Origin of the sequence: Rothia sp. ZJ932 (assembly GCF_016924835.1) — a bacterium.
Lineage (GTDB): Bacteria > Actinomycetota > Actinomycetes > Actinomycetales > Micrococcaceae > Rothia.
Window position 1 is genome coordinate 2,133,264 of record NZ_CP070480.1, and the last position, 57,671, is coordinate 2,190,934.

The following is a 57,671-nucleotide window of genomic DNA, read 5'->3' on the forward strand; positions in this document are numbered from 1 at the left end:
TCGAGCTCCTTACCCGTCTTATCATCGCGCCAGAGAGCAGGAATCACGACAATATGCTCAGCACCCATAGCAGCAGTTAGCTCTGCTACCTTGCGAGCAGGCTCCCAAGCAAGGTCCCACTGGTCAAGACCTCGATGAAAAGCTGTAAAAACAGTGCCAGCAGAAACCCGCAGGTCTCGTTCTTTTAGCTCTTTTGCGAGGGTTTCTGGATCGGCAGGCAAGTACCCATATGGCCCCAGTTCAATCCACTTGTAACCAGCTTCGGCCACTTCGTCAAGGAATCTTTGCCATGGTGTCTGCTGGCTATCTTCAGGGAACCATACACCCCACGAGTCGGGAGCTGTACCGATGATTAGCTTGTTCTCGGACATCGCTTACATACTTTCATCAGCAGTGCTGAGCACTGATTTTTCTTTACGCTTCACATTTCTATGTACTGACATACTATCAATTAAAGTGTTCGTGGTCACCTGCGACAACGTTTTGTAAATTTTATTTTGTCCAAATATCTTTCATAGTTATGCACCATATGTCTTGGGGCTTCTTACCGCAGAAATAAAAAGTGTCGCTACATCCAAAGAGGTAGCGACACTTAGTCGTTATATTATCCAACCAGCTTATGCATTCAGCTTCTAATCGTTGTTGCGAGACTCAAAGTTGAAAGATGCACCAGAGGCTTGTTTAGGCTCAGGCCAACGCTGAGTAATAGCCTTCTTACGAGTGTAGAACTGCACACCTTCTTCGCCATATACATGGTGTTCACCGAAGAGGGAGTCATTCCAACCACCAAAGGAGTGGTTGGCCAAAGGAACAGGCAGAGGAACGTTGACGCCAACCATACCCACCTTGATATCACGGGTGAAACGACGGGCAGCAGCACCCGAAGAGGTAAAGATGCAGGTGCCGTTACCAAAGGGATTTGAGTTAATGAGCTCAATACCCTCCGCCAGAGATTCAACCCGTACAACAACTAGAACAGGACCAAAGACCTCTTCCCCATAAGCTGCCATTTCAGTCTTAACCTTGTCCAAAATGGTAGGTCCAACGAAATAGCCATTCTCGTGACCCTCAACCACCAGGTCACGACCGTCAACAACAACAGCTGCACCAGCTTCTTCAGCTTCAGTGATGATGCGCTTGACGCGGTCACGGGAAACAGGGGTGATAAGCGGTCCCATGTCAGCATCCTTGTCCATGCCGTTAGAGACCTTGATATCCTTTGCTTGCTCCGCTACCTTCTCGATGGTAACTTCAGCCGCGTCCCCAACAGCAACGGCAACAGAAATAGCCATGCAGCGCTGACCAGCTGCACCGAAAGCTGCTGCAGAGAGGTGGTCAGCTACAACATCCATGTCAGCATCGGGCATAATCAGAGCGTGGTTCTTGGCGCCACCCAGAGCTTGAACTCGCTTACCGTGCACAACACCCGTCTCGTAAACATATTTTGCAATCGGGGTAGAACCGACAAAGGAAATACCCTCGACGTCAGGGTGGGTTAGCAACCCATCAACCATCTCTTTATCACCGTGCAAAACGTTAAAGACGCCATCAGGAAGACCTGCCTCTTTCCAGAGCTTAGCAATAAAATTGGCAGCCCCAGGATCACGCTCGGAGGGCTTTAGGATAAAAGCATTACCGGTAGCGATAGCTAGTGGTGCCATCCAGAGCTGAATCATAACGGGGAAGTTGAAGGGAGTGATACCTGCAACCACACCTAGAGGCTGACGCATGGAGTATGCATCGATTCCAGTTGCTGCCTGAGGCGTGTAAGCACCGGAAATCAGGTTAGTGATTCCACAAGCGTACTCAACAATTTCCTGACCGCGAGCAATTTCTCCCTTAGCATCCGAAAATACTTTGCCGTGCTCACGTACTACAATTTCAGCCAATTCATCCGTCTTAGCTACCAACAGCTCACGGAAACGGAAAAGAACCGCAGTGCGCTTGGCAAGGGATAACTCTGCCCAGCTCTTCGAAGCTTCCTTCGCTACCTCAACAACTTTTTTCAGCTCTTCTGGACCTCCCAGGTGCAAAGAACCGATTACTTCTCCGGTTGCCGGGTTGTAAATATCTTGACGCTTATCGCCTGATGAGGCTACTTCTTCGCCTTTGATGAAGTGAACAGTTTCGTAGGTCATTTCTCTCCTTCGATGGATTCAAAAATTGATTTATTGATGGATAAATAAGTTCTTGTCATCGCTCATCATGTGCCAGCTCAGCGGCTCCGATAGCTTATGACTAGAGTCTTTAGCCAAGCAGGGGTCGCTGTGCAGCTTTCCAACCAGCGTAAGTCTTGTACGCCTCCGCAGTAGAATCCAATTCTGATTCGGCGGTAACAGGAACGTCCCACCATGATTCAGAGGATGGCGCATCAAGCATCGGATCAGACTCAACGTGAATGACGATAGGACCAGAGCCCTCAGGGGCTGCCTTCGCTTCTTTGACCGCATTCATCAGATCTTCACGAACACTCTCGCCGGGGGCGACACGGATTACGCGTGCACCTAAGGATTCAGCATTAGTTGCCAGATCAATCGGCAGCTTATCACCGTGGTCGAAACTATGGGTTGCTTCGTCCAGCTTGCGGTACTTGGTACCAAATCGCTGGGACCCCAGGGATTCTGAGAGAGCGCCGATGGAGGCATAGCCGTGGTTCTGAATCAGAACAGTAATGAGTTTAATGCCTTCAGCAACCGCGGTAACCAGCTCAGTGTGCATCATCAGGTAGGATCCATCACCCACCATGACGACGACGTCGCGACCGTCCTTAACATCTAGGGAGGCACGCTTGACGCCCAGGCCACCGGAAATCTCATAACCCATGCAGGAGTAGGCGTATTCTACGTGGTAGCCGTAGGCATCTTTGACGCGCCACATCTTGTGGAGGTCACCGGGGAGGGAACCCGCTGCACAGACGACAACGTCACGCTCGTCCATTGCTTCATTGACAGCACCAATAATCTCGTTTTGGCTCATAAGCGGACGGTGGCACTCTGCAAAAGCATCATCGACGGTCTTATCCCAGCGTTCTTTTTCTGCCTTGATTTCTCTAGCTTCTTCAGCTGAAACGGTGAAGCCGGAAACCGCCTCGTTGAGTTTGATAAGGGCTTTGCGGGCATCTGCCACAACAGGAACGACCGAGGAATTCTTGTAGGCATCAAAAGAGGCAACGTTAATGTTGACGAACTTGACCTGCGGGTTTTGGAAGGCAGTGCGGGAGGCAGTGGTGAAGTCTTCATAGCGGGTTCCGATGCCAATGATGAGATCAGCCTCGCGGACCAGCGCGTTAGAAGCAGTAGAGCCAGTAGAGCCTACGGCACCAAGACAGAGTTCGTGATCCCAATCCATCACGCCAACAGCTGCCTGGGTGTAAGCTACGGGGATTCCGGTTGCTTCCGCGAACCTTTTCAGCTCATCCTGAGCGAAAGCATAATGGACACCGCCCCCTGCGATGATGACAGGCTTCTTAGCCGCGCGAATAAACTGCGCTGCTGCGACAATATCAGAATCTTCTGCCTCAGGACGGCGGATACGCCACTCACGGGGAGCAAGGAATTCTTCAGGAATGTCAATTACCTCGGCCTGAACGTCCTGTGGCAAAGCAATAGTGACAGCGCCAGTTTCGACCGGATCGGTTAGTACACGCATACCGTTGAGCATTGCGGAGAAGAGCTGCTCCGGGCGCCATACACGGTCAAAGTAGCGTGAAACTGGACGGAAGATATCATTGACGGTGACATCACCAGCATCGAATCGCTCTAGCTGCTGAAGCACCGGATCAGGAGTACGAGTCGCAAACTGATCGGAGGGGAAGAGAAGGGCAGGAAGGCGGTTAGTGGTAGCCAAAGCTGCACCGGTCACCATATTAGAAGCACCAGGACCAATTGAAGTGGTCACTGCGAAGGTCTGACGACGACGGGTGTGGCGAGCATAGCCAACTGCCTGATGAACCTGAGCCTGCTCGTTGCGACCCTGATAGTATGGCATTAAGTCAGTCTCAAGTTCCTGGTACTGACGTAGTGCCTGACCCATACCGGCAACGTTACCGTGACCAAAGATACCAAACATGCCGGGGATGGTGCGCTCACGGAAGGTTTCGTTGCCGATTTGGTCAACGGTGTACTGGTTACCCAGGAATTTAACAATTGCCTGGCTAACGGAAAGTTTCTGAGAAGCCATAGTATGTTTCTTCCTAATAATTCTGAACAAAAAACTAATTATTGAGCAGGGAGGCCGCAGTTGCTACGGCATCTGCGACGTCGCCGTCTGCGGGATAAAGCAAGGTGCGACCAACGGTGAGACCTTGCACACCGGGTAATGCTAGTGCTGCTTGCCAGCTTGCAAAGACCTCATCTGGGGATCCAGTTGGATCACCACCAAGAAGTACAGTGGGCAGAGTAGTTGAAGCCATAACGCGCTCCATCTCTGCGATAACAGGTAACTTCATCCATGTATAAGCACTTGATTCACCGAGCGCGGCAGCGATACCTACGGACTTGATAACTGCATCTGAGGAAAGGTCATTGCGAATAGACCCGCTAACAGTTTCGGAAATAAACGGTTCAACCATGGCATAAAGACCGCGCTGAGCCAGCGAGTCAATCGCGCGAGCTGTCGATTCAAGAGTTGCAACAGTGCTGGGATCCCCGTAATGAATGCGGGTAAGCATTTTGCCACCATCTGCGCCAAGCGCAACCAAAGATTCAGCAGTGTGACCCGTGAAGCGGTCATCCATTTCATTAACTAGCCCTGACAGGCCACCGCGGTTCATGGAACCAAAAACGAGCTTGCCGTCAAGAGCCCCCAGCAGGAGCAAATCATCTAGGATATCTGGCTGAGCAAGAATACCGTCAACGGCAGGATTTTCAAGAGCAATCTGAAGTCGATCTAGTAGATCGCGACGGTCCGCCATTGCCATCGAGTTGCTACCAACTTTGTTCGCACCACGTGCGGGGTGGTCAGCTGCAACAATGAAGTTCTGCTTACCGTATTTGATTCCAGAGTGACTCTTACGTTTTTTTGCAGCTTTGGCAACCGCGATCGGATCTTCGAGACGAATCTTGGTGAGGTGTTCATAGCGGCGAGGGTCGCGCTCTTCACTTAGTTTTATTGACATGAAAATAATCCTTACGTCCTTTAGAAAGCGCGGCCGCGCTCAGCCAAAAAACTTTTTACTTCTGACTCAATAGGCATAGCTTCAGAACAGGCGATTTGGGAGGCAACGATAGCACCGGCCGCGTTAGCGAAATCTAGCACTTTCTCAAGCGGCCAGCCTGCAAGAATACCGTGAGTGAATGCGCCACCAAAGGAGTCACCAGCCCCCAAACCGTTAGCTGTTTCTACAGGAGTAGGTGCGGAAATAACGGCACCATCAGCAGTTTTAGCCATGACGCCCTTGGATCCCATCTTGACCACAGCAATCTTGACACCGGCATCTAAAAGTCGGCCAGCCTGTTCATCAGGGGTACCATCACCAACAGCAACAGCGCATTCTTCACGGTTACCGATAGCAATGGTTGCATGCTTCAGAAGCTCCTGCGCCGCCTCAGTAGCATCTTCTGGGTTTTCCCAAAACATGGGGCGGAAGTCGAGGTCGAGGATAGTGTGCTGGTCATCAGCTAGCTCTTCACGGGGACGTACCTCGTGGGCAGCAATCTGGGCTGAAGCAGCCGGCTCCTGGCACATGCCAGTGAGTGTTGTCCAGAAAATTTTGGTATTTTTTACGGCATCAAAATCGATGTCTTCCTTGGAAATCTGTAAATCTGGGGCAGTTGGGAAACGACCGTAGAAGTAGAGGGGGAAGTCCTCTGGAGGTTTAATGGCGCAAAATGTCACGCAGGTTTGCAATTTGGGGTCAACAGAGACATTCTTGTCATCTGAACCGTAGCGGTTAAGTTCTCGACGTAAGTAAACGCCAAAGGGATCATCACCTACGCGAGTGATAACAGAGGTTTTATGACCATATTTAGCAGCTGCAACGGCTACGTTTGCGGGCGAACCTCCCAGGTACTTTCCAAACGTATTGACGTCTTCAAGACCAACCCCAATGTCGTTGGGGTAAACATCCACACTGATGCGACCCATGGTCAGCAATTCGTAGATCATTAGAGAAGTATCCTCACCTTTGCTGCGGCAAAAGCTTTTTGCCTGTTATTTACATGTCCCTGTAACTAGAGTGCTACAAAACACAAGCCATGTCAATGTTTGTACTGACAAAATAACAAAGCATGCCACAGGTTCTACAGACCCCTTCGCAGACAAATCCCCTGAACGCAGTTGACATCCATAAAACTAGAGCGCGATAGTAATTATAGACATATTAATTTTTGGAAGTTTTCTACACAACAGGAGCATCATGAAACTCGGTGTTTACAGTGCAATTCTCCACGACCGTACTCTCGAAGAAGCCCTCAAAGTCGTTTCGTCGCTAGGACTCAAAGGGTATGAACTCAACACTGGCGGGTTTTTACCTCCTGTCCATGTCCCCATCGACGAGATCCTAAATCAACCAGAACTAGCGGAGGACTATCTGTCCATATTCAGAGCGGCCGGAGTTGAAATTGCTGGACTGAACTGCAATGGAAATCCCCTCCACCCCAACCGCGAAATCGGTGAAAAGCACGCCGAAGATCTACGTAAGTCGATTCGACTTGCCCCGCTACTGGGACAAACTAGAGTTGTAACCATGAGTGGTCTCCCCGGATCAGAACCTGACACCAGGCATCCTGCCTGGCACGTAAATACATGGAGCTCAGGAACCCTAGATTCCTTGGAATACCAGTGGGAAGTTGCCGTAGATTTCTGGCAAGAAATCGAGAAACTAGCTGCCGAAAACGGCGTCAAAGTAGCTATTGAACTTCATCCACAGAATCTAGTATTCAACCCACCAACAGCTAAGCGACTAGTAGAACGTGTAAACGCTCAGCATATTGGTGTTGAGCTTGACGCCTCTCATCTCTTTTGGCAGCAGATGGATCCCATCAAGGCCGTTCAATGGCTGGGTGATCTTACATTCCACGCCGCTGCTAAAGATATTCGCATCAACCGAGAAAACGCTGAAATCGTTGGTGTACTCGATGAGCGATTCCGCAGGTTGTCTCCCGAAGAAGACAGGGTCAACATTGGCGGCAATGAATGGGTTAATGAATGGCCTCAGGATTCCGCTTGGGACTTCGTGGCTGTAGGCGTAGGACACAATGCGAACTACTGGGCAGAGTTTATGAAAGCGTTGCACGAAGTAGATTCCAAGATGTGGCTAAACATTGAACACGAGGATACCTCAATGGGGAGGGTCGAAGGGTTAAAGTACGCGACCAAGACTCTCACTCAAGCAGCAAAAATAGCGAATATCGATATCTCCTAAATAACTTCCCTCGCACGAACCTTAATAAAATTGTGTGGACCCTAAAAATAAGTTTTAGGGTCCACAGTTTGTAGTGCTGGATGTTTATAGTTGCGTGAGCAAGTTGGTCAAAGGGTACGAGTTTGAGGGGTCTAATCCTAGTGCCTTGCGTTCGGCGGCGATACCGAAGAAGGAACCTGAGTTATTACCCTGTGCATCCGCCGTGTTGTCTCCGGCATCCGGGTCGAGGGCAGTAGGTAGATTCCCGGTGGGAAAACCGGTGAACATGTGGTTGGTGTAGCGGGAAAGTTCCATGGGAACGTTGATGGACATCTATTGAGAGGCCAGCGAGCCCATGACGAATAGACCGACAATTGATGCCATCTGGGTCAAGCGGCGCAGAGTGTTAACACCGACCTATGACACAACTTCAACACCTTTTTCGTAGCCAATCTCGAAGCCGTACCAGCGGGTGGCAAAGCACAAGATACCCAAGCCAAAGAAGAAGAGTAGCGGTCCCAGAATGCTACCGCTGAGTGCCAAGGACGCGACGAGGGCAGCGAGAACCGGGCGGACAGTTCCCCAGAAAATGGGGTCGCCAACGCCAGCCATGGGGCTCATCAAACCAACTTTGACGTTAGCGATAGCCGCGTCATCGATGTCTTCGCCGGCAGCATTTTGACGCCCCATTGCAGAGGTAACACCGGCAATGGGAGAGGCAATCCAGAGCCAGTTGTCTGTGCAACCAATACCTGCGCTGGTGCCTGTTCTGGCGCTTCGGCGGGGGCGTCCTGGGTTTTAGGTGGGTTCATGATTGCCTAGAATGAGCGGACGCCCTTTGTTCCAGCTGTGGTTGCTTTTGGCTAAGGACGCGAGGGTTGCGTTCTTGCGTGAGGCTACGCTGATGGTTTCAATCAGTATGGGCACGTTAACACCCGAAACAACATCAACGTTAAAATCTTCTGCTGCTATGTGTGCCGCCGCGTTATAGGGGCTACGCCAAAGAGATCTACCAGAAGGAGGGTTTCGGTCGAAGCCTGCGTTTCGCCCATAATTGCCTTGTACTTCTCGGTCAGATCTTCTGGCTCCTTTCCCGTCATAAAGGTAAGGGTGAATGTTCTCGGTATTACCGAGAATTATATACGGGCTGTAGCGAGAAGCGCTGGTGCGGATTCCCCCGTGAGCGACCACGATTATCGTGACCATAATGGTCCTCTCAATATCTATGTGCTGTGCAACCGATTCAGATTCACCGGTCACAGACCCCTCATTGTATTGAGTGGTTTTATTTTGGAACGAGTGCCTTTATTGAAATAGATTCCGCATCTTAGCACCACGAAATCCACACAGAAACAGAAATAGTATGCCTAGATTAAATTAACTTTACGCATCAACGGTTTCTGTTGAGTCATCATTCCACAGCTCGCGGGCAAGTCTTGCGATATGAATGGCTAGGTAGGTCAGCTCATCATCGGTGAGCTCCTGACTCAGGTGCATTTCGAGCAGCAACAAAACTTTACGGGCACACGCAAAAGCCTTTGGATAACTGGTACGCATCGCCTCTGTTACGAGCGGCATGGAAGTTTCAGCGGACGCGCGCGCTTGCGCTTTCTGGTCGGTCCGCACGAAGAGATAACGCAGGTGGGTGACAAAGCGAGCCACACTCATAGCTGTCTGATCAACCTCGTGACCGTAGCTGGTGCCGATGATATCGAAAATTTGAGCAAACACCTCCGTCATGCGGAAAGTCCTGCTCATATCTTCGTAATCAAACTGCGAGTTCACTAGGTGCAGCGCTAGAGGTATTGCCTCGTTTTCAGGTAGTTTCACACCGGTGCGTTCGAGCACTAGCTGCAGGGCGCGATACCCGAACTCTACCTCTGTAGGGTAAAGCTGCGTAACTTCGAGGGTAAGGGGATAGTCAACGGTGACGCCCTCCTGCGCACGTACAAGGGCATAGTTGAGGTGGTCAGCCAAAGGAATGATAAAAGAGTGGGCTATTTTGATACCGTGTTTTTGGGTGACCTGCTGCTCTAGCTCTGTAGCGAGCGAAAGGATTTCTGAGGGGATCTGCTCTAAAGACCAGGTCAGACGCTCGTTAGTAGTGGACGCATCCGGAACGAAGGTCTGTTCGACCTTGGTGGGGTCTATCATATCGCCTTTGCGTTTACCGAAGGCGAGCCCCTTACCGATAACCACTATTTCCTGGCCTTTAAAGGTAGTAGCTAGAGCGACATTATTATTGTAGATACGACTAATGCGCAATAGCTTTCCCCTCGCAGTTTGTTTTACAAGTATAATGGATATTTTCGTTCTGAATTATCCAGTTTACCGGGAAACTTACAACCCAACATTAAACGAAAAAGGAGCCCGAGCCACAGCCCAAACTCCTCCATCAAACAAAAAACCCGCGGTGACCTACTCTCCCACACCCTAACAAGTGCAGTACCATCAGCGCAAAAAGCCTTAACTACTGGGTTCGGAATGGAACCAGGTATTTTACTCTCGCCAAAACCACGGAAAACCAAACAACACACACCCCACCAACAAACAAGAGGCGGGGCACACGCCGGGGTTATTACCCAAAAACCATACAGTGGACACGTCAACAACAAAAACAATACTCACATACTCATGCCACCACAAAAAGTGATAAACAGTAAGCCTTCGACCTATTAGTACCAGTCAACTCCACACCTCTTCAGTCGGCGCTTCCATACCTGGCCTATCAACCCCATCATCTATAGGGAGTCTCACACACAAAAAGTGCAAGGAAATCTCATCTCAAAACAGGCTTCCCACTTAGATGCTTTCAGCGGTTATCCCTCCCGAACGTAGCCAATCAGCCATGCACCTGGCGGTACAACTGACATACCAGAGGTTCGTCCGTCCCGGTCCTCTCGTACTAAGGACAGCCTTTCTCAAATTTCCAACGCACGCAGCGGATAGGGACCGAACTGTCTCACGACGTTCTGAACCCAGCTCGCGTACCGCTTTAATGGGCGAACAGCCCAACCCTTGGGACCAACTCCAGCCCCAGGATGCGACGAGCCGACATCGAGGTGCCAAACCATGCCGTCGATATGGACTCTTGGGCAAGATCAGCCTGTTATCCCCGAGGTACCTTTTATCCGTTGAGCGACGGCCATTCCACAATGAACCGCCGGATCACTAGTCCCGACTTTCGTCCCTGCTCGACCTGCCAGTCTCACAGTCAAGCTCCCTTGTGCACTTACACTCAACACCTGATTGCCAACCAGGCTGAGGGAACCTTTGGGCGCCTCCGTTACTCTTTAGGAGGCAACCGCCCCAGTTAAACTACCCATCAGGCACTGTCCCTGAACCAGATCATGGCCCGAAGTTAGATATCCAGAATGACCAGAGTGGTATTTCAACAACGACTCCACACAAACTAGCGTCCATGCTTCACAGTCTCCCACCTATCCTACACAAGCCACACCAAACACCAATACCAAACTATAGTAAAGGTCACGGGGTCTTTCCGTCCTGCTGCGCGTAACGAGCATCTTTACTCGTACTGCAATTTCGCCGAGTTCATGGTTGAGACAGTAGGGAAGTCGTTACTCCATTCGTGCAGGTCGGAACTTACCCGACAAGGAATTTCGCTACCTTAGGATGGTTATAGTTACCACCGCCGTTTACTGGGGCTTAAATTCTCAGCTTCGACCACAAAGATCTAACCAATCCTCTTAACCTTCCAGCACCGGGCAGGAGTCAGTCCGTATACATCGTCTTACGACTTCGCACGGACCTGTGTTTTTGATAAACAGTCGCTTCCCCCTGGTCTCTGCGACCCATACACGCTCCCCACCGCAAGGGCAGTTCACGCTCAAGGTCCCCCTTCTCCCGAAGTTACGGGGGCATTTTGCCGAGTTCCTTAACCATGATTCTCTCGATCGCCTTAGTATTCTCTACCTGATCACCTGTGTCGGTTTAGGGTACGGGCAACTAGAACCTCACGCCGATGCTTTTCTCGACAGCATAGGATCACCAAATCCCCCACAAACGGGGTCCCATCACACCTCAGGCAAACACGGCCGCATTTAACAAACCGATACCCTACATGCTTAGACCACGACAACCATCGCGTGGCTTGGCTACCTTCCTGCGTCACACCTGTTAATACGCTTACCGCCACTGCTCGGATCCTACAACCCGCAGTAAGCTCCACACCAATCATAAAACCAGTGCAGTTACAAACCACATCGCATAGTTAGCATCACAGTCTTAGTATGGACGGTCCTTCGTCGGTACGGGAATATCAACCCGTTATCCATCGACTACGCCTGTCGGCCTCGCCTTAGGCCCCGACTAACCCAGGGCAGATTAGCTTGACCCTGGAACCCTTGATCATCCGGCGCACGGGTTTCCCACCCGTGATTCGCTACTCATGCCTGCATTCTCACTCGCATACCCTCCACCACTAGTTCACACCGCAGCTTCACTGGATACACGACGCTCCCCTACCCAACACACTCCACAAATGAAGCACATTGCCATAACTTCGGTGGTGTACTTGAGCCCCGCTACATTATCGGCGCGGAATCACTTGACCAGTGAGCTATTACGCACTCTTTCAAGGATGGCTGCTTCTAAGCCAACCTCCTGGTTGTCTAAGCAACTCCACATCCTTTCCCACTTAGCACACGCTTAGGGACCTTAGTTGATGGTCTGGGCTGTTTCCCTCTCGACAATGAAGCTTATCCCCCACTGTCTCACTGCTACACTCTCACTTACCGGCATTCGGAGTTTGGCTGACGTCAGTAACCCTGTGGGGCCCATCGGCCATCCAGTAGCTCTACCTCCGGCAAGAAACATGTAACGCTGCACCTAAATGCATTTCGGGGAGAACCAGCTATCACAGAGTTTGATTGGCCTTTCACCCCTATCCACAGCTCATCCCCTCCATTTTCAACTGAAGTGGGTTCGGTCCTCCACCACGTCTTACCGTAGCTTCAACCTGGCCATGGATAGATCACTCCGCTTCGGGTCTAGATCCTGCCACTCAAACGCCCTATTCAGACTCGCTTTCGCTACGGCTACCCCACACGGGTTAACCTCGCGACAGAACACTAACTCGCAGGCTCATTCTTCAAAAGGCACGCTGTCACCCCAAAAGGCTCCAACGGCTTGTAAGCACACGGTTTCAGGTACTATTTCACTCCCCTCCCGGGGTACTTTTCACCATTCCCTCACGGTACTTATCCGCTATCGGTCATCAGGAAGTATTTAGACTTACCAGGTGGTCCTGGCAGATTCACACGAGATTCCACGAGCCCCGTGCTACTCGGGTGGTCACACAAGCGGCGTGTCACATTTCAGGTACAGGACTCTCACCCTCTCCGGCCGTCCATTCCAAGACGTTCCCCTACACAACACAACATCACTACACTAGCCAGTTAGAACTAGAACGGTAACTCCCACAACCCCCATGATGCAACGCCTAACCGCTATCACACACCACAGGTTTAGTCTCATCCGCTTTCGCTCGCCACTACTCACAGAATCATTAGTTATTTTCTCTTCCAGCAGGTACTGAGATGTTTCACTTCCCCGCGTTCCCCCCAACCAGCCTATACATTCAACTGGCGGTAACTCACATCACTGCAAGCCGGGTTTCCCCATTCGGAAATCCTGGAATCAACGCCCTGTTATCGGCTCCCCCAGGCTTATCGCAGATTCACACGTCCTTCATCGGCTCCTGATGCCAAGGCATCCACCGTGTGCCCTTAATAACTTACAAAACACACAAATAATCAAAGAATAAAATCTAAGTTGTTACAAAATCATGAAAACAATAACAGAACAAACAAACACCCAAAAGCGCCCATTCGCTCACAGTTTCCAGAAGATGCTCGCGTCCACTATACAGTTCTCAAACAACAACCCACACACACAACAAACACACCAAAACAGCATATCCACCATGCGCCAGGCACAACAACAGAGACAACAAACCAAAGCTTGCTACCTCAAAACCCAACAGTATACCTTGAAAACACCACAACCAAGCAATGCCAAAAACAATGACGATATTCCACCCATGAGCAAACCCAGTGTCCAACACTCGCGGACAAACCAGGCTCAACCAATAAATGTTGAAGCTCCTTAGAAAGGAGGTGATCCAGCCGCACCTTCCGGTACGGCTACCTTGTTACGACTTAGTCCCAATCGCCAGTCCCACCTTCGACGACTCCCCCCACAAAAAGCGGTTAGGCCATCGGCTTCGGGTGTTACCAACTTTCGTGACTTGACGGGCGGTGTGTACAAGGCCCGGGAACGTATTCACCGCAGCGTTGCTGATCTGCGATTACTAGCGACTCCGACTTCATGGGGTCGAGTTGCAGACCCCAATCCGAACTGAGACCGGCTTTTTGGGATTAGCTCAACCTCACAGTATCGCAACCCATTGTACCGGCCATTGTAGCATGCGTGAAGCCCAAGACATAAGGGGCATGATGATTTGACGTCATCCCCACCTTCCTCCGAGTTGACCCCGGCAGTCTCCTATGAGTCCCCACCATCACGTGCTGGCAACATAGAACGAGGGTTGCGCTCGTTGCGGGACTTAACCCAACATCTCACGACACGAGCTGACGACAACCATGCACCACCTGTACACCAGCCCAAAAAGGGAAACCCTATCTCTAGAGCGATCCAGCGTATGTCAAGCCTTGGTAAGGTTCTTCGCGTTGCATCGAATTAATCCGCATGCTCCGCCGCTTGTGCGGGCCCCCGTCAATTTCTTTGAGTTTTAGCCTTGCGACCGTACTCCCCAGGCGGGGCACTTAATGCGTTAGCTACGGCGCGGAAAACGTGGAATGTCCCCCACACCTAGTGCCCAACGTTTACGGCATGGACTACCAGGGTATCTAATCCTGTTCGCTCCCCATGCTTTCGCTTCTCAGCGTCAGTTACAGCCCAGAGACCTGCCTTCGCCATCGGTGTTCCTCCTGATATCTGCGCATTCCACCGCTACACCAGGAATTCCAGTCTCCCCTACTGCACTCTAGTTAGCCCGTACCCACTGCACACCCGGAGTTAAGCCCCGGGCTTTCACAGCAGACGCGACAAACCGCCTACAAGCTCTTTACGCCCAATAATTCCGGACAACGCTCGCGCCCTACGTATTACCGCGGCTGCTGGCACGTAGTTAGCCGGCGCTTCTTCTGCAGGTACCGTCACTTTCGCTTCTCCCCTGCTGAAAGAGGTTTACAACCCGAAGGCCGTCATCCCTCACGCGGCGTCGCTGCATCAGGCTTGCGCCCATTGTGCAATATTCCCCACTGCTGCCTCCCGTAGGAGTCTGGGCCGTGTCTCAGTCCCAGTGTGGCCGGTCACCCTCTCAGGCCGGCTACCCGTCGTCGCCTTGGTGAGCCATTACCCCACCAACAAGCTGATAGGCCGTGAGCCCATCTAAAACCAGTACAAACCCTTTCCACCAAAAACCATGCGGTTCCCAGTCATATCCGGTATTAGACCCAGTTTCCCAGGCTTATCCCAGAGTCAAAGGCAGGTTACTCACGTATTACTCACCCGTTCGCCACTAATCAACCCGGTGCAAGCACCAAGCATCATCGTTCGACTTGCATGTGTTAAGCACGCCGCCAGCGTTCGTCCTGAGCCAGAATCAAACTCTCCGTTAAAAAACAAAAAAGAATGATAACTGTTATAGCTCAAAAATAAACAAAACCATCCCATACTCCACAAAACGGAAGCACCCGCCGTGCTTAATGACGGAACAAACACCACAAACATAGTGCTCGAGAGATGATCATAACTGTCATATTGAAAACCAAAAGTTATCAAAATAATAAATAAATTGGTATCAATCAAAGTTTTTATAAATCAAAGCACACTATTGAGTTCTCAAGCAACAAACCACCCCAACACTCACCCCACACCAACCGGCGCAAGAAGCTCGCATTGAGCAGTCAATTCTCTTATTTCAGCTACCCACCGCAGCAGGCAACCATTCAAGCTTACCAGAAGCATTTCCACACCGCAACACGAAACAACATGTTCCACATCACAACCACGCATGAGCACATCCCAGCAACCACCACAACAGGCAACCACACAAAACCAAGCACACACGCACCAGAAACACCCTATAAAACTCTCAAAACCACCGCCCGACTAGGCACTTCATACAGCACCCCGCCACGACGACTCAAACAACTATACGCACCCAAAACACACCCCCGCAACCAACAAACCATAGACGCAGATTACTTACACACCTGTCATTAGAACAAACACCCAAGCCACAACCACTTTAAGGAAAAGAAAACTTTTTCAAAAAAGTTCCAGAACCAGAGTACTGACACTAACCAAAGACAAATTTTAGTGATGCAAAGCATTAGCTTGGCTCACATATAAGGCTTTTGAATCCAGCCAGTGACACGAGGTATAGAGAGCCGACCACCCCTAATACATACCGTCTACACTACATCGGTGGATATGTATAAGGTCTGTCTGTTAGGGAACGGAGTAGTCGCACAAACTTAAGCTTTCTTCTGCACGCCCCAAGACCTTCTAAAGGCGCTACGGCTATCAAGGTCATAGAAGGAGGAAAGAGATACAGGTAGTAAACGCTAAGGATTCAGAGCGCAGAAGATTGTGGTGCGTCAACGTGTAGAGATCTTAAAAGAAGAAAGACTCGCGCCGGGGGGAACCACAACCACCGACGCGAGCCAGTCTAAGTCGAACCGCTTGAGTAAATATTTTAGAACCACACTCAACATACGATTCGTGTCTCGCACACACCCTTACGGGTGCAAATTTAGTTGACAACAAAACTACTATAACCCGATGTATAGAACGTTTGCAACCCCGGAACACAATATTTTCTAAAACCATCTGACGTATGTGATTGGTAAACCCGTGGAACGCAGATGAACTGACACAAAAACGCCTTGCTAGATGTTACCGACCGGTATCTTTACCTGGAGCATAAGCGCCTCTCACCCAGTAAATACCTAGTAACTAGCTGATTGGCAAAGAAGATCTGTTAAGCCCCAAATACCGTTCCTGCAGGTTTATGAGTAGGCAATTTTAGGTGCCACTACGCAGCAAAACCCTGATAAGTTTTCTCAAACCTTCAAAATGCTTATAAAACCAGGGAATTTTTGCTACTGCTTGGTAACTAATTCTTGTAAGTTGATCACTTGACCCGTGCTTGCACCGATGAGTCTTAGTACGTTGAGGTGCCGCTCAGCAGAGTAATCAGCAATCGCGTCCGCCACTACAAAATACTCGATATCTCGCGCTAGAGCATCAAAACTAGTGGCGATGATGCCACCTGAAGCAAAAATCCCAACAACCGCCAACTGATTTCTTCCTAGCCGGCGAAGTTCCACATCAAGGTCAGTTGCGTAGAAAGCGCTGAGAGATCTCTTATAAACGCACGGAACGTCATCCAGAGCCTGCACCAAAGATTCGTTGACCTGCGACGCAGTGGGACCCAACCCCCACAATTTTCCACCAATGCCCCGCTGCTCAATAGCGGTGGCAGGACGCGGTGCCGAACGTACAACGGGAACGCCGTTCTGCTGCGCCCAGTCCACTACGATCTGCACAGACTTTATAAGCTCTTCTTGTAATTGTGCGGTCAAGACCTGTAAGTAGTAGGGAAGAAAATCATGAACGAGTAAGGCAACCCGAGAAGAATCAAAGCTCCAGCCTAAACCTTCACTCTCCCGGTTAAATTCGGTCAGCGAGTAGGACGCAATATTAGCGCTAAAAGTAGCCACCGCTATTACCTACCCTAGAAAAGAGCAATTTTATCGGGTGCAGGGAAGATTTGATCGAGGTGCCCCAAATCCTCGGATGAGAGTATCACCGAAGCAGTCGCAGCATTCGCCTGAACCTGCTCTACACTGGTAGCTCCAGCAATGACCGAAGCTACGGGGTGCTGTGCAGCCAACCACGCAAAAGCGATCTCAACCTCGCTCAGGTTGCGAGTGCGTGCAAACGAGGAGAACGCCTCTAACTGATCCCAATTAGCGCCTTCAAGAATTTGCGGTTTGAGACGGGTCAAGCGTCCGTCGGCAGGTGCCTGATCTTTGGTGTATTTACCGGTCAAAAGACCGTTAGCTAGGGGAAAGTAAGGCAGCATACCCAGCCCAAAGGCGCGAGCTGCGGGCATCACTTCAAGCTCTGCACGGCGATCAAGCAAGTTGTAATGGTTTTCAACAGCAATATAGCGATGCGTGCCTAGCTCACGGGCGATATACTGCGCATGAGCAATCTGCCACCCAGCATAATTGGAATTACCGATATAACGCACCTTGCCCTGCTCAATGAGAGTGTCGAGAGCTACGAGGGTCTCTTCAATAGGCGTCTTCTCATCGGGGGTGTGATGAAAGTACAAATCGATATGGTCCGTGCCCAATCGGGTCAGGGATGCCTCAACCGCCCGCATGATGTAGCGGCGAGAACCGCGCACCCCGTAGTCAGCGCCGTTAGTGCCCTTCATGTCCATACCGAACTTTGTCACGAGAACAATGTCATCACGTACTGATGAATCCAAAGTCTTCAAAGCCTGACCAAACATGGTTTCGGAGACACCGGGCTCGGCACCGTAGATATCAGCAACATCGAAAAGAGTAATGCCAGCATCCACCGCAGCAGCAATCACTGTATTCGTTGCCTCTTGGGTCTCCGTCGCCGTGCCCGCGCGTCCGAGATTATTGCACCCCAAACCCACCGACGAAACAATAAGACCTGATGTACCCAGCTGACGATATTCCATAACACCCTCCAACAGCTTGTTTTTTCTAGGTTCTCACAACTACTAACAGTTTTTCTAGACACCACGAAAAATGACGTCGTAGGCGTTAAGGACGCAAGGCTCCTCTCACCGAAGATCGGCGAAAGAAGCCCTCAGTCTAGTGAACCTTAGTGACCCATGCCAGCAGGTACTGCGCCCTCGGGCTTACCGCGCCAAGCGGTGCTTGGGTCTAGGCGGTAAGTGTAGGAGCGTCCTACGGCGCGGACCGCGTAGCAGTACCCCGCGTTCTACGAAACGACTAATCGCCCGTGAGACCGACTCACGGGAACGGTGCATTTCCTCCGCTATCTCTGTAGTGTTCACATGCAGATAGTTCTCAAAGTCGAGCCGCCCTAGTAGCTTTACGAAAATCCTGTAGTCCCCATCAGCCCAATCCGCGTTAGCTATCGCATCAAATTAGGTAACCATTCCCATGAAAACCCCCTCGATTCCAAGCTTTCGATTCTGAGCGCGGGACGGCTACGAGGTCGTACACTCCGCCGGTTTCGGTGTCGACGTAAGCCTTGATTTTTCTTTCTTGCATTCGTCCCGCTCCTAAATTCTCGTGTGACAGTACAATCACATCACGTGATTCTAGGGCCACACGGGAATTAGCGAAAGTCCAGTATTTGCAAGGGTTCTGGGCGTACTCTCTTCTTAAGAAAGCAGGCGCGTTTTTGGGTCTGTATCTCACAGCTTTTCATGGTCATTTCAGCACTCATTTTCACCGGCTTATTTTGTTCGCTCACCTGACTTAAAAACCTAAGCTGCTCACTTCAATAACTCCTCCGTCCCCAACCCGCGCAGGCGGATTAGCTGGGGCTTGCCGGAGCCAGTCGAGGAGCACAGACCCCCACCTGCCCGCGGAGCAGGCACAGAAAAGCCACCTTGCTAGGAGCATGCAAGGTGGCTTTTAGTGGCTGGCTATTCGCCAGTAATGACACGCAGGTTTCTCTCTCGTATTTCGCGTTCGAGCTATTCGCGTCCCTCGGGCTTACCCGAAGGAACAAAGAAAGCAACCACCACAGCAGCTAACGACATAAACGCCGCCACCAGCAGAGCAAAGTGAACACCTGCCGCGTGCGCCTCGGGCGAATCGCCACCGAAGTTAGCAATACCAATGCCCATGAGGGTCACGAATAGAGCCGTTGCCGCTGCACCAGCAACCTGCTGAATTGCGGTCAATGCCGAGCTACCAAAGGAGTACAAAGCAGTATCGAGGCTGCCCAAGCCAATAGTCATCATGGGGGTGTTGATAAAAGGCAACGAGATACTCAAGAGGACGTGCGAAGCAACAATGAACCACAGCGGAGTATTAACACCGAAAGTAGACATCATCCAAATAGCGCCACTGAGCGCGATCGCGCCGGGCAGCACCAAGGCGCGAGCGCCGAACTTATCAACCAGACCACCGACGAAGGGGCTCAACACTGCCATAACGATACCGCCAGGAAGCAACAGCAGACCGGTCGTCAGCGCGTCCACGCCCAAAGTATTAGCCGTGTACAGGGGAATCAAAATAGCAGTACCCAACATGACGCCCATGCCCACCGAGCTCATAATGACAGTGAGAACGAAGGGGCCTGCCTTGAAAACGCGCAGATCCATGAAGGGGGACGCGCCTTCAAGCTGCTTTTGGCGCAGGATAAACCAGACCAACGAAGCAACAGCAATAGCCACCACGGGCCAAGGGCTCACCGGCAGCCCTCCGCCGCCGTGACCAGCACCGCCACCGAAGGAACTCAGGCCTAAGACCAGACCACCGAAACCAACGGTTGAAAGAACAACCGACAAGATATCAAGTTTCTGGGCTTCGCCAGTAGGCGCAGTATTAGGTGCCAGACGCAAACCAATCAGCAGGGCGATAATTCCGATGGGCAGAATCGCCCAAAAGAGAAAACGCCAAGATGCAACTGACAAAATCAGACCCGATACGGTGGGCCCCATCGCGGGAGCCGCCGAGATGACCATACCGATAATGCCCATTGCTTTACCGCGCATATGAAGAGGAACCAGACGCAACATAGTGGTCATCAACAGGGGCATCATGACACCGGTGCCAGCTGCCTGCAGGACGCGTCCGATCAGCAGAAAAGCGAAGGTCGGAGCAAGCGCAGCTGCCACAGTGCCCACCGTGAAGAGCAACATTGCGCCCACAAAAACCTGGCGAATGCTAAAACGCGAAAGAATGAAACCCGCAGCGGGGGTCACCACTGCCATGGTCAGCATGAAAGCAGTGGAAGACCATTGACCCAGGGATGCTGAGACGTTGAGGTCTTCCATGATGGAAGGTAGGGCAACACCCAACAGGGTTTCATTGAGAATTAAGACAAAAGCCGCCACCACCATGACGGCAAGAAGCAAGAAATCTGCCTGCGGTAACTTAGCGGCAGGAGATGCGCCGTGGGAGTGGTCGTGTGGCTCAATCACAGGCAATGAGCCGGTAGGCGAAACCATAGGCGTAGTGCCTGTGGGCAGATTACTATTATTATTTCTCTGATTCGAAGAGGGGTTTTTAGTCATAAGGCACAAGCCTACGCCCCAAAGCCAGTAGCTCGTAAGCATATGGTCGCTAGGCGTTGGTCACAGGTACGCGGGCGAGCAAAGACTTTCACCGGCAAGTATCTCCGCCACCTTCCACGCACTGATTCAAGCGTCGGGGTTTCGTGGGTGGTGAACAAGCCCGAACGTACGTAACCTCCACCACCTTTAGCCCCTACACTAAGAACATGACTAAGAAATCAGGACTAGACCTCGAATACATCGACCCCAATACTGCCGCCGGTGACGACTTCTTCCGTCACCTCAACGGTGCATGGATTGACACCTACGAAATCCCCGCCGACCGATCCAAAGACGGTGGGATTTACTTCCTGCGCGATGACGCTGAAAAGAACGTACGCACCATCGTAGAAAAAATTGCCGACGAAAACCCCGAATCACACATCGGCGCCCTCTACAACGCCTTCATGGACACCGAAAAGATTGAAGCGGACGGCGTCACCCCGCTCCAGCGCGAAATCACCCCCGTCTTCGAAGCACAAACCCACGACCAGCTCATCAAAGTACTCGCTGAAGGCGACAAAGCCGGTATTGGCACCCTCTTTGGCTGGTACACCTCCATCGACGCGAAAAACCCCGGCCACTACACCGTCTACATGAGCCAGTCAGGTCTGGGACTGCCCGACGAATCCTACTACCGCGAAGACAAGTTCGCAGAGGTTCGCGAAGCCTACATAGAACACATTGAACGCATGTTCACCCTCACCGGCGCGTCCGCACCACTGGGTCTCACCCCAAATATGGCGGCGCAAATCATCATGGCGCACGAAACCGAAATTGCCTCGCACCACTGGGACAACGTGCGCAACCGCGACGCCGATAAACGCTACAACCCGGTAGCAGCCGCCGACCTCAACGAAAAATTCCCCGGCTTCGACTTCGAAGCCTACATCGAGGGAATCGGCTCATCCGTTGAAGAATTTGGCACTGTCGTTCTCTCACAACCCTCCTTCTTCGAAGAAGCCGCAAAAATGTGGACCAGCGTACCGCTGATGACCTGGAAACTCTGGTTTATCTGGCGCATGATCAGCGCCCGTGCGTCCCTCCTCAACGAAGAAATGGTCGAAGCTAACTTCGACTTCTACGGACGCACCCTCTCAGGCGCCCAAGAAGTACGCGAACGCTGGAAACGTGGTATCTCCCTGCTTGAAAGTTACATCGCCGACCAAGTAGGCAAAGAATACGTCGCCGTGCATTTTCCGCCCACTCATAAAGCCAAGATGCTGGAACTCGTTGACAACCTCATCGAAGCCTACCGAGAATCAATCACCACCCTCGAGTGGATGACCGACGAGACCCGCGCCCGCGCCCTTGAGAAACTAGACCAGTTCGTCACCAAAATCGGCTACCCCGACAAATGGCGCGACTACTCAGACCTAGAACTGGCACCCGGTGATCTCTTCGAATCAGTACGCCGCGCCATCTTGCACGAACACAACTTCATGCTGGCACGCATCGGCAAACCCGTTGATAAAACCGAGTGGCTCATGAGCCCGCAGACCGTTAACGCCTACTATATGCCGCCCGCCAACGAAATCGTCTTTCCCGCAGCGATTCTTCAGCCGCCCTACTTCGACCCCGAAGCTGACGACGCCGTCAACTACGGCGGCATCGGCGCGATCATCGGTCACGAAATCGGGCACGGCTTCGATGACCAGGGCTCAAAATACGACGGCACCGGCGCACTCAATAACTGGTGGACCGAAACCGACCGCGAAGAATTCACCAAACGAACCGCGTCCCTCGTTGACCAGTACAACGGCTACACCCCCACCGGTCTTGACCCCGAGAAGTTCACCGTCAACGGCGAACTAACCCTAGGCGAAAACATCGGTGACCTCGGCGGTCTCTCCATCGCCTTGAAGGCCTACAAAATCGCCCTCGCTCAACAGGGCATTAACTCCCTGGCGGATGCTCCCGTCATCGACGGCTACACCGGCGTGCAGCGCGTACTCATGTCATGGGGTATCGGTTGGCGAACCAAAGCCCGCCAGCAGTACGAAGAAATGATGATCTCCGTAGACCCGCACTCCCCCAGTGAGTTCCGCGTTAACGGTATTGTGCGCAACCTAGACGAGTTCTATGAGGCATTCAATGTGACACCGGAACACAAGCTCTACCTTGCCCCCGAGCAGCGTGTAGCAATCTGGTAAACCCATGACGTAAGTACACTTCACCTACACATCAGACCCTTACTTAAGCACAGTAAGGGTCTGATTTTTTGTGCTCACCGGCTGCATCTTCACGCCACCTCAGCACTGGGCAAGTTAGCGCTGAGCTAAGTATTTAGACTGAAAACGCCGAAATCTGTACACCCTCTACCTCAAGTGCCGCGCGCACCGCGCGGGCAATACCAACAGCGCCGGCAGTATCACCGTGTACGCACACGCTGTGAGCGTCCAAAGCGACTTCAGTACCGTCAGCGGCAATCACTTTCTTCTCTAACGCCATTTTCACCACGCGAGCTGCCACCTGAACAGGATCATGGATTACCGCGTCAGCTTCACGGCGCGATACCAAAGTACCCTGCGAGGTGTAGCCGCGGTCTGCGAAAGCCTCGTAAAAAACCTCAACGCCAGCTTTCTGAGATTTTTCTACCACCACGCTACCGGGCAGACACAAGAGTGAGAGATTGGTACCAGACGCACGGTTAAGCTCAGCGATAGCGGTAGCAACGGCTTGGGCTTGTGCCTCATGGTGAACGATAGTGTTGTACAAACCGCCGTGAGGTTTGACGTAGGAGACTTTGCCCCCGGCGAGCGCAGCGACAGCTTGCAAGGCACCAATCTGGTAGATGACCGCGTCCGTCAGTTCGGTGGGGGTCATATCGATGAAACGCCGACCAAAACCGGGCAGGTCAGGGTAGGCGACGTGGGCACCGATAGTCACATTGTTTGCAACAGCAGCGGTGCAGGTGGTTCGCATAACGGAAGGGTCACCCGCGTGATACCCGCAGGCAATGTTGGCGGAAGAGACGATGCGCATCATCGCCGCATCGTCGCCCATGTTCCAAGAACCGAAAGACTCACCGGAGTCTGAATTGAGGTCAATATGCACGATAGGTGCTCTTTTCTACTGGGAGGTGCGCCGAGGCTGCCGGTAAATACATATTTTGGTTAAAAAATACTCAATTGACGTTTCGGCTACGATATATCTGTATCTATTGTTGCGTGAAGCAGGGCACACCTGTCAAGATTGTTGAACAATCTTAAGTGTGCGGTTTCACCCGCACTCATTTACACCAAGGTAGGGCACATGACGCGCATCAAACGGTTTTCACTCAACTACGCGCTGGTTGATTGCAACTCTTTGCAACACGCCCTCAGCGTACACGCCCACCTCACCGAGCATCCTACCCCCGGGCAGATTGAGCTGATCCCGGCGGCACAAACTGTACTGGTTCACTTTGCCACCCCGCAGCAGACTGAATCATTCATTACCTCATTCACCGTGCCCGAACACAGCGAAACCACAGGAACGCAGACGACCACGCGCATCATTGAAACCGTCTATACCGGCGAGGACCTCAATGATGTTGCCAACGCTACCGGTCTCAGCGTTGAAGAAGTCATCACAAAGCACAGCAGCGCCAGCTGGCAGGTAGCTTTTGCGGGTTTCGCTCCCGGCTTCTTCTACCTGCACGCACCCGACAACACTATGGACGTACCCAGACGAGCCACCCCGCGCACCTCCGTTCCAGCAGGTTCAGTAGGACTTGCCGGGCAACTTTCCGGGATTTACCCGCGTTCATCCCCAGGTGGCTGGCAGCTGATCGGGCATACCAACGCCCCCCTGTGGGATCTCACCCAGAACCCACCCGCCTTGTTAGAGCCGGGCAACACAGTGCAATTCAAGCCTGTGCGGGAGCTCGTGGAGATTCCCGCGTCCGCAAGCGTTACTCCCCCACAACCCCCTGAAAAAGGTGTTGCCCGCCTTGATGCTCCCGGTCTTCAGACGGTGTATCAAGACGGCGGACGCGACGGCTTGAGCCACTGGGGAGTCTCACCTTCTGGGTTTGCTGACATTGCTGCCGCCCACGAAGCGAACCGTCTAGTAGGTAACGCTGTGACGGTTACTCTTCTTGAAAACTTAGGCGGCGGACTGAAACTAACCGCCACCGACGATATCGTGCTCGCGGTGACCGGCGCACAGGTATCAGCAACAGTAACCTCCCCCGATGAGGCTGACGATAAAACACCCCGAACAGTTCGGCTATACAAAGCCTTCGCCCTCAAACCCAGCGAAACCCTGCAACTGGGCCCCACCACCGGTGGGCTACGCACCTACCTGGCACTGCGCGGTGGCTTTGAAGCACCGGTTGAAGCAGGCAGCACCTCACGAGACACCCTCTCTGGTCTAGGAGCACCACCGCTAACCACCGGGCAAACCCTCTACACCGCCAACCTGCCAGCAAGTGCCGTAGCGGTAGGCGCGCGTCCACTCGATGTGCCCAGCGAAAGCATCACCCTGCGCGTCATTGCCGGACCACGCGATGACTGGTTCACCACCGAATCGCTAGAGAAATTTACCGCAACCAGCTGGCAGGTGAGCGACTCCAGTGACCGCATCGGTGTGAGGCTTACCCCCGAAAATCCGCGGGATTCTACAACGCCGGTCTTGCAACGCTCCCGTGAAGGCGAGCTGCCCAGCGAAGGCATGGTCACCGGCGCCATCCAGGTGCCACCCAACGGTGAACCGGTTATTTTTCTCAGCGACAGACCGGTCACCGGCGGCTACCCCGTAATCGCCAGCGTACACCCAGCCGACCTGCGGCTACTTGCCCAAGCACCACCGACAACCCGCGTCACTTTCACTTTCATCGACCCCGCCAGCTAAGGAACCCTCATGCGTAAAATTCTCATTGCCAACCGCGGCGAAATCGCCGTTCGCATCATCAATGCCTGCGCCGATGCAGGTTTTACCAGCATTGCCATCTACGCCGACGCTGATGCCCACGCCCTGCACACTGTCTTAGCAGACGAAGCCCACGCCCTTGAAGGCAGTTCACCGGCAGAGACCTACCTCAACATCGAGAAAGTGCTTGAAATCGCCAAAAAATCAGGTGCCACCGATGTACACCCCGGCTACGGCTTTTTGGCAGAAAACGCCGATTTTGCCCGCGCTGTTATAGATGCCGGTCTCACCTGGATTGGTCCCTCACCAGAGACCATCACCGCCCTGGGCGACAAGGTAGCAGCACGCGACATTGCAATGGCAGTAGACGCTCCACTGGCTCCTGGCACCGACGGACCGGTGGCGGACGCAGCAGAAGCCCGCGCCTTCGCTGAAGAACACGGTCTACCTGTAGTTATCAAAGCCGCCCACGGTGGCGGCGGACGTGGCATGCGAGTAGTACGCTCCCTAGATGAAATTGAGGACGCCTTCGACTCGGCATCACGCGAAGCCATCGGTGCCTTCGGCAACGGCGACTGCTTCGTAGAGCGCTTCTTAGACACCCCTCGCCATGTCGAAGCCCAGGTAGCGGCGGACGTCCACGGCAACGCCGTCGTCATCGGCACCCGCGACTGTTCCCTGCAACGACGACACCAAAAACTGGTCGAGGAAGCCCCCGCGCCCTTTTTAAGCTCGGCGCAAGAAGAGCAGATTGTGCGCGCGTCCGCCAATATTTTCAAGCGAGCCGGGTACGTGGGCGTGGGCACCACCGAATTTTTGGTCGCCGTTGATGGCGCTATCTCCTTTCTCGAAGTAAACACCCGTATTCAGGTAGAACACCCCATCACCGAAGAAGTCACCGGCGTTGATCTGGTGCAGCTGCAATTCGCCCTCGCCGCCGGTGAGCCGCTACCCTTCACCCAGATGCCAGAACCGCGCGGACATGCCTTTGAATTCCGCATTAACGCTGAAGACCCAGCACGAGGTTTTCTACCCGCTGCCGGCGAAATCACCTCCATCAGCGTGCCTACAGGTCCCGGCATTCGCTGGGATTCAGGGGTACGTGCGGGTACCGTGAGCTCAGGCGACTTTGATTCCCTGCTCGCCAAACTGATCGTGAGTGCCCCGACGCGCCAGCAAGCGATTCGACGCGCACGCCATGCCCTGCGACAGCTAGAAATTCAGGGCATTTCAACCGTCATAGACTTTCACCGCCGAGTCATGGAACACCCTGACTTCACCTCAAACGACGGGTTAAAGGTGTACACCACCTGGATTGAAAACGAACTGGGCGACGACCTGCTACCCGATGAAAACTACCGCGGCGGGCTGCTACCCGTAGGTGCCACGAGCTTTCCGGGCACCGGCGTCACCCGCTTCAACCTCGAAGTGAACGGGGTATCTACCCAAGTAGGAATTCCAGATTCTATCTTCGCTTCTTTCGGCAATAGTGCAGGCGCTGGCAATGCTGGCGGGGAGGTGGCAGACGCGCGCGCACCCGAGGTCACCTCACCCATGAGCGGCAATCTACTGCGCTTTGAGGTTGCAGTTGGTGACAGTGTTGAAACCGGTCAGCAGGTTGCCGTACTTGAAGCCATGAAAACCGAGGTACCCGTCACCGCAGACGTTAGCGGCGTAGTATCTGCCCTGCCGGTAGAACCCGGGACGCGCGTCAACGCCGGGCAAGTATTGGTTCAGTTCTAGGAGTTGACGAAAAAACACGGGATTACGGTGAAAGCAGTATCTCTACGGCTGGTACTTTCGCCGTAGTCCCGTACTTTCTCGGTGAATCTTTAAATACACCGACTAAAGTGATGCACTGTGAACTTTTCTTCCCCAACCACAAACGCCCCCATGCTACTGAGCGAGTTGGTGGACGCGTCCACCCCAACCAACCACACCCACGCACCCGTATGGGCGGCGCAGGTATTGCGGGAAGCCATGATTCAGGGTGTGCTAGCGCCGGGAGCAAAGCTGGGCGAAGTGCAGCTGACCGAGCAGCTGGGCATCTCGCGTAATACCCTACGCCAGGCGTTTACCGCGCTAGAAGCCGAACACCTGGTGACGCGCGTACCCAACCGCGGGGTGTTTGTGGTGGTTCCCGATGCCCAGCAAATTCAGGAACTTTTTACCCTGCGCCTAGCACTTGAGGGGGCAGCTATTGATCTGGCACCCGCCAGGGAACATACGAAACTGCGCGCTATCATCACAGAATCTGCTGCCCACCGCGAGCGAAAATCAGCGGCGGGCATGGCGGCAGCCAACCAAAATTTTCACCGCGGACTCGTGGCGCTGGCGGGTAGCCCCAGATTGAACGCACTCATGGCACACGCACTAGCCGAAATGCGCCTACTCTTTCACTCCATGACAACCGTGCCGGATTTTCATGCACCCTTCATCGACAAGAACGCCCACCTACTGCAACTGATAGAAAACGGACAGAAACCCCAGGCACGGGACTACCTGCACGGGTACCTTGAAGAATCAGCAGCCTACTTTGCGGGCAGGGTCTAAAGCAGGGGATAGCGCGAGCAGATGCAAGGGAGAGAGGGCTGACATTACGTCCGCCCGTTACTGCGGTGGCAGTGCCCCCCCCAGCAACCGGCGATTCTCCCTTTAACGCACGATTCACCTCTGCAGAAGAGGTGAATTGTGCAATAAAAGGTGAATTACGGATGCGACCAATCTGCCAGCTCGGGAAAGACCGCGTTCGCTACGCTCACACTCTCCCACGCTGGGCCGCTGACGCTGTGCCCAGCGCTAGCAACCAATTTTTGCTTCCTCACTCACTCGGAAAATTGGTTGCTAGCCTTGCCATAGCTTCGCAATGCCGCCCAAAGAGTTCCAACCCAAGTAGATGGTCAGCAACCAGGACGCCCAACCCACAACCAACAACCACACCGGGTACTTATACCCCGCCAGCAAGGTCTTCGCGCGGAAAGTCGCCACAAACAAGAGCACACCGAAACCAACCGGCAGAATCAGACCGTTCACCGCGCCCGCCACAATCAGCAGCGTCGCAGGAGCCTTACCCAGCGACATAAAAACAACGGTCGAAACTACAATGAAGCCGATGGTCAAACCGTTCTTCACACCCACCGAAGTGCGAGAAGTCGTCAAGAACGACACCGAAGTATATGCAGCACCAATCACAGACGAAATCGCCGCACCCCACAAAATCAGACCAAACAGACGGGTACCGATCTCACCAGCGGCAACGCCAAACGCCTGACCGGCAATCGAGCTTTCCGTTGACAGTTCAACACCGGTAGCAACAACACCCAAAATCGCCAGGAACAGCAAGAAACGCATCACGCCGGTGATAATAATGCCGGTCACCGAAGACCGGGCAATATCGGTCACGGACTCAACACCCGAAACACCGGCGTCAATCATGCGGTGCGCACCCGCATAGGTAATGTAGCCACCCACGGTGCCACCCACCAGGGTCGTAATGACAGCAAAATCAACGGTCTCAGGCATGACGAAGTTACGCATCGCCTCACCCACAGGCGGGTTAGATACAACAGCAACGTAAGCAGTTGCCAGAATCATGATGATACCCAACACAACCACAACGCGGTCCAGAGCCATACCTGCCTTACGTGATACAAAAACGGCGATTGCCAAAACAGCGGTCAAGATACCACCGAGTTTCGGGTCAAGACCCAGCATGGAATCCATGCCCAAACCGCCACCGGCAACGTTGCCCACGTTAAAGACGAAACCGCCGAGGGCAACAAGCACCGCCAAAAACATGCCCAACCCAGGGAGAACGGCATTCGCCAGCTCCTGCGCTTTACGCCCCGAAACACCAATAACACGCCAAACATTCAGCTGCACCGCGATGTCGATAATGATTGACACCAGAATCGCAAACGCGAAAGCGGCACCTAACTGGTAGGTAAACTGACCGGTCTGTGTAATGAAGCCCGGACCGATGGCGCTGGTTGCCATCAAAAAGAGCGAACCGATGAGCGCCGAACGGCGACCTTTCACCGATCGCTGCGGACGCGCGTCCGCAGGGTTAAAATTCTCAGCCACAATGGCTCCTAATCAGAAGAGGAAAACGCTCAAATATTGCGTGTGTCATAGATACTAGTCACAATATAGAGATTGTTGAACAATCCTGCAAGTGGGGCAGGCAAAAAGGGGCGTTCCCCACGGTCTTCCCGCGGAGAACGTCCCCTTTTTTCTGACTGCTAGATAAGGTCAAGACGCGCGGCGGCGGCTTGATGACCAGGGCGCTGACAGCAAGCGAGGTCAGCGTAAAGACTCGTGCACTGGGGGAGGTGAAGGTAGACGGGGTGTTTTCAGGGGTGCAAACCAGCCCTTTCTGGCACAAAGGAAAGCAGTGGCACCGTTTCACCACAACTTAATTGATAACGGTTCTCATTATCATGTTATTGTTGTTTGGGAATCATTTTCAAAACTTCTAGTAGAAAGCACAGCATCGCTGCCATGGCTCACCAAAACTTTAAGCGCGCGCTCTTTACCGGATCTCTTGCGCTCAGCATTGCCCTTCCGGGCATCTCAGCTCACGCACTGCCCGAGAACACCACCGTTGTTGCTGGTGTCCACACTGATGCCATTGCGATGGACCTTCAGGGTAACGCCCTTAAGGTTTTCTCTTACGCTGATTTGCCTGGCAAGATGCGCAGCAAGCTAGACCCTGCCACCACTGTTTTTCATCTGCCCGATCATGAGGCAACCAGGGTAGAGGTTCCTGCTGGCTATGAGTTCATTGCCCAGCCCGGCACCCAGGTATGGTTCGCTCCGCAGACTCAGCGCGATGGGGTAATTTGGCCCGGTTGGAACACCGAAGATATCTCCCGCGGTGAGGTGAAGAATGACTCTTTGGTCATGGAACTGGTGGACGCAAAAACCCCGCAGGGTGGTTCTGTTGAGGTTTTCCAGGACAGCGCGTTTGGTGCCCCCACCCGCGTGTGGAGCAGTGACGAGGACGTTAAGAAGTACACCCAGCCCGTTGCCTCACACGTTCACGCGAACTGGGCTTTTACCCATGCAGGCACTTATACTCTGACCTTTAAGGTCACCGGTGAAACGGTGGATGGCGCCCCCCTTGAAGATACCCAGGACTTCACCTTCGTAGTGGGCGATCTGCCTGCAGATGAAGTTGCACCTGAAAAGAATGACACAGCGTCACCGTCACCCGAGGCTACCGAGCAGCCCAGCGCGTCCGCGCCCACTGCCACCCCGGTAAAGGAATCACCTACGACCCAGCCCAGCACGCCAGCACCTTCGCACGAGAGCGCGACCTCCCCCGCGCCGACCTTCGCTGAGTTGGCAGAATCTGCTCCGGCCGATAATAAGGTAGAGAACCATGACGGGCATCATCACGTGCCTGAACAACCCGCAGCAGAAGCCGGTAAGACAGACGAGCAGAACACACCCCAGCAAGCCCCTGCCCCCACTGCACCAGCAAACCCTGCACCTGCTGCTCAGAACAATTCACGTAGCGGTGCTCAGCAATCAGCCCCACAGAGCGCACCAAAGCCCGCCGCTGAAAAGTGCATGGCAACTGAAGTCGTTGTAGAAAAGGCTCCCGAGCAGAAGACTACTGCTGACCGTGCCGCGTCATCTCAGGACGCAACCATCAAGACCACCGGCAATAAGGCAACAACCGGTGCCCACATTTTCACCATCAATAACTCATCGCGTGAACAGCTCACCGAAGGTCACTTCGATTTCGGGGCGGTTCTCAACGGTAAGCAGCTCAGCGCGTCCATCAAGGACGATCGCACCAGCCCCGCTCGTTGGGTTGCTCCGCGCTCTGTGGAGTTTGTGCTCTCAGAATCTGCGAAGAAGAAGATGCCCGCTGGTATGGAGAATATTGCGCCTGCCGGTAGCGACGTTTACCTCATCGGCAGCACTCAGGAGGCTGGCGTGCCGTGGCTGGGTTGGAATACCCAGGATTCAGCCCTGTCGCAGAATGTGAAGGGTGATGCCACGCTGAAACTCGACTCGGTGACCGGCCCCGGCAAGCTATCGGTGTTCCTCACCGGCAACTTCGGTTCGGCGGGTCAGACCGTGTTCAACGCTCCTGGCGATACCTTCAAGGTGCCTTTAAACACCCACCAGCACGGCAACTGGGTTTTCTCAGCGCCGGGTGTTTACACCGCTACCGTTTCGTGGCATGCCACCCTCAAGGATGGCACCCCCGCCAGTACATCAGCAGAGCTTCGCTTTGTGGTGGGCGATGTAACCGTACCTCCGGCGGCACCTGCTGAGCAGTCAGAAGCTCAGAATACTGAGAAAGCTAAAACTGAGTCAAAGAACGAGAGCGCACCCCAGGGTTCCGAGCAGAAAGCTACCGCGCAGGGTTCAGTTGATACTGCAACCGGCATCGTCACCAAGCCCGACGGCTCCAAGGTGAAAATTGTCGGTAAAACCTCATCAGGCGCTGATTGCACCCTCTCCGACAACGAGTTGAAACAGGCTCAGGAGGCTTCAGCCCAGGGCAAGCTCGCCTACACCGGTTTCAGTAGCGCTCAGCTTGCCGGTTTTGGTGTACTCACTCTGTTAGCCGGCATCGGCACCTTGCTGCTGGCGCGTCGTGCTCAGCGTAAGAATGCGTAAGACAAAACTTCTTGCTCTAGCAGCTAGCTGCCTTTTCGCGCTCACCGCGTGCACAGCCCCTTCATCGGGCGGTGCAGGCGGTGAGCAACTGAAGGTTGTTACCACCACCCCCATTCTTGCCGACTTCGCCGCTCGTGTTGGTGGGGATTATGCGCAGGTCAGTTCTTTGGTGCCCAACGGGGCTGACCCGCACTCCTACGAACCGACCCTGCGCGATGTGCGTGATATAGCCTACGCTGATGTTGCGTTCACTAACGGGTTACTTCTTGAGCAGCAAAAGATGTTGAAGACCGTCAGCGCGAACTTGCCGCAGGACGCAACCTCCGTGGCTGTTGCCGAAGGCATCGAAACCTACGGCGGCAAACTGCAACCCATCGTTGAAGATGCGTCGCTCGATTCAGTGTGGCTGGGGTTGCGCGTTGAAGCTGGTAACGCAGACACCTCAGGTGAGCACACCGCGACTTTTAGCGCGTCCAACCCGCAAGGCTCCGGCAGGCTGGCAGCTTTCATCACGCAAACTTTTGGTGCTGTTGAGGTCGTTGCAGATTCTGAGCAAGGACGCGCTCAGGTGGGTTCAACCCAGCTACCCCTGAATGCCCACACTCACCTTTCATGGGCTTTCACTGCCAGCGGTCACTATACCCTGGAGGTTTCTGCCAGCAGTAGCGACCCCTCCCTGGGCGAAGTGCCCACCCACACCCTGCACTTTGTAGTGGGTGAAGACCCCACTGCTGTCGCGCAGCAGATGGGCACCGACACTCACATTCTTGATGGGGGGCATGCTGATCTCACCGCGCAACTTGACCAAGGGCGCATGATGATTCGCACCGACCACGACGGAGAGGTTCACTACCACGAGCTAGAAAAAACCCTTGTGGTCGTGCCCTCCAAAACTCTGCAGGAACTACCCGCCAGTGCCCAGTACCGTTTTCTGGGCAGAGGCGGGGAGCAAATGTACCTGCTGGCTCAGGCGGTAGCGGGCAAGCATGTTCACGGTGAAATCGACCCGCACATCTGGCATTCAGTGCCCAACGCTAAGGCAAGCGTCGAGCTCATGCGAGACACCCTCGCTACCGCTAACCCCAAGCACGCCAGTGCCTACAACGCCAACGCGTCCGCTCTACTGGCAGAGCTGGATCAGCTCAACCGGGATCTCATCGACGCCTATGCGAGCCTTCCAGATTCTCGCAAAAACCTGATTACAACGCATGACGGCTACCGCTATCTCGCAAGCACTTACGGCCTGGAAACCGCCGGGTTTGTGACCCCGGCACCGGGCAGTGAACCCAGTATTCAACAGCGCAACAGACTGCGACGAACCATTGAGGACCTCAACATTTCAGCCCTCTACATAAACAGGGGCGAGATGGAGAAAACCTCAATTCTTGCCCAAGTCGCTGAAGACTCCGGGGTTCGCCTGTGCCAGCTCTACGCCGACAGCCTTGATTCAAACGCACCCCATTACATCGACATGATGCGCTCCAACGCGCAGACCATTACAGAATGTTCAGGAAACTAGATATGACCGAGAAACTACCCTACGTTCGTTCCCTCACCGTGGCGGCTCTTGTCACCGGCATCTGTATGCCCCTTGCCGCCCATGCCGACGATGCAACCGCAGCCCCCGATGCTAGCGCGTCCGCCGAGGTGAAAAGCGCACAAGAAAAAGCGCTGGAACAAAAGATTTCCTCCGATGAGCCCATTGCCAGCGGTCGAGTCAGCATCGACGCTGGGCACGTTGATATGGGACCCAAGTTCATTGACGGAAACTGGCAGCTCATGGTACATGATGACTCCACTGCCAACCCCGTGTGGCGCATGATGGAAGACGTGGTGCTGGTAGGTAAGGACGCCGCAAAGCTACCGGTACCCGATGATGAGCGCTACTCCTTTGTAGATGCTGCTCCGGGTAGTGATGTGTACGTGATTCCGCAGACCGAAGCTGAGGGCGTTGTCTGGCCCGGCTGGAACACCCAGGACCCTGCGGTTGTTGAGGCACTAGGACGCGGAGTGACCCTCACCCTCGACCGTGTTGAGGGCCCCGGTCAGCTCACCGTTTACCTTGAGAACGGTAACTTCTCAGCGCCCCAGGTGCTCTGGAACTCCAACACCCCCGAATCCCAAGATATCTGGGTTGAACCCAACACCCACACCCACGCCAACTGGGTGTTCACCGCCCCCGGCGCCTACTTCGTGACAGTAACGGCACACGCTACTCTCGCTGACGGCAGCGAGGTTGCCAACACCCAGCGCATCCAGTTCGCTATCGGTAGCCAGACCAACCCCGAGGACGTCTTCGCGCAAGCTGACCAGCTAGAACCCCTCACCGCAGATTCCGCCGAAGCAGCAAATAATTCAGCGAGCACGCCCGATGCTGCTGTACCCACCGCTGACAGCTCTGACAGTGCAGAGGCAGTCAGCGAAGATCGCACCGGCATTAGCCCTGCTCTGATTGCGGGCATTGTGGCCGTGCTGGCTGTGATTGGTGGCGGTGTAGCCTTGATGATGCGTAAGTCAGCCGCCGACCAGCGCCATGCCCAGGAGCAAATCAAGTGAGTGAAACACCGGTTATTTCGCTGGTGAATATGGGGGCTGGCTACGGCAAACGCACCATTCTCAGCGAGGTGAATCTCACCGTTGAACGAGGGGAGTTCGTGGGGCTGATCGGCGCTAACGGCGCGGGTAAAACCACCCTGCTGCGGTCTTTGCTGGGATTAGTACCCGGTGCTACCGGTGAGATTCGCATTTTGGGGAGCACCCCCGCCTCAGCACGCACCCGCATTGGTTACGTGCCGCAGAAGCACCAGTTTCAGTGGGATTTTCCCATCACCGTCAAAGACGCGGTGATGACCGGTCGCAGTGCCCACCTGGGGTTGTTCAAGCGTCCGAGTAGCGATGACTGGGTAGCTGTTTTCTCGGCAATCAAACGAGCAGGCATCGATCACCTATCCCAGCGCATCATCGGTGAGCTCTCAGGCGGTCAACGTCAGCGCGTGCTGTTGGCGCGTGCCCTGGCAGCCGCACCCGAGCTTCTGCTGCTCGATGAGCCCTTTACCGGAGTGGACGCTCCCACCCAAGACATGCTCAACGTCCTCTACCGGGAGTTAGCCGCTGAGGGGCTCACCATCGTCATGTCTACCCACGATATGCTCTCGGCACGCGAAGCCTGCACCCGCTTGGTCGGTGTGCGCGAAACTCTAGCACTCGACGCCCCGGCGCGGAGCCTAAGTGTTCAAGAGCTTCACCACTGGCTCACCGGCAGAAGCGAGCAAACCCCGACTCTTCACCAGAAAGGTACAGCATGATTACGCCTTTTGAATTTGTGGGAGATTTGCTCAACCCCAATCTCTCTTTTCTTGCCAAGGCCCTCGCTGCCGTTGTGATCTCGTCCATCGTGACGGGTTTGGTGGGCTGCTACGTGGTTATGCGCGGCATGGTGTTTATTGGGGACGCGGTGGCGCACTCTGTCTTTCCGGGGCTAGCTATCGCTTTCGTCATGGGCACTAACCTCATGCTGGGCGGACTGATAGCGGGCGTCATCACCGCTATTTTGGTGGCTATTTTCAGCCAGAATCAGAAGCTCAAAGAAGACTCCGTCATTGGTATTTTCTTTGCGGGTTCTTTTGCCCTAGGCATTGTGATTATCTCGCTGCAACCGGGCTACTCGGGGTCGGTGCAGGACTTCCTCTTTGGCTCTATTGTGGGTGTATCAACCTCAGACATTACCCAGGCGGCACTCATCGCCACCGGCATCATGGCAACCCTGGCAGTATTCCACTCCCGCTTTGTCACCGTCAGCCTTGATAAAGAAAGCGCCCGCGCTATGGGGTTGCCCGTGCTGCTACTTGATGTGGTGCTCTATGTACTCGTGACTATCAGCGTGGTTATTTCGCTACAAACCCTGGGCAACGTACTGGTTCTGGCACTCATCGTTGTGCCCGCCTCCGCCGCGCGTCTTGCCTGCACCAAACTCAGCCATATGATGGTCTTCTCCCCCGCCTTCGGCATCATCTGCTCCACTGTGGGTCTCTACCTTTCGTGGTCCTTCAACCTACCGGTCGGCGGCACCATCGTGCTCACCATGATCGCCGGGTTTATGGCAACCGCAGCAGGTGCGCGCGTACTGCGCTAAATAAACTTCAGGTACTCACCCATTGACGAAAAAGAGGACGTTTCATCACATGTTTTACGCGATGAAACGTCCTCTCTCTGTATGAATTAGGTACCGCAGAAGCTCCTAAAAAAGCGGGCGCTTGGCTCTGCTTTTTCAAGATCGGCGACCAGTTGGGCGTGAGCCTCGGTGAGGTCTTGCTGTAGGACGCGCGTATAAGGTGCGCGTACTGCGGTCAGTAACTGCTCCACAGGTTCTGAGTTACCTGCTTCTACCGCGCGCAGGGTCTCTTCAAGAACCAGATTGCGAGGTATATACACCGGATTGCTAGCGTGCATGAGGTCGTGGGCACGCGCGTCCGACGTTTTTGTTTCTACACGCAACTCAGTGAGCTCTTTCTGCCAGGCTGTTACCGAAAGGTCTGAGGAGCACTCCGCGAAAGGGTTTTCGCCATCGGTCAAAGACCTGAAGAAACCGGTGAAATCTAGGCTAAAGCGTTCCATGAGATCAAGGGTTCCTTCGATAAAAGCCTCCACCTCATCGAATAGATAGGCAGGTGCGTCCGGCCCCATATCAAGACCCAGCTTCGCGGCAAAAGCCAGAGTGTGAGCGTGAGCGTAGGCGTCCTCAAATTCATCAAGAACCCGCTTCGCCCGCTCAATAGCACGATTGGGGTCATTGAGGTCAATCAGATCAAGCAGGGTTTCAGCGAAACGCGCCAGATTCCAGTGAGTAATACCGGGCTGATTGCGGTACTTGTAGCGCCCCTGCTGGTCGATAGAAGAGTAAACAGCGTCGCGGGAAAACCCATCGATAAAAGCGCAGGGGCCAAAGTCAATAGACTGCCCAGAAATGCTGACGTTATCAGTATTCAGAACCCCGTGTACGAACCCCAAACCCATCCAGTGAGCAACCAGTTTCGCTTGTTCTTCGACCACCTGTCGCAACAGGGTCAGGGCATTCTCAGGTGCTTCACCCACCGCCAGGTGCGGGTAGTGGCGATGCAGGGCGTACTCCACTAATCGGTTGCGGGTTTCGGTATCACAGTTGTACTGGGCAAACTGAAAAGTACCCACGCGCAGGTGACTGGACGATACACGCACCACGATGCCCGCAGGCTCAGGCAGGGGTGAGCGGCGGCGGATTTTCTCACCGGTTTCAATCACGGCGAGCGCCCGCGAGGTCGGCACTCCCAAAGCGTGTAGGGATTCACCAATCACAACCTCACGCCAGACCGCCGAAAGAGGTGCTTTACCGTCAGAACCCGGACGTGAGAAGGGGGTGAGACCGCTACCTTTGAGGTGAATATCAACGCGGTTTTGTTTTTCCCCTTCGCCGGGTGCGGACGCACGACTCAGCTCCCCTACTAGGTGCGCGCGTCCGTCACCCAGTACCGGGGAGAGCTGGCCAAACTGAAAACCTGAGTAGGCAAGAGCGTGGGGTGTGGGGTTTTCAGCTGAGGTGCCGGTCAGCCACGCCATGCCCTCAGTGGCTAACCAGTCGGAGTCTAGACCCAGTTCTTGCGCTAGGTCATCATTGACCCAGGTGACGCGGGAACCCTCAGGAATATCCGGGGTAGCCTGCACCGCCAACTGCGGAAAGGACTGGACGTAGGTGTTCTCAAGCGTGGGCGTCATAGCTTCAGTCTATCGGGGAGGGCAAGGGCGCCCTCGTGCGCTCAGCCTACTCGCGCGTCCTTACCCCGCCTCAAAATGCCACGAGAGAGGTGTATTTGACCCCTGTCATGGCACTTTCGGACGGAGTAAACGTTTCAAGAGCAAGGCGTTCCCTCTGCACTGTACCTAGTCTTCGTCGAGCTGAGTGTCCAGGCGAGCGCGGTCGTCCTCGCGTCGTTTTTTATAGCTGTACAGCGTAAGGGCACTGCCGATAGTCGCAAAGCCAATCATCATCAAATAACCAGGCAAACCCCACAACCCCAGCACTGTGAAACTACGAAAAATGGCACCCGACACCCAGGCTAAAGCCAGCAGGAACATCAGTAAATACTCGCCTGAAGAACTATTGACACGGGGTACAGGAGCTCGCTCACGCAACCAAGACTCACCAATTGAGTGTGTAAGCCCTATCAGTGCCATAGGCAAAGCGGAAAGCAACGAATACAGTCCCGGTAAAACCCATGCCAGTATTACGCTCACTACCGAAACACCAAAGATCAGCCATGTATAAGAAATAGCTATCGACCGATACAGCACCTCCCGCTCAAACTCGTCATCCATTGACGTGTCATAGCGTTCAAGTATTTTGTCGTTGTAGCTCATGGTTAGTCCTGTTCTTCGTCGAAAACTTCTTCCACCGTCTTGCCGAGGACTCTGCAAATGGAGAGCGCTAGGTAGACCGAGGGCGCGTAGTTTCCTTTTTCGATATTGGCGATGGTCTGGCGTGAAACACCAGCTTGCTCGGCAAGTTCTGCCTGTGACAGTTCGTTCCAGCGTCTAAACTTTCGCACCATGTTGGTGCTGCCGTCCTGCGTTGTCATAGATGTTCTTTCGGTCGATATCTCCCTTAAAATGTAAATTATTCTTTACAAAATAACAAGGTTTCTTTTCTGCCACTGCCTCTCTTGTTCCCGACCGGACCAGCTCCATGTTTGATTAACTGCGACACCATAAAATTTCCCCATTTCGTCATAGAAGTCAGCGCGGGGCGAACGCGCCCCACACTGGCACCGTACACACATCAAAGGTGACAGGATGGAAAGTGAACTGTTTATTCACCAACGAAAGGGTTCATCATGGCTGATCTAACCGGCAAGAAAGTTCTAGCGCTGGCATCACAGGGGTTGGAACAGATTGAGCTCACCTCACCCCGCGAAGCACTCGAAGGTGCAGGTGCAACCGTGACCCTCGCGTCCCCCGACGGCAAAGAATTCCAGGGTATGGAAGGTGACTGGGAGAAGAAGGATTTCTTCACCCCCGAGCTCAAGGTCTCTGAAGCAAAAGCTGAAGACTACGACGCGCTGCTGCTTCCCGGTGGTACTTTGAATGCTGATGCAATGCGTTTGAACAAGGACGCGCGTGCGCTGGTTCGCGCTTTCTTGGATGCTGAAAAGCCTGTTGCTGCGATCTGCCACGCACCGTGGTTGCTGATTGATTCCGGTGTTGTTGAGGGTCGTACCTTGACCTCTTATGAGTCGGTTGCTCCGGATTTACAGAACGCTGGCGCGAACTGGGTTGATCAGGAAGTTGCAATCGACGGTACTTTGGTGACCAGTCGTAACCCCGGTGATCTTGAGGCGTTCAACGCTGCAATCATTGAGAAGTTGGCGTAAAGTTTTGCGAAGTAGGCGAGAGTGCAATTTAAGACCGTTTTTTCGCGAAAACATGTCTTAAATTGCGCTCTCGGCAGTTTTTGTGTGAGGAGTTAATGATGATTTTTATTGTTGTGAAGTACCAGATTAAAGACGGCAAGCGTGAAGAGTTTTTGGAGGCTACCCGCGAGTTTACTGAGGCTACTCGTGCGGAGCCGGGCAACAAGTGGTTTGAGTGGTCGCTGAGCGTTGAGAACCCTAATGAGGTTGTTCTTGTTGAGGCCTTTAATGATGATGCGGGTGAGGCACACGTGAACTCAGAGCATTTTACTAAGGGTCTTGAGGCTATGAAGCCGTGGTTGGCGGAGACTCCGAAGATTGTTTCTCGTACTATTGATGGCGATGACTGGGGTGAGATGGGTGAGCTAAAAATCGGTTAGTGCGTAGCACCCACCGATTTTTAGCGAACCAGAAAGCCCTGGGCACCCAAGCTGAACCTACAGGCACTCATATAGATTTAGCAGTGAAAAAATGCTGAGTAAGCTCTCGCAAGGTAAAGATTTCGGGTGATTTTGGTCGCCCAGAGGGCGGTATTTTCGCTTTAAGGCGGTGTGGTTGGGAGCCAGCCTCTCTTACCTGTGACTCAGCGTCCTGAGTTCGCCCCTCACCGGTTGCGCGCGTCCGCTCTTACAGAATTTTGGGGTATTTTAGGCGACTTAGCTGTTTTTGCCTGGGGGTATCTGCGGTTATGAGCGGGGGTGGGGGATTTTCGTTTACTAGAATGGGTGTGTTGCACCTTGTGTGTTGTCCCTAATTCTGGAGATTCTTTTATGACTTTTGCCCCGTCTGAGCTTGAGAGCTTTGACCATTCTGCTGAGCATCATGAGGCTGATCATGCGTCGGTGTCATTGGCTGTTTCTACGGTGATTTTGGCGTTGCGGCGTAGTGAGGGTGAGTCGCATCAGTCGTTGTGGTTGCCTTTGGTGCGTCGTTTGCGTCAGCCGTATAAGGGTCAGTGGGCTCTTCCGGGTGGTCCGTTGCCAGGTGATCAGTCGTTGGAGCAGGCTGCTGGTTCTACGTTGAAGCGCGCGACGGGGCTTGTGCCGGGGTATCTTGAGCAGCTGTACGCATTTGGTGATGTGCAGCGCACCCCTGATTATCGTCGGATGCGTGAGGGTGCGGTGGAGCCGCAGGTTGATCCTGAGCGTGTGGTGTCGGTGGTGTATTGGGCGTCGATTCCTGCCACTGACGTATCGCATACTCGTGTGCATGAGAACATCAAGTGGTTTAAGGCTGATGATTTGCCGACGCTGGCTTTTGACCATAATGAGATTGTTGAGTACGCGCTGTACCGCTTGCAGAATAAGGTGGAGTATTCACGCATCGCTCACTCGTTCTTGGGCGAGGAGTTCACTCTAGCGCAGTTGCGTGAGGTGTATGAGGCGATTTTGGGACGCACGCTTGATCCGGCGAATTTCCGCCGTCAGATTGCGGCGTCTAAGTCTATTATCGATACCGGACGTAGGGTTGAAGGCACCCGCCACCGCCCGCCGCGTCTGTACCGTTATGATGATTCGCGGGCTTTCGCTGATCAGGGTCCACTTGGTATGTACCGTGCTACTCACGGGCAAGATGTTGCCCAGCACAAATTTTAAGGATTGTTCGATGCATTTTTCACGTCTTTTGGCTCTTAGCGCGGTGAGTGTTGCTGCTTTGGTAGGATGCTCAAGCGCCGCAAATAACGCTGGTGATTCTATGGCGGTAGCGACTGAAACAGCACCTGCATCTCAACAGGTTGTTACGCCGAAGCCACCGGAGTTTCCCGATGGCACTATGGGTACTGTGGTTGAGGTGCGAAACGGTAACACCCTTGTTTTGAATATTGAGGGTAAAGACCGCGAGGTACGCCTTATTAATGTCTTGGCGCCTCACGAACGTAGCGCTGATATTTCTGGTAGCTGTCTGGTGAATGAAGCTACTGATTTTACGCGCGGTCTTTTACCTGTTGGTACTGAGGTGACCTTGAACTTTGATCCGGCGGCTTTGGGTACTTCTGGTTACCTTGAGGCGGCTGTGTATAAGGGTGAAGAGTTTGTGAATCGCACCGTTGTGGCTGAAGGTTTTGGTGCTGCTACCTATCTTTCTTTCTCTGATAAGTTTTATCAGGAAATTTCGGAGGCGCAGTTGGCTGCTGTTGAGGCGGGTAAGGGTGTTTACTCGCCCGATACTGAGTGCTCGATTCAGCATATGCTGAACAGTGAAATTTCGGCGGTTCAGGGTGCTGGTTCGCTGAGTGAAGACGATGCAAAGATTGTGTACCGCGAGGCTTCTGATTTTTACAATGATTTGCAGCGTACCGCCACTAACCCGGCATCGTGGGCAGGTTCTATTACTACCCTGGAGCCTACTCACCTGAAGATGACCGATTTATTAGAGGCTTTGGGCGGCAACTACTACGATCAGAATGGCGTGAAGGCTGCTGATAAGGAGAGAGCTTCTGCTGCTCCCGTTCGCCCCGGTCAGGAGCCCGAAGTGGTACAGCCATCTTATGACCCCTCGATTGGAGTTGAGCCGGAGCCAACGAGAGAACCCGCATTGACTGATGAAGAACTAGCTGAGGCAGGCTTAACACCTGTAGAAGAAGGTTAGTAAAGATTCCCCAAACCGCTAAAGGTTGACAGCCCGCGTCCGCGCATTCCCCTGTAGAGGGAATAGCGCGAACGCGGGCATTTGTTTTCCATGAAAGAGGACGCATGAGAGGTTTGAGCACGGCTAGCAAGGATAAGTGACACCTCATATGACAAAGTGACACACCATGTGACAAAAGAGTGTCACATGGTGTGTCACGTTGTAACTTTGATGTCACTTCGTTATTTCTGTACACACGAAAGCACCCGCGTCCCCCCTCTTTAGTGGAAAAGGTGAGGACGCGGGTGCGCGCTATTAACTCATAAAAGCTAGAGACTGAAGGCTTAGGCTTCAGGGATAACCAGACCCTTGGTCTGTGATACTGCGCGGTCGAAGCGTGCTGCTACGTCTTCCCAGTTCACGATGTTCCAGAATGCCTTGACGTAGTCGCCCTTAACGTTCTGGTAGTCCAGGTAGAAAGCGTGCTCCCACATATCCAGCTGCAGAACGGGAATCAATGCAACGGAGATGTTGCCCTGCTGATCGTAAAGCTGCTCGATGATAAGGCGCTTGCCGACGGTGTCCCATGCCAGGATTGCCCAGCCAGAACCCTGAATGGTGGTTGCTACGTTCTCAAAGTGAGCGCGGAAAGAATCGAATGAACCGAAGTTATCATCGATCGCTGCTGCGAGCTCACCGGTGGGCTTGTCGCCACCCTCGGGTGAGAGGTTCTTCCAGAAGATGGAGTGGTTGGTGTGGCCACCGAGGTTGAAGGCCAGATCCTTGGAGAGCTTGCCGATGTTGGCGAAGTCGCCCTTTTCGCGTGCTTCTTCCATCTTCTCAAGAGCAGTGTTCGCGCCGCCTACGTAGGCTGCGTGGTGCTTTGAGTGGTGCAGTTCCATGATGCGCGCAGAAATGTGCGGTTCAAGTGCTGCGTAATCGTAGTCGAGGTCAGGCAAAACGTACTTCTCAGCCATGAGGAGTTCCTTTCAGTAGAAAACAAGTTCATTGTCGAGCCTACACCTTTTCACCTGCTATGTCGCGGTGTGAGTCACAAATATTTGCCGTTAGCTAACTGAAAATTCACTGGATGCACCCGCGCCTCAGTGGCAGTTCCAGCATCGCCAAAATGTGAAGAACTGCCTACAAGAAGTACATAACTCTTCAACTAGCAAAAGGCGCACCCCGATGAGCAATCAAAACCCCGCCCCCCCCAGTGAAAGCCACCTGCAGCAACAATCCCGAAACTGGGCTCTCCAACGGGGTAACCCCTGTGAAAGTAAGGGCGGTGCTGTTGAGGTTCTTGAGCCGCGCGAGGTTCCCCTGCCGCCGGTAGCACACTCGATATCATTGCCGATGAACTGATGAACTCCACCTATGCAGACGGCGGTGTCTTCCCGCAATTCGGTGAGTTCCCCGCCCAACCAGCCGGACGAGCTGAGAGCACCGTCCACCTCGCGGCACCGAGCTAAACACCTTGCCCTCATTAACGTCGGTCGTCTCACCCGAGGCGACCGACATTTTGAATTCTTTACAATGCTGCGATTTCAGCGATGTCAGCCGGTGCTGTACGGCAGCAACCACCAATGACGCGCGCACCTGCCGCCTGCCACCACTCAGTGTTACGGGCAAGATTGGCGGTGCTGTCTTTGAGCGCCCAGGTTTTGGTGACGGGGTCGTATTCTTCACCGGAGTTGGGGTAAGTTATCAACGGCTTAGTAGTGAGCGCAGAAAGCGCACGCAGCGCCGGTTCTACGTTTTCTTGGGCGGTGCAATTGAGCCCCACCGCAACGACCTGCGGCGACGCATCCAGCACCGGCAGCAGCTCACTTAGAGCAGTACCGTCACACAGATGGTGGGAATCTTTTAATGAAAGTGATACCCAGGCTTCACTCTCGCTAAATTCTTGAGCGAGAAGATCAACGAGCGCACGCACTTCATCACCGTTGGGCATAGTTTCAAGAGCAAAAACATCAGCCCCCGCTTCATCGACAAGTTGCATGCGCTGGCGGTGGAAGTCTTTAAACTCTGTCAGAGTCAGTGAGTAGTTACCGGTATATTCACTACCGTCTGCCAGGTAGGCACCGTAGGGTCCGATGCTGGCGGCAACAACAAGCAAACGTGCGTCCTGATGGTTTTCTTCTGCATATTCATGACGTGTTTTGACGGCAATATTAACTGCCTTCTTAACAAGCTGTACACTTTCAGCTTCGGTTAAACCGCTTGCAACGAACGCTGGTACATTTGCTTGGTACGTATTGGTTGTTGCAATGTGGGCGCCTGCTTCAAAGTAGCTGCGATGTACCTCGGCTATAGCCTGCGGGTGGTCAATCAGCGCCGTTGCAGACCATAGTTGGTTGGCAGTATCAACGCCGAGCTTTTCGAGTTCAGTTGCCATCGCACCATCAGCAACTACGAGCGGGTCAGTGGCTAACAGTTGGCTGAAACGGTGAGTGGTCATAAGAGAGAGACTTCCTTACGTGCTGATCTCTGGCGGGTGCGCCGGGGGTTATTTTTACCTTATCCGACACCGCATTTATTTTAAGGGCGTTCACGTATGCCTGGTTCACAGAGCGAAACAAAGTCTTCTTCAACGCATCATCTTGAGCGTAAGATGAACAGCCGCCACATGATCATGCTGTCTTTGGGCGGCGTGATTGGCACCGGTCTCTTTTTGAGTTCGGGGTACACCATCAATCAGGCAGGGCCTTTTGGTACGGTACTTGCCTACGGCATGGGCGCAATCATCGTATACCTGGTGATGATGTGTCTGGGTGAGCTGTCGGTAGCTATGCCGTGGACGGGTTCTTTTCACGTCTACGCCACCCAGTTTTTGGGACCGGGCACCGGGTTTACCGTGGCGATTTTGTACTGGCTAACGTGGACGATTGCGTTAGGTTCTGAATTCACGGCCTCGGGCATCATTATGCAGCAGTGGTTTCCTGACACCCCCGTGTGGGTGTGGAGCGCTCTGTTCATCGTTATTATTTTTGCCCTCAATGCGGTGAGCGTAAAGATTTTCGCTGAAACGGAATCATGGCTGGCACTCATTAAAGTAGTTGCGATTATCGCCTTTATTGTGCTGGGTGCCCTGGCGATGTTCGGTGCGATCCCCCTGCAGTCGGGCGAACCTGCACCCGGCTTCACCCACCTTTTTGAAGATGGACTTTTCCCCAACGGTTTTGGCGCGGTCTTCACGGTGATGTTGGCAGTCAACTTCGCTTTCTCAGGCACCGAACTCATTGGCATCGCAGCCGGTGAAGCTGAGAACCCCGAAGAAACCGTACCGCGTGCAATTCGCAGCACCCTCTGGCGTCTCGCCGTCTTCTTCATCGGTGCCATCATCGTTATGGCGTCCTTGATTCCCTATAAGGAAGCAGGAGTGGACGCCTCCCCCTTCGTTCTCGTCTTCGAGAAAATCGGCATTCCCTTCGCCGCCGACATCATGAACTTCGTGGTGCTCACCGCCATTTTGTCAGCCGCAAACTCTGGGCTCTACGCGTCCACACGTATGCTCTGGTCACTGTCGAACGAAGGGATGATTCCCCAGCGCATCTCGCGCGTCAATAAAGCTGGCGTGCCTTTCTTGGCGATGTGCATTTGCATGGTCGGTGGTCTGTTCTCGCTACTGTCAAGCTTCATTGCAGCAGACACCGTTTACATGGTGCTGGTGTCTATTTCTGGTCTCGCAGTGGTACTGGTGTGGGTGTCCATTGCCGCCTGCCACATCGTTTTCCGCAAGCGCTACCTAGCAGAGGGCAAGAAACTTGAAGACCTCAAATACCGCGCCCCCGGCTACCCCTACCTCTCGTGGGTAACCCTAGTTGTTTGCGCGCTCTCGTGCGTCCTCATCGTCTTCGACCCCAACCAGCGTCCGGCACTGTTCTACACCGTGCCGTTCATTGCCCTGTGCTACCTGGCGCACCGCGTCACGAGTAAGCGCAAGAAGCACCTGTAAAAGCACCGAGTACAGACGAGAGTACCGTCTGAGAGAGCAGTTCATTGGTCGCCCTCAGACGGTACTTTTTGTCTCTCTCACTGTGAACCTGTGCATTAAGGGAAAAAGTTATCCACAGGTGTGTAAAACTCTGTGAATAATTCGAACACCTGTACGCGTGCCCGCCACCACTACGCCCCAGAACCTGTCATGACGGGGTTCGCTTGCCTCAATAGACCAGGCTACGCGCCTGTAATCACAGTGGTGTAGTTATCCACGCTGTGGAAAAAATCTGTGGAAAGTTTCGTTTTTACCCAGTTTCTGGAACCAAAAAGACGGTGTGCATCCACATTTATCCACCGGAGCACTCAAAAATGCAGAGTTTAAGTGGAAAATGTTCACAGAGTTATCCACAGATAGTGGAAAACTTGGCTCCGGATACAGAAGGACGCGCCCACCCCCGCGAGATGGATGTATCCGTTGCCCCTAAGCCCCTGCAATATCGGGGCTTTTAGTGTCTCTATGACCCTGGGGGCTATCCGGTTTTTTATGCACAGCTATGTAATCACAGCAGTGTAGTTATCCACGCTGTGGAAAACTCTTGTGGAAAACTTCGCATAGTCTCACCCGTTGCCCCGGTCAGTTTCGCCAAAGCTGCGTCATAGTCGTAGGATGCGGCAAGCGTCCGAGCCTCTTCAAGAGCGAGCGCTGAGGGGTCTTGGGTTTCGGTAACGGTAGGTGCCGGGGCATCACAGACAGACTGCCCGGTGCTACCGCAACCGGTGAGCGCAAGAGCGCCCAATAGAAAGAGAGTGGCGGGAGGCGTGAACATTTCATGCGTGGGACTCGCTGTGCCTCTCAAGAACTGCTAAGAGAGTTCTTTCAGCATACACAAACACCGGCAGCTACCCCTGTATCACTCGGTGTGACCGTCCTCTGCCCAGGTGACCACAATAAACGTGGTCACCTGGGCAGAAGGTGGTCACACCCGCCTCCTTCGCGCTGTATTAGCTACCTTCCTGCACCAGCCCGCCCAGCTGAAGCAAACTGAGGGTAAACCTCGGCGCGTCCGGACGGAGCAGCGGGGTTGGGATAACCGGGTTCAGGTAATAAAAATCCCCCGGTTCATACAACCGGGGGATTTTTATGGCGTTAGGTTTAATCTTCGATGACTGATTTTTTCACGGTAATAATCTCGCTGGGTTTGCCGCCTAATACTGCCTCACCAATTTTTGCGAGCTGGGTTGCCTGGCGCTTGTTGATGCGGTTAAAAATTTGGCGGCGCACTTCTTCAACGTGACCGGGCGCAGCTTCCTGTACTTTCTGCAGACCTGCAGGGTGCAGCTCGCAGATGCTGACGCGGCGATCTTTTGACCAAACGGTGCGGCTGACGTAGTCCTGCTTTTCCAAGCGGGTCACTACACGAGAAAGACGCGGCAGCAGAGTGTTGGTCTGGTGCGCCAACTCAGTCATAGTCAGCCGGTGCTCAGGCGCTTCAGAGAGCATGGCAAGCACCATGTACTCCACGAAACTCAAATCAGCATCTCGTTCAAGCTGTGCTTCAAGAGAACCGGGCAGGTTGAAGATGACCGAGCTCAAAAAAAGCCATGCGTCGCGCTCGTCATCATTCAGCCAGGGGGTTTCTTGCTTTGAGCTCACGAGTTATGCTCCATTTCCACAGGTGTAAGACGCTTATCTACGATGTACTGCGACTGGGGCGTGTGCCCCCACAGTGGCATACAGGTTTCTTTCAATTAAAACATGGGCAAACTTGTTGGACGCTCCTAAGACCCTGAAAATCAGTGAGTAGTGGCTCTCAAAGCACCACGAAAACCCACGATGCCGCGCTTTTTCAGGGAACAAAGGGCAAAAACGGGGTACAGCGGGTGAGCCTGCGCCACCGTAAAATAACGGTTTCCCCGCCGACCAGAACCAAGCTGCTGATAAACTAAGGTGCTTAGGTGTGCCGGGAAGTCTGGTCGGCACCTGCGCGCGGCGCAGGTTTTATTTTCAATGACCACTTCTATGTGAGGAACATATGGCTTCTGATAACACTGTTTTGACGCGTGGGACGTACAAAGAGTCCCAGCGCGTCAGCGAGATTCTGCGCAAGGAGTCTGTGGGTGGCATTATCTTGCTCATAGCTACCATCGCAGCACTTGTTTTTGCGAACTCCCCCGCTGCTGATACCTATTTTGGTATTCGTGATTCGTACATCGGACGCGATATCGGCGATTTTCATCTGAAACTTTCGATTGGTCACTGGGCTGCTGATGGTCTGTTGGCTGTTTTCTTCTTCTTGGTTGGTCTTGAGTTGAAGAAAGAGTTTGTGATGGGTGCGCTGCGTAACCCCAGTACCGCTCTGGTACCTATGGTTGCGGCAGCCGGTGGCGTTTTGATGCCTTCGCTGATTTACTTCTTTATTAATATGTCGGGTTCTGCTGAGGCTCGCGGTGGTTGGGCTATTCCCGCGGCAACTGATATTGCTTTCGCGGTGGCGGTGCTTGCTGTTATTGGTTCGCACCTGCCGGCTGCTCTGCGTATTTTCTTGCTGACCCTGGCTGTGGTTGATGACCTCATTGCTATTACCATCATCGCTCTTTTCTACACCTCAGAGTTGAAGGTTCACTACCTGCTGTGGGCTATCATCCCTATCATTCTTTACGCGGTGATTGCTCGTTTCTCTGAGCGTCTCTTCCACCTTAAGCCGATTGCTGCTTGGTTAGTTCTGATGCCTATTGGCTTCATTGTGTGGGCACTGTTCTTGAACTCAGGTATTCACGCAACCATTGCGGGCGTTATTCTGGCTTTCACCGTTCCCGTACGTATGAACAAGCGTTCTAAGTCGGCGCATGCTGAACACGGTCTTGCCGAGGTCATGGAACACAATATTCGCCCCTTCTCGGCTGGTTTCTGCGTTCCCGTGTTTGCGTTCTTCTCAGCGGGCGTTGCTCTCGGTGGCTGGGAAGGCTTCACTTCATCTCTGACCAAGCCCATCGCCTACGGCATCATTTTGGCTTTGGTCTTCGGTAAGATGCTGGGCATTTTCAGCTCTACCTGGCTGGTCACCCGTTTCAGGGGAGCCAACCTTGACCCCGACATCAAGTGGGTCGATATCTTGGGTGTAGCAACCCTTGCCGGTATTGGTTTCACCGTTTCACTGCTGGTTGCGGAGCTCTCCTTCGGTTTGGGTTCTGACTACAACGATGACGCCAAGGTCGCTATTCTCACCGGTTCTGTGACCGCAGCCGTCCTGGGTTCCATCATCTTGGGTCTGCGTAATAAGCACTACAAGAATATTGCGCTGAAAGAAGCTGTGGATGCCGATGAAGACGGCATTCCCGACGTCTTTAGCGATAACGGTTCAGGTATCGGTGGCGGTTCAAAGCGCGCCTAATCGCCGGGTATGTTCAATGCAGAAAAGTACCGCCGTACAGCGAAAAAATAATCGCTGTACGGCGGTACTTTTTACTTTGGGGGTAGGTTTTCTACCGTCAAGGAAAAACCCTAAGCTGCTGCAATACCTGCGGGCTTGTGACCGCGGTTTTCCCTAAAGTTTTCGAGGGCGGCGAGTGCCTTAGTTTCGTAACCAAAGATAGTCATAACAATCAGGTGAACGCGCGCCTGTGTGAGGGTGTACACCGTCCACGGCAGGCTCGGTTCGTACTCGTGAATGGCGATAATGACGCGGTTTTCACCGAGGACGCGCCTGAAGGCAAGGCGGGCACGACTACCTTCGGCGGTGCGCGCGAAGAGACCGCCGCTGATAAGGTATACCACCGCGTCCTCACTGGAACGCTGCGGTGAGTGCTGCAGGATCAAAATCGGTTCTTTGAGCAGGGGCAGGAAAATTTCTGTACGGTTATCGGTGATGCGGGTGCCGACCACCTTGAAGCTAGCGCGTGAGAGCCACTTGAGGTAGTAAGAAGCGGTGTCTTGCACTGACCAGCTCGCCGGAATGGTGACGCGCTGAATCGACTTCACGTCGTTCTTGGGGTTTTCCACATCGGATTTGAAGGGGATGCGCAGACGCGGCAGGCTGTAGCCGGTAGAGTCCTGACCCTCGGTTGCCAGGCGCACGCTTTCCTTGAACCCGGTGGGGGCGTTGGTGATCCCCTCGACGGTGTGTTCGGGGGTAATAACCAGGTCGTGTACGAGGCTGTCGAGTAACGGCCCCACCATTTCGATGGGTTTGCCACTGATGAGGGCTACCCAGAGTTTAAACGCCCATACGGGAATAATAGGCAGATCAACCATAGGTAGTTTTTTGCCCAGCACCTCAGCGGTCTGTTCGAAGAGTTCGCGGTAGGTTATCTCTTCGGGCCCGCCAATGTCGATGGAACACTGCCCCAGGTCTTCGCGTTCGATGGCAGCAAGCAAACCCTCTATAAGATCGCGCAGCGCTACCGGGTGGGTGCGGTTATACGCCCATGAGGGCAGCACCAGACCGGGCAGGCGTTCTACCAGAGACTGCAGAATCGGGAATGATGAACCCTTGGGACCCACAATCAACCCGGCACGTAGCGTCGTTACGGGTACGCCGTGGGAGCTAAGGATCTTCTCGCACTCCAGGCGGCTTGCTAGGTGACGAGAAAGTTTTTCGTTCTCAGGTACGATGCCGCTGAGGTAAACAATGCGCTTCACGCCGTTGTTCGCTGCGGCGCGGGCGAAGTTATCTGCCAACAACGCGTCCATATCTTCAAAACTTGCCTGAGTCAGTTTTGCCGGTGGCTGCATGGAATGCACCAGGTAAACCGCCAGGTCAATATCTTTCATGACGCGTTCGTTATCTTCGGGCGCGAAAAGATCAGCCGCCACCCAGGTAACGTTTTTCTCGTTTTCTTTGTTCTCGGTACTGCGGGAAACCGCGATGATTTCGTGGTTCTTCTTGAGTTCTTTAAGCAGGTTTCTGCCGATGTAACCGGAGGCACCCGTGAGCAAGATTTTCATATTGTACAGCCTTATTGCAGTGCAGGTGCAGTCTATGGGTAGTCTGCTTAGTTTCAAGACTAATTAAGCGCAGTTGCGCTATGGTTTTATACAAAACTACAACACAACTGCGCTCTCGTATACATACAACTTAGTTGTAGCGACATGAGCCAGAGCGAGTATACGGGAGCTGCTTTCTAGCCTGAGATTTTTATTTCCTCGCTCACGCAGAGAACTCCCAGCTAGCTTATTTTTTCTCCACTAGTTTATTTGCGGCAGCCGCCATGGCTCCGAACTTACGCAGAGTCTCGGGCATATCGTCCTTTTCGGTGATAACTTCAATAAAGACCATCTTATTCTTCTCTACCTGAGCTGTAGCGCAGGCATCGAGTAGCTCATTGACGGTGGATGCGCGTAGCACAACGGCGGTCTCGTCGGTGGCACCGAAAGCAGCAGGGATTTTTTGCCAGTCCATGGGAGCGATGTCGTTATAGACAAGCTTTTTACCGTGTATAGCGCGTTCGATGGTGTAGCCATCATTGTTGATGAGGAAAATAACGGGGTTGAGACCATGGCGCACAATAGTGGCGAGTTCTTGGATGGTGAGCTGAGCTGAACCGTCTCCGATGAAGAGCACACCACGAGAGCCACGGTCAGCGATAGTGGCACCCAACAGTGCAGGCAAAGTGTAACCAATGGAGCCCCACAGGGGTGCGCCAATAAAACGGGCATCTTTAGGGAATCCTCGCGACGCCATACCGAAAAACGAGGTGCCCATTTCAACCACAACGGTATTGAGTTCATCGAGGTTAGAAGCCACGACGTCCCAGAGTTGCTGTTGAGTCAGGGCATCATCGGAAGGTTCGGGGTGTACAAGGTCACTGACGAAGGGGGTGTAGTCCATGGGCTTGGCACCCACCTCTAGGGCAACCTCAGCCAGAATATCTAGCGCATCCGCTAGGGCGAGGGGCGCGAAGGTGTCTCGACCAATAGTTGCTGATTCTGCGCCTAGGTTAATTGCTTTGTGCATATCAACCTTGTGTGAGAAACCTACGGTGTTGGTGTCAGTAAATGCAACAGCCGAAAGAATAATTGCCTCAGCATCTTCAATGACAGTGCGAGTTTCATCGGCAGTCAAAGTACCCAAGTAGATACCAGCGAACTGGGTGTTGTTCTCGTCAATGAGAGCCTTTGCGCCCATCAGGGTGCAGTAGGGAAAGTCGGTGGTTTCAATGAGTTTTTGCAGGTCGTCGGTTGCCTGAAGACGGGCGGTCATGTAATCCACCAGTACGGAGGTCTTTTTACCGCGCAAAAACTCGGTAGCAGCCTCCCTAAAAGAGGTTTTCGCGACTTCAGTTGAGATCTGCAGCTTCACCTCAAGCGGAGCAGCAGGAGGGTTGATTTCTGCACTGGCAACATCGGCGGGCAGCATCAGATAACCGGGTTTGCTGTGTACAACGGCGTCGCGGAGTACGCGGTCGATGTCGAAGGCTGCGGTTGCGGGTTGCAAAATAGCGGTGGCGGCATTGACCTCATCTGCCATACGAATGAAGTGTTTGAAGTCGCCGTCGCCTAGGGTGTGGTGTACACGCAGGTGAGAGTTCTGGGCAGCAGTTGAAGGCGCACCAACAATGTGAATGACGGGCACGTTTTCTGCATACGAGCCAGCGGTGGCGTTAATAGAGGAAAGTTCGCCCACACCATAAGTGGTTACTAGGGCGCCGAGACCGCGCACGCGCGCATAACCATCTGCTGCGTACCCTGCATTGAGCTCGTTCATGTTGCCCACCCACTCTAGTTTTTCGTGGTCGAGTACGTCATCGAGGAAACCGAGGTTGAAGTCGCCAGGCACACCGAAGATATCAGTCACACCAAGTTCAGCGAGTCGGTCTAGCAGATAGTTTGCCACCTTGTAGCTCATCAGGATTCTCCTTAGGTGAGGAAATAAAGAATTAGTCGCTAACCTCAAAGGAGTGTCAGCATAAGTCACATCACATCTTACGGCACGAACACCCCTTGAAGTGAGGCGCATCATATTGAATGTTAAATACTCGTTTCGTAGCCCCTCTAAAATTGCGCGCAGTCCCTCAGCGGTGCACAATGAAAAGTGCTATATATTGCCCTCGGGGCTCTTCATTCGGGTAGCGCACACACTAAACACGCACCCACTCTTTCTTCGCAACGACGCGCTACTTACCTCTTTCTTCTGACTGCAGTACCGGTAAGTGGTGCATTTTGCAGATCTGGAGCACATACATGGACGCTTTTCTAAGCGCTATTGAGCGGTTGAACTCTGTCACCGCTCCAGCTTCTGATGTCATTTTGGACATCAACAACTTCATTTGGGGCAAGGGCTTCTTCTTTATTCTGACGGCCATTGCCCTCATCATTACTTTCTGGACGCGTGGCATCCAGTTCCGCGGTATCACCGAAATGTTCCGCACACTGAAAGACCCGGCAGGTACCGAGTACGACGGCAAAAAGAGCATCTCAGCTTTCCGCGCGTTTACTGTTTCTGCGGCATCCCGTGTGGGTACCGGCAATATTGCCGGTGTTGCACTGGCGATCACTATGGGTGGCCCCGGCGCTGTTTTCTGGATGTGGGTTATCGCGTCCATCGGCGCTGCGAGCGCTTTCGCTGAGTCCTTGCTGGGTCAGCTCTACAAGGAGCGCGGCAAGGATTCCTACATTGGTGGCCCCGCTTACTACATGAAGCGTGGTCTGAAGGCTAAGTGGCTGGGCTTCATCTTTGTTGCTTTCATCGTGGTCACCTATGCGTTTGTTTTTGTTGCTGTGCAGACCAACTCAATTGTTGATGCTGTATCAACCTCTTTTGCCATTGACGTGACCGGCACTAACAATATGGGCTTCCGTATCATGATTGGTCTGGTCATTATGGCTGTTTCAGCTGCGATTATCTTCGGTGGCATCCGCGCGATTTCATCTGTTACTGAGATCCTCGTGCCAGTGATGGCTGTTCTTTACGTTGGCTTGGGCGTTCTGGTTATTGCACTGAACCTGGGTGAGATCCCCGGTATTCTCGCCATGATTTTTGAGGGTGCCTTTGGTCTGCGTGAGTTCGGTGTGGGCGGTCTGATGGGTGCGCTGGTCATTGGTATGCGCCGCGGTCTGTTGTCGAATGAGGCTGGTATGGGTACTGCGCCTAACGCTGGTGCTACCGCTGTGGTTTCGCACCCCGCCAAGCAGGGTTTTGTTCAGGCATTAGGTGTTTACTTTGATACCTTGCTGATCTGCTCCATCACCGCTTTCATTGTTCTGCTTTCAAACCCCTCTTACGGTGAGGACGTTCAGGGTGCTGCTCTGACTCAGACCGCTTTGGCGGGCGAACTGGGCAACTGGGCAATTCACTTCTTGTCAGTAGCAATTACCCTCTTCGCTTTTTCATCGATTATCGGTAACTACTACTATGGCGAGTCGAACATCCGCTTCGTCACCGAGAACAAGGGCCCGATGGCTGTCTTCCGCATCATCGTTCTGCTCTTCGTCTTCTTCGGCGCTATTGCGTCACTGGATCTGCTGTGGAACACTGCTGACCTGCTGAACGCTGGTATGGTCATCACCAACCTCGTTGCAGTTCTGATTCTGATGCCGCAGGTTTCAAAGGTTCTGAAGAACTACGAAGCTCAGCGTGCCGCCGGCAAAGAGCCGGTCTTCCACAAGAATGACCTGCCCGAAGCTGACCTGGCCGCTTGGGACGGCACTGACGAAATCGCGTCCGCCGAGTTCTGGGAGACCCGCGCGATGCCCGTGGTGAAGCTGAAGGAAGCCCGCCGCAAGTAAGGCTCGCCCTTACTCTCTAACTCCTACAAAAGCGTCCTTCTCACGGAACTGGTTTACTGCGCTGTGAAAAGGACGCTTTTGCGTACCCGAAGGTACTTCATACGGCGGGCGCGCATAAACATTCACCGGGGCGTTCTGCACATACTCCAGTGAATGCTTGAATCACTCTCAGCACAAGGACGCGCCGACCCGCCTCATGGGGTACTTGTAATCCACCTGCCGATGACCTCGGCGCGTTATCGTTGTTACTGGGACCACTCTGAGCGATAGTTTTGAAGATAGGAAAACCCTCGTGGCATCACGCTTTAAAAAGACGGCAACCGCTGCCGCCTCTACCCTGACCCTACTTGTTTTGCCTCTTGCTACCCCGGCGCATGCCGAGGGTACCAGTGAGTTGCAGATTCTGAACATTAACGACTTCCACGGTCGTATCAACAACAGTATTGGCATGGGTCTTGCTGCAACTGTTCAGCAGCAACGAGCCGAAAACCCCAACTCCCTGCTGCTCTCAGCGGGCGACAACGTAGGCGCGTCCCTCTTTGTATCAAGCATCAGCGATGACGAGGCAACCCTGGACTACCTCAACGCCCTGGGTTTGCAGGCATCAGCGGTAGGCAACCACGAGTTCGACCGCGGTTTGGCTGATTTGATTAACCGCATTGCCCCCAAATCTAATTTTCCACAGCTGGGCGCAAACGTCGTTGATACTGTCACCAACAAACCTGCCCTTGACCCTTACGTCGTTCTGACCGCTCCCGATGGCACCAAGGTTGCGGTCATCGGCGCGGTAACTGTTGAGACCCCTCAGCTGACCGATCCCTCAGCGCTAGGCTCTGTACGTTTTGAGAACCCCGTGGACGCGGTGAACAAGTACGCAGCGCAACTCTCAGACGGTGATGAGGCAAACGGTGAAGCTGACATCGTAATCGCTGAATACCACGAGGGTGTAGACACCGCTAACCCTAATGCTGATGCGATTGTGTCGCAGACCAGCGCCGATGTTGATGCGATTTTCACCGGTCATACCCACGCCGAGTACGTTCTTGAAGGCAAGATTCCCGGCAGTGCTAAGACCCGCCCTGTAGTGCAGACCGGCAACTACGGCGATAACCTGGGTAAGGTAGTGCTGACCCTCGATGAGAACAAGAACGTTATCAGCCACACCGCTGAACTGGTGGGGCGTGCTAAGGCTCCCAGCGACGAAGTTGTAGCTGCTGACCCCGTGCTCACTCGCGTCCAAGAAATCCTGACGAAGGCTAATGACTACGCTACCGAGGTGGGTCAGCGGAAACTTGCTACCCTCGAAGCTCCTATCACCACCGGTTGGGACGCCGGCAAGGCTGAGAACCGCGGTGGTTTTGACCAGCGTGACCGCGAATCAACCATGGGTCACCTGATTGCAGATATGTACCTGTCAGCGGCTAATTCCACCGGTCGCACCCCCGCCGATATTGGCATCGTAAACCCCGGCGGTCTGCGCGATGAGTTCCCCGGCGGTCTGCGCTCCTCCCTGGAGACTCCGCTGACCGACATCACCTTGGCTCAGGCTGTAGGCGTGACCCCGTTTGCGAATAACCTGTGGACCACCGAACTCACCGGCGCCCAGCTTAAGCAGGTGCTTGAAGAGCAGTGGCAGACCACCGACGCCGAGCGAACCAGCCCCGCATCACGCAGCTACCTGCAGCTGGGTTTCTCCAACAATCTGACCTACACTTTCACCGGCGAGCGCGGTGAGGCTGGCTTAGCAACCGCTGACCGGAATATCGCTGAAATTTTCGTCAACGGTAAGAAGGTCGCTGATGATCAGAAGATTACCGTTGCTATCCCCTCCTTCTTGTTGGGCGGTGGCGATAACTTCCGTACCCTGGCGCAGGGCACTAACTCTCGTGATACCGCGCTAGTTGATTCTGATGCTTTCCAGACCTACTTGAGCGAGCAGAAAAATGTTGCTCCGCGCTTCAACAAGCAGGCTGTTAAGGTTTCAGGTGTTGCTGAGTCTTACGACGTGGCGGGTAACCTGACCTTTACCGCCTCTGAGTTGAATGTTGCTTCTTTCGGTGCTCCCACTGTTGAGAACCTCATGGTTTCGGTCGATGGTGTTGAGCTGGGCGCTGTTGCTGTCACCGACGGTGCAGCAGCTATCAACCTGCCCCTGGCGGGTAAGGTTACTGCCGGTGAGCGCCTTGTCACCCTCAAAGACGCGGCAACCGGCACGACCGCCAACATCAGCGTTCTATTCACTGGCGAGGTCGCACCTCAGCCCAGCGATGACGAATCAAAGAAGCCTGCTGTTCCCGCACCGGTTGATAGCCCTGAGGTAACCAAGCCGGCAGATGAAGCCAAGTCAGATGATAAGAAGTCAGACGAGGCGAAGACTGATGCTTCACCGAGCCCCTCTACAGCTGCTGTGAACACCTCGCAGAACTCAGGTTCGCAGGGTTCAACCGCACAGACCCAGCAGACTCAAAAGCCCCTAGCGAACACTGGTTTCGGTGCTCTGCCGCTAGCAATGGCGGGTGTAGCCCTGGTGGTTGTAGGTGGTGTGCTGATGGCACGTCGTAAGACGCTGTAACCCTCAGGTGAAATGACAGTGACAGGGCGCACGCGCGTCCTGCCATTTTGCACCCTACACCTATGCCTTATGCCACTCTCAGTAGGCTTACTGCTAGGTTAGAAACTAAGTAATGGGGCGGTTGCCCGCCCCACCTGCGCCGGTAGAAGGCGCTAGGTTTTAGAGCAAGGAGCTTTTCTCGTGGGATCATTCAAACACACCACTGTTATTGCCAGACCGGTGCAGGAGGTCAT

At 53.6% G+C, this 57,671-nt stretch carries 42 protein-coding genes, 3 rRNA genes and 2 pseudogenes (2 of these 47 cut by a window edge); 19 read left to right on the forward strand and 28 right to left on the reverse strand.

Annotation, left to right across the window (positions count from 1 at the left end; genetic code table 11):
• The 5 genes from JR346_RS09730 to iolC all read right to left on the reverse strand — a co-directional run.
• A protein-coding gene (locus JR346_RS09730; RefSeq protein WP_205482388.1) for a sugar phosphate isomerase/epimerase crosses the window boundary here: on the reverse strand, positions 1–371 show its start. The gene continues 544 nt to the left of window position 1, outside the view; only the first 371 of its 915 coding nucleotides appear in the window; the start codon lies at positions 369–371; the stop codon falls past the left edge of the window.
• A gap of 261 nt (positions 372–632) precedes the next feature.
• Positions 633–2,138 (reverse strand): CoA-acylating methylmalonate-semialdehyde dehydrogenase, encoded by a 1,506-nt coding sequence (locus JR346_RS09735; RefSeq protein ID WP_205482389.1) that lies wholly within the window; start codon positions 2,136–2,138, stop codon positions 633–635.
• Between the two features lie 109 nt (positions 2,139–2,247).
• Positions 2,248–4,179 (reverse strand): 3D-(3,5/4)-trihydroxycyclohexane-1,2-dione acylhydrolase (decyclizing), encoded by a 1,932-nt coding sequence (iolD, locus tag JR346_RS09740; RefSeq protein ID WP_205482390.1) that lies wholly within the window; start codon positions 4,177–4,179, stop codon positions 2,248–2,250.
• Positions 4,180–4,213: 34 nt separating this feature from the next.
• Positions 4,214–5,116: a deoxyribose-phosphate aldolase gene (locus tag JR346_RS09745; protein ID WP_205482391.1), complete on the reverse strand. Its 903-nt coding sequence runs from the start codon at positions 5,114–5,116 to the stop codon at positions 4,214–4,216.
• A 20-nt stretch (positions 5,117–5,136) separates the two neighbouring features.
• Positions 5,137–6,105 carry a 5-dehydro-2-deoxygluconokinase gene (gene iolC, locus JR346_RS09750; RefSeq protein WP_205482392.1) on the reverse strand — a complete coding sequence of 323 codons (969 nt, stop codon included), beginning with the start codon at positions 6,103–6,105 and terminating at the stop codon, positions 5,137–5,139.
• A 250-nt stretch (positions 6,106–6,355) separates the two neighbouring features.
• Here iolC and JR346_RS09755 point away from each other — a divergent pair, with 250 nt between their 5' ends.
• Entirely contained in the window at positions 6,356–7,363 is a 1,008-nt protein-coding gene (locus JR346_RS09755) for a sugar phosphate isomerase/epimerase (RefSeq protein ID WP_205482393.1), read from the forward strand.
• Positions 7,364–7,447: 84 nt separating this feature from the next.
• On the opposite strand, the gene JR346_RS09760 is transcribed toward JR346_RS09755, so the two are convergent.
• The 12 genes and pseudogenes from JR346_RS09760 to JR346_RS09810 all read right to left on the reverse strand — a co-directional run.
• Complete coding sequence (locus tag JR346_RS09760) at positions 7,448–7,675, reverse strand: hypothetical protein (protein ID WP_205482394.1); 228 nt, start codon at positions 7,673–7,675, stop codon at positions 7,448–7,450.
• A gap of 84 nt (positions 7,676–7,759) precedes the next feature.
• Complete coding sequence (locus JR346_RS09765; protein WP_240333949.1) at positions 7,760–8,032, reverse strand: PTS system mannose/fructose/sorbose family transporter subunit IID; 273 nt, start codon at positions 8,030–8,032, stop codon at positions 7,760–7,762.
• 108 nt (positions 8,033–8,140) lie between these two features.
• Positions 8,141–8,602 carry a hypothetical protein gene (locus tag JR346_RS09770; RefSeq protein ID WP_205482395.1) on the reverse strand — a complete coding sequence of 154 codons (462 nt, stop codon included), beginning with the start codon at positions 8,600–8,602 and terminating at the stop codon, positions 8,141–8,143.
• A 123-nt stretch (positions 8,603–8,725) separates the two neighbouring features.
• Positions 8,726–9,607 carry a PRD domain-containing protein gene (locus JR346_RS09775; RefSeq protein ID WP_205482396.1) on the reverse strand — a complete coding sequence of 294 codons (882 nt, stop codon included), beginning with the start codon at positions 9,605–9,607 and terminating at the stop codon, positions 8,726–8,728.
• Between the two features lie 140 nt (positions 9,608–9,747).
• Positions 9,748–9,864, reverse strand: a 5S ribosomal RNA gene (gene rrf, locus JR346_RS09780).
• A 133-nt stretch (positions 9,865–9,997) separates the two neighbouring features.
• Positions 9,998–13,106 (reverse strand): 23S ribosomal RNA (locus JR346_RS09785).
• A 369-nt stretch (positions 13,107–13,475) separates the two neighbouring features.
• Positions 13,476–15,009: ribosomal RNA gene (locus tag JR346_RS09790) — 16S ribosomal RNA — on the reverse strand.
• The 16S, 23S and 5S rRNA genes sit together here, the layout of an rRNA operon.
• 1,488 nt (positions 15,010–16,497) lie before the next feature.
• A complete protein-coding gene (locus JR346_RS09795; RefSeq protein WP_204878295.1) occupies positions 16,498–17,118 on the reverse strand; it encodes an isochorismatase family protein in 621 nt (206 codons plus the stop codon).
• Between the two features lie 14 nt (positions 17,119–17,132).
• Positions 17,133–18,119 carry an aldo/keto reductase gene (locus JR346_RS09800; protein WP_204878294.1) on the reverse strand — a complete coding sequence of 329 codons (987 nt, stop codon included), beginning with the start codon at positions 18,117–18,119 and terminating at the stop codon, positions 17,133–17,135.
• A gap of 183 nt (positions 18,120–18,302) precedes the next feature.
• Positions 18,303–18,461: a helix-turn-helix domain-containing protein gene (locus JR346_RS10665; RefSeq protein WP_205482397.1), complete on the reverse strand. Its 159-nt coding sequence runs from the start codon at positions 18,459–18,461 to the stop codon at positions 18,303–18,305.
• A 670-nt stretch (positions 18,462–19,131) separates the two neighbouring features.
• Positions 19,132–19,203, reverse strand: a pseudogene (locus tag JR346_RS10670) (hypothetical protein); the annotation flags it as partial.
• A gap of 74 nt (positions 19,204–19,277) precedes the next feature.
• Positions 19,278–20,702, reverse strand: a pseudogene (locus JR346_RS09810) (DHA2 family efflux MFS transporter permease subunit); the annotation flags it as partial.
• Between the two features lie 164 nt (positions 20,703–20,866).
• Here JR346_RS09810 and JR346_RS09815 point away from each other — a divergent pair.
• Complete coding sequence (locus JR346_RS09815) at positions 20,867–22,852, forward strand: M13 family metallopeptidase (RefSeq protein ID WP_205482399.1); 1,986 nt, start codon at positions 20,867–20,869, stop codon at positions 22,850–22,852.
• 133 nt (positions 22,853–22,985) lie between these two features.
• On the opposite strand, the gene JR346_RS09820 is transcribed toward JR346_RS09815, so the two are convergent.
• Positions 22,986–23,759 (reverse strand): LamB/YcsF family protein, encoded by a 774-nt coding sequence (locus JR346_RS09820; RefSeq protein WP_205483962.1) that lies wholly within the window; start codon positions 23,757–23,759, stop codon positions 22,986–22,988.
• A 195-nt stretch (positions 23,760–23,954) separates the two neighbouring features.
• Here JR346_RS09820 and JR346_RS09825 point away from each other — a divergent pair, with 195 nt between their 5' ends.
• From JR346_RS09825 to JR346_RS09835, 3 genes are all read left to right on the forward strand, one after another.
• A complete protein-coding gene (locus JR346_RS09825; RefSeq protein ID WP_205482400.1) occupies positions 23,955–25,535 on the forward strand; it encodes a carboxyltransferase domain-containing protein in 1,581 nt (526 codons plus the stop codon).
• Between the two features lie 9 nt (positions 25,536–25,544).
• Positions 25,545–27,296 (forward strand): biotin carboxylase N-terminal domain-containing protein, encoded by a 1,752-nt coding sequence (locus JR346_RS09830; protein WP_205482401.1) that lies wholly within the window; start codon positions 25,545–25,547, stop codon positions 27,294–27,296.
• 117 nt (positions 27,297–27,413) lie between these two features.
• On the forward strand, positions 27,414–28,106 hold the full coding sequence (locus tag JR346_RS09835; RefSeq protein WP_205482402.1) for a GntR family transcriptional regulator: 693 nt from the start codon (positions 27,414–27,416) through the stop codon (positions 28,104–28,106).
• A gap of 291 nt (positions 28,107–28,397) precedes the next feature.
• On the opposite strand, the gene JR346_RS09840 is transcribed toward JR346_RS09835, so the two are convergent.
• Positions 28,398–29,636, reverse strand: coding sequence for an NRAMP family divalent metal transporter (locus tag JR346_RS09840; protein ID WP_240333950.1), 1,239 nt, complete (start codon positions 29,634–29,636; stop codon positions 28,398–28,400).
• 417 nt (positions 29,637–30,053) lie between these two features.
• Here JR346_RS09840 and JR346_RS09845 point away from each other — a divergent pair, with 417 nt between their 5' ends.
• From JR346_RS09845 to JR346_RS09865, 5 genes are read left to right on the forward strand one after another with little or no spacing between them, the layout of a single operon-like run.
• Positions 30,054–32,192 carry a TIGR03773 family transporter-associated surface protein gene (locus JR346_RS09845; RefSeq protein WP_205482403.1) on the forward strand — a complete coding sequence of 713 codons (2,139 nt, stop codon included), beginning with the start codon at positions 30,054–30,056 and terminating at the stop codon, positions 32,190–32,192.
• Positions 32,185–33,711, forward strand: coding sequence for an anchored repeat ABC transporter, substrate-binding protein (locus tag JR346_RS09850; RefSeq protein WP_205482404.1), 1,527 nt, complete (start codon positions 32,185–32,187; stop codon positions 33,709–33,711). Before JR346_RS09845 ends, JR346_RS09850 begins: the two co-directional genes overlap by 8 nt.
• 2 nt (positions 33,712–33,713) lie before the next feature.
• Positions 33,714–34,748 carry a choice-of-anchor M domain-containing protein gene (locus JR346_RS09855; RefSeq protein ID WP_240333951.1) on the forward strand — a complete coding sequence of 345 codons (1,035 nt, stop codon included), beginning with the start codon at positions 33,714–33,716 and terminating at the stop codon, positions 34,746–34,748.
• A complete protein-coding gene (locus JR346_RS09860) occupies positions 34,745–35,497 on the forward strand; it encodes a metal ABC transporter ATP-binding protein (protein ID WP_240333952.1) in 753 nt (250 codons plus the stop codon). Before JR346_RS09855 ends, JR346_RS09860 begins: the two co-directional genes overlap by 4 nt.
• A complete protein-coding gene (locus tag JR346_RS09865; RefSeq protein ID WP_204878285.1) occupies positions 35,494–36,324 on the forward strand; it encodes an anchored repeat-type ABC transporter permease subunit in 831 nt (276 codons plus the stop codon). The genes JR346_RS09860 and JR346_RS09865 overlap by 4 nt, the downstream gene beginning before the upstream one ends.
• 86 nt (positions 36,325–36,410) lie before the next feature.
• Here the strand turns inward: JR346_RS09865 and JR346_RS09870 are convergent, their stop codons facing one another.
• From JR346_RS09870 to JR346_RS09880, 3 genes are all read right to left on the reverse strand, one after another.
• Positions 36,411–37,940 carry a YdiU family protein gene (locus JR346_RS09870; protein WP_205482406.1) on the reverse strand — a complete coding sequence of 510 codons (1,530 nt, stop codon included), beginning with the start codon at positions 37,938–37,940 and terminating at the stop codon, positions 36,411–36,413.
• Positions 37,941–38,105: 165 nt separating this feature from the next.
• Positions 38,106–38,582 carry a hypothetical protein gene (locus JR346_RS09875; RefSeq protein WP_205482407.1) on the reverse strand — a complete coding sequence of 159 codons (477 nt, stop codon included), beginning with the start codon at positions 38,580–38,582 and terminating at the stop codon, positions 38,106–38,108.
• 2 nt (positions 38,583–38,584) lie between these two features.
• A complete protein-coding gene (locus JR346_RS09880; protein ID WP_204878282.1) occupies positions 38,585–38,800 on the reverse strand; it encodes a helix-turn-helix transcriptional regulator in 216 nt (71 codons plus the stop codon).
• Positions 38,801–39,055: 255 nt separating this feature from the next.
• Here JR346_RS09880 and JR346_RS09885 point away from each other — a divergent pair, with 255 nt between their 5' ends.
• The 4 genes from JR346_RS09885 to JR346_RS09900 all read left to right on the forward strand — a co-directional run bounded on the left by JR346_RS09885 (position 39,056) and on the right by JR346_RS09900 (position 42,220).
• A complete protein-coding gene (locus JR346_RS09885) occupies positions 39,056–39,592 on the forward strand; it encodes a type 1 glutamine amidotransferase domain-containing protein (RefSeq protein WP_205482408.1) in 537 nt (178 codons plus the stop codon).
• A gap of 98 nt (positions 39,593–39,690) precedes the next feature.
• Positions 39,691–40,011, forward strand: a complete 321-nt coding sequence (locus tag JR346_RS09890) for a putative quinol monooxygenase (protein WP_205483968.1) — start codon at positions 39,691–39,693, stop codon at positions 40,009–40,011.
• A 390-nt stretch (positions 40,012–40,401) separates the two neighbouring features.
• The gene (locus tag JR346_RS09895; RefSeq protein ID WP_204878280.1) at positions 40,402–41,226 is read left to right on the forward strand and encodes an NUDIX domain-containing protein; all 825 of its coding nucleotides are present in this window, start codon (positions 40,402–40,404) and stop codon (positions 41,224–41,226) included.
• A gap of 10 nt (positions 41,227–41,236) precedes the next feature.
• The gene (locus tag JR346_RS09900) at positions 41,237–42,220 is read left to right on the forward strand and encodes a thermonuclease family protein (protein WP_204878279.1); all 984 of its coding nucleotides are present in this window, start codon (positions 41,237–41,239) and stop codon (positions 42,218–42,220) included.
• A 323-nt stretch (positions 42,221–42,543) separates the two neighbouring features.
• On the opposite strand, the gene JR346_RS09905 is transcribed toward JR346_RS09900, so the two are convergent.
• Both JR346_RS09905 and mmuM read right to left on the reverse strand, forming a co-directional pair.
• On the reverse strand, positions 42,544–43,176 hold the full coding sequence (locus tag JR346_RS09905; protein WP_205482409.1) for a superoxide dismutase: 633 nt from the start codon (positions 43,174–43,176) through the stop codon (positions 42,544–42,546).
• 554 nt (positions 43,177–43,730) lie between these two features.
• On the reverse strand, positions 43,731–44,660 hold the full coding sequence (gene mmuM, locus JR346_RS09910) for a homocysteine S-methyltransferase (RefSeq protein ID WP_205482410.1): 930 nt from the start codon (positions 44,658–44,660) through the stop codon (positions 43,731–43,733).
• Positions 44,661–44,756: 96 nt separating this feature from the next.
• Here mmuM and JR346_RS09915 point away from each other — a divergent pair, with 96 nt between their 5' ends.
• Positions 44,757–46,157 (forward strand): amino acid permease, encoded by a 1,401-nt coding sequence (locus tag JR346_RS09915; protein WP_205482411.1) that lies wholly within the window; start codon positions 44,757–44,759, stop codon positions 46,155–46,157.
• Between the two features lie 544 nt (positions 46,158–46,701).
• Here JR346_RS09915 and JR346_RS09920 read toward each other — a convergent pair.
• Both JR346_RS09920 and JR346_RS09925 read right to left on the reverse strand, forming a co-directional pair.
• Positions 46,702–46,968 (reverse strand): hypothetical protein, encoded by a 267-nt coding sequence (locus JR346_RS09920; protein ID WP_205482412.1) that lies wholly within the window; start codon positions 46,966–46,968, stop codon positions 46,702–46,704.
• 326 nt (positions 46,969–47,294) lie between these two features.
• On the reverse strand, positions 47,295–47,795 hold the full coding sequence (locus JR346_RS09925; RefSeq protein ID WP_204878274.1) for a MarR family winged helix-turn-helix transcriptional regulator: 501 nt from the start codon (positions 47,793–47,795) through the stop codon (positions 47,295–47,297).
• A gap of 379 nt (positions 47,796–48,174) precedes the next feature.
• On the opposite strand from JR346_RS09925, the gene nhaA reads away from it, so the two are divergent.
• Complete coding sequence (gene nhaA, locus JR346_RS09930) at positions 48,175–49,533, forward strand: Na+/H+ antiporter NhaA (protein WP_204878273.1); 1,359 nt, start codon at positions 48,175–48,177, stop codon at positions 49,531–49,533.
• 110 nt (positions 49,534–49,643) lie between these two features.
• On the opposite strand, the gene JR346_RS09935 is transcribed toward nhaA, so the two are convergent.
• Together JR346_RS09935 and JR346_RS09940 are read right to left on the reverse strand one after the other, a co-directional pair.
• A complete protein-coding gene (locus JR346_RS09935) occupies positions 49,644–51,086 on the reverse strand; it encodes an NAD(P)H-binding protein (RefSeq protein ID WP_205482413.1) in 1,443 nt (480 codons plus the stop codon).
• A gap of 226 nt (positions 51,087–51,312) precedes the next feature.
• Positions 51,313–52,986 carry an alpha-keto acid decarboxylase family protein gene (locus tag JR346_RS09940; protein WP_204878271.1) on the reverse strand — a complete coding sequence of 558 codons (1,674 nt, stop codon included), beginning with the start codon at positions 52,984–52,986 and terminating at the stop codon, positions 51,313–51,315.
• A 335-nt stretch (positions 52,987–53,321) separates the two neighbouring features.
• Between JR346_RS09940 and JR346_RS09945 the strand changes: the two genes are divergently transcribed.
• The 3 genes from JR346_RS09945 to JR346_RS09955 form a co-directional block, all read left to right on the forward strand.
• Complete coding sequence (locus JR346_RS09945) at positions 53,322–54,866, forward strand: sodium:alanine symporter family protein (protein ID WP_204878270.1); 1,545 nt, start codon at positions 53,322–53,324, stop codon at positions 54,864–54,866.
• A gap of 292 nt (positions 54,867–55,158) precedes the next feature.
• Entirely contained in the window at positions 55,159–57,438 is a 2,280-nt protein-coding gene (locus tag JR346_RS09950; RefSeq protein ID WP_205482414.1) for a bifunctional UDP-sugar hydrolase/5'-nucleotidase, read from the forward strand.
• A gap of 180 nt (positions 57,439–57,618) precedes the next feature.
• Positions 57,619–57,671, forward strand: the start of a protein-coding gene (locus tag JR346_RS09955; protein WP_205482415.1) for a TIGR01777 family oxidoreductase. 1,393 nt of this gene lie beyond the right edge of the window; the window shows 53 of its 1,446 coding nt (coding positions 1–53); its start codon is at positions 57,619–57,621; its stop codon lies off the right edge, out of view.

Excerpts from the sequence above, each read along its gene's own strand:
- JR346_RS09735 (WP_205482389.1), bottom strand. The coding sequence starts at position 2,138 with ATGACCTACGAAACTGTTCACTTCATCAAAGGCGAAGAAGTAGCCTCA.
- iolD (WP_205482390.1), bottom strand. The coding sequence starts at position 4,179 with ATGGCTTCTCAGAAACTTTCCGTTAGCCAGGCAATTGTTAAATTCCTG.
- JR346_RS09745 (WP_205482391.1), bottom strand. The coding sequence starts at position 5,116 with ATGTCAATAAAACTAAGTGAAGAGCGCGACCCTCGCCGCTATGAACAC.
- iolC (WP_205482392.1), bottom strand. The coding sequence starts at position 6,105 with ATGATCTACGAATTGCTGACCATGGGTCGCATCAGTGTGGATGTTTAC.
- JR346_RS09755 (WP_205482393.1), top strand. The coding sequence starts at position 6,356 with ATGAAACTCGGTGTTTACAGTGCAATTCTCCACGACCGTACTCTCGAA.
- JR346_RS09760 (WP_205482394.1), bottom strand. The coding sequence starts at position 7,675 with ATGTCCATCAACGTTCCCATGGAACTTTCCCGCTACACCAACCACATG.
- JR346_RS09765 (WP_240333949.1), bottom strand. The coding sequence starts at position 8,032 with ATGGGGCGTCAAAATGCTGCCGGCGAAGACATCGATGACGCGGCTATC.
- JR346_RS09800 (WP_204878294.1), bottom strand. The coding sequence starts at position 18,119 with ATGGAATATCGTCAGCTGGGTACATCAGGTCTTATTGTTTCGTCGGTG.
- JR346_RS09815 (WP_205482399.1), top strand. The coding sequence starts at position 20,867 with ATGACTAAGAAATCAGGACTAGACCTCGAATACATCGACCCCAATACT.
- JR346_RS09825 (WP_205482400.1), top strand. The coding sequence starts at position 23,955 with ATGACGCGCATCAAACGGTTTTCACTCAACTACGCGCTGGTTGATTGC.
- JR346_RS09830 (WP_205482401.1), top strand. The coding sequence starts at position 25,545 with ATGCGTAAAATTCTCATTGCCAACCGCGGCGAAATCGCCGTTCGCATC.
- JR346_RS09845 (WP_205482403.1), top strand. The coding sequence starts at position 30,054 with ATGGCTCACCAAAACTTTAAGCGCGCGCTCTTTACCGGATCTCTTGCG.
- JR346_RS09850 (WP_205482404.1), top strand. The coding sequence starts at position 32,185 with ATGCGTAAGACAAAACTTCTTGCTCTAGCAGCTAGCTGCCTTTTCGCG.
- JR346_RS09855 (WP_240333951.1), top strand. The coding sequence starts at position 33,714 with ATGACCGAGAAACTACCCTACGTTCGTTCCCTCACCGTGGCGGCTCTT.
- JR346_RS09865 (WP_204878285.1), top strand. The coding sequence starts at position 35,494 with ATGATTACGCCTTTTGAATTTGTGGGAGATTTGCTCAACCCCAATCTC.
- JR346_RS09870 (WP_205482406.1), bottom strand. The coding sequence starts at position 37,940 with ATGACGCCCACGCTTGAGAACACCTACGTCCAGTCCTTTCCGCAGTTG.
- JR346_RS09875 (WP_205482407.1), bottom strand. The coding sequence starts at position 38,582 with ATGAGCTACAACGACAAAATACTTGAACGCTATGACACGTCAATGGAT.
- JR346_RS09880 (WP_204878282.1), bottom strand. The coding sequence starts at position 38,800 with ATGACAACGCAGGACGGCAGCACCAACATGGTGCGAAAGTTTAGACGC.
- JR346_RS09885 (WP_205482408.1), top strand. The coding sequence starts at position 39,056 with ATGGCTGATCTAACCGGCAAGAAAGTTCTAGCGCTGGCATCACAGGGG.
- JR346_RS09890 (WP_205483968.1), top strand. The coding sequence starts at position 39,691 with ATGATTTTTATTGTTGTGAAGTACCAGATTAAAGACGGCAAGCGTGAA.
- JR346_RS09895 (WP_204878280.1), top strand. The coding sequence starts at position 40,402 with ATGACTTTTGCCCCGTCTGAGCTTGAGAGCTTTGACCATTCTGCTGAG.
- JR346_RS09900 (WP_204878279.1), top strand. The coding sequence starts at position 41,237 with ATGCATTTTTCACGTCTTTTGGCTCTTAGCGCGGTGAGTGTTGCTGCT.
- JR346_RS09905 (WP_205482409.1), bottom strand. The coding sequence starts at position 43,176 with ATGGCTGAGAAGTACGTTTTGCCTGACCTCGACTACGATTACGCAGCA.
- mmuM (WP_205482410.1), bottom strand. The coding sequence starts at position 44,660 with ATGACCACTCACCGTTTCAGCCAACTGTTAGCCACTGACCCGCTCGTA.
- JR346_RS09915 (WP_205482411.1), top strand. The coding sequence starts at position 44,757 with ATGCCTGGTTCACAGAGCGAAACAAAGTCTTCTTCAACGCATCATCTT.
- JR346_RS09920 (WP_205482412.1), bottom strand. The coding sequence starts at position 46,968 with ATGTTCACGCCTCCCGCCACTCTCTTTCTATTGGGCGCTCTTGCGCTC.
- nhaA (WP_204878273.1), top strand. The coding sequence starts at position 48,175 with ATGGCTTCTGATAACACTGTTTTGACGCGTGGGACGTACAAAGAGTCC.
- JR346_RS09935 (WP_205482413.1), bottom strand. The coding sequence starts at position 51,086 with ATGAAAATCTTGCTCACGGGTGCCTCCGGTTACATCGGCAGAAACCTG.
- JR346_RS09940 (WP_204878271.1), bottom strand. The coding sequence starts at position 52,986 with ATGAGCTACAAGGTGGCAAACTATCTGCTAGACCGACTCGCTGAACTT.
- JR346_RS09945 (WP_204878270.1), top strand. The coding sequence starts at position 53,322 with ATGGACGCTTTTCTAAGCGCTATTGAGCGGTTGAACTCTGTCACCGCT.